We start from the raw sequence: 57671 nt of genomic DNA, 5'->3' as shown, positions 1-57671 counted from the left end.
ACCCGCCCCTCCCGTTGGGATCGGCTTTGCCAACAAGCAGGTCTGAAATTTCAAACCCAGCAGACAGTTTGTGTAAGGATTAGATGCATAATCCCAGAGCGTAAGGTCGAGTTAGACTGATACGCTCTTCATAATTTCTTTCAATTGATTATTTAGCCGAACAGCTATTCTTTTTTTGTAATTTCCATGTCAACTCTCGTCATCGTCGAATCTCCGACCAAAGCTCGTACCATTCGCAACTACCTTCCAGCCGATTACCGGGTGGAAGCGTCGATGGGACACGTGCGTGACTTACCCCAATCAGCTAGTGATATTCCTGCTAACGTCAAGGGAGAAGCATGGGCGCAACTTGGGGTAAATGTAGACGCCGACTTTGAGCCGCTCTATATTATCCCTAAAGATAAGAAAAAAGTTGTTACTCAACTTAAAGACGCTCTCAAAGAAGTCGATGAACTGATTCTGGCTACAGACGAAGATCGGGAAGGTGAAAGCATTAGTTGGCACTTATACCAGTTGCTCAAGCCAAAGGTTCCCACAAAGCGGATGGTGTTTCACGAGATTACTCAAGACGCCATTAAAAAAGCTTTAAAAAACTGCCGTAATATTGATGAACAGCTAGTTCGCGCCCAAGAAACGCGGCGGATTTTGGACAGGCTAGTGGGTTATACCCTATCTCCTTTGCTGTGGAAAAAAATTGCTTGGGGACTCTCAGCAGGACGCGTACAATCTGTAGCCGTGCGGCTTTTGGTGAAAAAAGAACGTCAGCGCCGAGCTTTCCGTCAAGGTTCGTACTGGGATTTGAAAGCAACGCTGACCCCCCCCTCTTCAACCAAAGGAGCGGCATTTGCCTCTCAACTGATTACATTACAAGGGGTGAGGGTAGCTAATGGCAGCGACTTTGATGCGGCGACAGGAACGATCGGTCGCGATCGCAATGTCGTTTTGCTCAATCAAGAACAAGCCGAAGCCCTTAGAGAACAACTTTTAGGCAAAACCTGGAAAGTCACAGAGGTTGAAGAACGCCCCGTAACGCGCAAACCTTCACCACCATTTACCACTTCTACCCTCCAGCAAGAAGCCAACCGCAAATACCGTATTTCAGCACGGGACACCATGCGGACTGCTCAAAGTTTGTACGAGCAAGGTTACATCACCTATATGCGTACAGACTCAGTTCATTTGTCAGATCAAGCCATTGCTGCTGCTCGTCAGTGTGTAGAAAACCGTTACGGTTCGGAATACCTCAGCCCCCAACCCCGACAGTACACGACCAAATCCAAAGGAGCGCAAGAAGCACACGAAGCCATTCGTCCTGCGGGTAGCAACTTCCGCACACCCCAAGAAACCGGTTTGAGCGGTCGGGAACTGCAGTTGTATGATTTGATTTGGAAGCGGACTGTTGCTTCTCAAATGGCAGATTCCCGTCAAACCCAAATCGTCGTGCAGTTACAAGTTGAAGATGCGGGTTTCCGTTCTTCTGGCAAACGCATTGATTTTCCCGGTTACCTCCGTGCTTACGTTGAAGGTTCTGACGATCCAGAAGCAGCTCTTGAAGACCAGGAAGTTATTCTACCTAATTTGAAAGTAGGATATAGCCCCAACTGCCAAGAATTAGAAGCTGTAGGTCACGAAACTCAACCACCAGCTAGATATACTGAAGCAACCTTGGTAAAAACTTTAGAAAGCGAAGGGATCGGGCGTCCGAGTACTTATGCCAGCATCATTGGCACAATTATTGATAAAGGATACGCTCAGTTGGTGAGTAATGCGCTTGTCCCAACTTTCACCGCTTTTGCTGTCACAGAGTTGTTAGAAAAGTACTTCCCCGATGTCGTCGATCCAAGCTTTACTTCCAAGATGGAGCAAACATTGGATGACATCGCTACTGGTGAAGCACAATGGCTACCTTACTTGAGATCGTTCTATTCTGGAGACAAAGGTCTAGAAACCCAAGTTAAGGAAAAAGAAAACCAAATTGATGCCAATTCAGCCCGGACAGTAGAACTGGAAAATTTAGATGTCAAAGTTCGGATTGGAAAGTACGGTGCTTATATAGAAAAAGAAAATGGAGATGAGGTTGTTACCGCCTCAATTCCTAAAGATCTGACACCAGCCGACCTCGATCCGCAAAAAGTAGAAACAATCCTGCGACAAAAAATCGTCGGTCCCGACGAAATTGGAACTCATCCAGAAACAGGCGAACCGATTTACCTGAAAATTGGACCTTACGGACCTTACGTTCAGTTGGGTGACAAATCGGAAGAAAACCCCAAACCAAAACAAGCATCCCTACCCAAAGGAGTTACATCCGAAAATATTACCCTTGAAGTCGCAATTGGTTTATTGGCTCTACCTCGGAAATTAGGACTTCATCCAGCCACGGGTGCTGAAATCCAAGCGAACCTGGGACGCTTCGGTCCTTACGTTGTTCACAACCAAAGTGGCGAAAAAGAATATCGCTCCCTAAAAGCTGGCGATAATGTGTTGACAATAACGCTAGAACGTGCTTTGGAATTGTTGTCGGAACCAAAAAAGGGGCGTAGTTCTTCCAGTAGCAAATCTAAAGCAGCTGAAAAGGAATTAGGTCCTCACCCAGAAGATGGTGAACCAGTTAACATCTACAAAGGTCCCTATGGACCATATATTAAGCATGGTAAAACCAATGTGCGAATTCCAGAAGGTCAAACGGTAGAGGATATGTCCCTAACCTCTGCCTTAGAGCTATTGGCATCTAAAGCCTCAACTGGAAAAGCTGGAAAATCTACTCGCAAAACAACGAGTAAATCAACAACCTCCAGTTCTAAATCTTCTACCAAGTCCTCAACCACCACTGGCAAAAAAACGAAGAAGGCGAGTTAGTTAGTGGTTGGTTGTTGGTTGTTAGTTGTTAGTCGTTAGTTGTTAGTTGGGGCGCTTGACCTTGTGCCCTTGCTATTTATTATAAGGGCCAACCAACAACCACTAACCACTAACCACTAACCACTAACCACCAACCAATTTTTCTGATAAAATAGCAACACAGCCAAAAATCGGGGCGTCGAGTACATAAAATACAGGTTACATCCTAAGATGGCGCATACCCAATTAGAAGGGTATGGGAGAAACATATCTATCAGCCAAAAGTGCAAAGATACTCCAGTTTCTCCGTGTAATAATAAACATATTGAATGAGTAGCTTAGGAGCGTTCAGTTCAATGGACTATATAGAAAACCTGCTAGAAAAACTTAGGGAACTGGCACAAAAGTTGATAGAAGCTCTTCTGGGACCAGCCGCAGAGCCAGAACCGGAATTGATTCCAATTCCGGTAGAGGACCGTTCGCGCCGTAGATAACAACAACACAAGGTGCAAGGCTTGTCATCAACCTACCTGAGTATTCTAGTATTGCACGGACCTAACCTTAATCTTCTCGGACAGCGAGAGCCAGGAATTTATGGTGCGCTGACACTAGCCGAAATCAATCAGATTTTGGAAGATGAAGGTGAAAAAGTGCAAGCAAAAATTTATCCAATACAATCAAACCATGAAGGTGCTTTAGTAGACGCTATTCATGAAGCACTGGGGCAACATCATGGGATTTTGATTAATGCTGGCGCGTACACCCATACAAGTGTGGCGTTACGAGATGCGCTCGCTGCTGTTAATTTACCGACAGTAGAAGTGCATTTGAGTAACATCTACCGCAGGGAAGAGTTTCGCCATCACTCGTACATAGCTCCAGTAGTTATTGGGCAAATTAGCGGATTTGGTGTGAGAAGCTATACGTTGGGCTTACAAGCGTTAGTGTACCACATAAGAAAATTATGAATGATAAATGATGAATGATGAATGCTAAATGATTCATAATTCATCATTCATAATTCATAATTCATCATTTTTTATGCGTTATTCACTTTTAAATCGCTGCTATGGGGTTTTACTAGGGGCAATTATTGGGGAAAACATAGCTTTCAGGAATAAAGATTTTTCTGAAAATGTACAAGTGTGCTCGAAAGAGGTTTCACATTGGAGTGAAGTAGCAACTTCTTACACCGAAACTTTGATTGCGTTTTCGCGTCTTGAAACTAGCGATCGCTTGTGCAAGCAAGAGCAAGGAATACAGTTAGAAGATAGTTTGTCAGTTATTCCCGCCGTTCTACCAGTGGTGCTGTTTTTTCATGAAAATTCAATAAAGTTACGCCAAAATTTGATAGCACTTGCAGAATTTTGGCAGACAGAGCCAATTATCAGAGATGGCATGCTAGCGGTGGGTTACGCGATCGCTCAATCTCTGACGGAAAAACAGACTCGGGCTACCCTTATCCCCCAAACCATTTCCTTTCTGGGAGAAACACCAACAAGGTTGCCACAACAATTATTAAAAGTTAAGAATTTATTAGAGAGTGGAGCGGGGTTAGACAGCGCCCAAGCTGAGTTAACCAGAGAAGAAAAGCCAGGAAACGTCATAGCCATGGCATTTTACTGTTTTCTCAGTACTTTAGAAGACTTTCGTCTCTCAGTTTTACGAGCAGATAGGTTGAGTCGTTACTCAAAAACCATTGGTACAGTAACGGGTGCTTTATCAGGAGCGTATAACAGCAATTCAGGTATTCCCGTGACTTGGCAAATCTCTCTTGAGCGTTCAAATTTAGCTCAAAAGTGGCAAATGGCTAACTCTGATAATATGTTAAGATTAACAAACACACTAATGGCAGTGTGGTCAGGAGTGTATGATATTGGTCGTGATTCAAATGAGTTTGGGGAAGAAAAGAGTTTAGTGGGGCCGAGCTTCAAGTCGTCCTTACAAGCAATAGCAGCCCCTCGCGTCATTCGGCTGCGCTAGTTCTATTCCCATACTTTTATACTGTGACGTATATTCCAACACAAGCAAACAAATTTTACCAAAATACAGTATATTTGAATACTAGTACAAGAGTGCTTTTACTTATATAAAAAAAGAACGCAATACATAGTGAGGTGTAAGTAACCCTAAACAAGGCTTTACTCAAGTCTCAATCCAAAAACCAAAATCGTAATTCTCTTGGAGCCATTGTGACAAATCTGCTTGAAGTGTGTTTCCGATCCGGATGGTGTTGTTTTAATTTGATAACGTAAGGAACTGCGGTCATAGGAAATGAAAACGCAGCAATTTTTTTTGTCCGTGACCCAGAAATTGATTGAATGGCGGCAACATTACAAAGAGTTACGCCATCAGTTCTATGTGTTCGACAAAAATGAGACAGACAAACATCAAACATTAAGCTTGGCAAGATCAACTAAAAAGACGGTTAAAAGGGAACATAGGGTTTATACAGTTGTTCTGAGTTGTCTGAACGGAAAACGTTCCCCTGTTATTTTTGCGATCGCAGTCCTATCACTGACAGGAGTTTTAGGACAAAAATTATATAATCAACCGCAGTTGCAAATTGGGGCTATTGCGCCACAAACCATTAGAGCACCCGAAGAAGCCAGAATTGAGGACAAGAAAAAAACAGAAGAACAGCGAAAAGCAGCCAGCACAAGCTCCGCACCCGTCTTAATGGTAAATCCACAAATTAATGAAGAAATTTATCAAAATTTACAACAAATTTTGAGTGAAGGCAACAGCATTCGCTCATCTCTGGGAGCTTTTCCGTTTTTTGATACTTTTATTTTATCTGTATCAACCCAGCGTTACCTGCGCTCGTGTTCTCATTGGGAATGGCAAGCGCTGTTAATTGCTGTCAACAACAATAAAAAACACAAGCAAGGGCTATCACATAAAGAACATCGTAACCTGGGAACAGAGGATTTAAAAGCCAACAATTTGTTCCAAAACCCTGACTTTGCCCAAGCCGTGCAGGAATTAGAAACATATCATTTATCAACATCAGATCAAAACTTATCTTCTCTCATCGCTCAAATTATTAAAGTCCGTCAAGGCTATGCCCAAGCAAATACGAAACTTTCTGACTTGATAGGGGCTAAACCCGAAACAGTTTATGAAGCAGTTTCCCTTCTTGACATCTCAGATGATGATTGGGCAAAGACACAAGCGGGAATCCAACAAACTGCACGCAAAATTCTCACCCAAGGTATACCCTCAGGGCTTCCTCCTTACATTATTAAAGATGCAGTTACTTTACACGTACAGACTATAGTACCCAAGGAAACCGAACCTTTGGCGATCGGACTTTTGTTAGCGGTACTGAAACCCAATCTTCAAACTGATAAATTACGAACGCAACTGATAGCAGCAAGAGCGGCGGCGGGTGTCAAACCCGTGATGGTGACTGTGCGAAAAGGTGAGTTGATTGTTCGCAGGGGAGAAAAAATTACGGCATTTGATTTTGAAGTTTTGGAGCATTACCACCTTATACGTCGGGAGATTAACTGGCAAAGATTGATACAAGTGGGAATAGCGGTGACTGCGGCAGTTAGCTTTTTTGCTCTTTTGGAACGGCGAAGTCGGTGTAAATTACGACAAAGCGATCGCCTGCTTATATTATTGCTAACTCTTAGTACACCATTAGCGATCGTTCTGGGTACGCCACACACAACTTGGAGTGCAGTGGGTTTATTATTGGGTAGTTTTTACGGGCCCCGTTTGGGAATCGCAGTCATAGGGCTACTGTCGATATTGCTACCAATAAGTTTAGATATTAGCAAAGCAAGTCTTTTAGCAGGGACAGCAGCAGGAATTTTAGGCAGTTGCATGGCGCAAAAACTCCATTCCCGTGAGGAACTAGCGCTTTTAAGTGTTGCGATCGCATTAACTCAGGGAGGTGTTTATCTAGTTCTCAGACTGCTACTGAGCGCAGCTTTAGGTGTTTTTCCGTACTATACAGTTATTCAAAATGCTGTGTTGTTTGCATTGTCCAGTTTAGCTTGGAGTATTGTGGCATTGGGGTTAAGCCCGTATTTAGAAAAACTCTTCGATTTGGTGACTTCAATCCGTTTATCAGAATTAGCAAACCCCAACCGTCCTTTGTTAAAAAAACTTGCGACTGAAACTCCAGGGACTTTTCAACACACGCTACTTGTTGCTACCCTTGCCGAGGCCGCTGCCAAGTCTTTGAAATGTAATGTTGAACTTGTACGAGCGGGGGCATTATATCACGATATTGGTAAAATGCACGACCCTATGGCATTTATTGAAAATCAAATGGGGGAACCCAACAAACACGATACAGAAATTAAAGACCCTTGGAAAAGTGCAGAAGTTATTAAAAAGCACGTGAGTGAAGGGCTGGTGATGGCAAGAAAACACAGTTTACCTTCCCTAATTCAAGCATTTATTCCAGAACATCAAGGAACAACGCAAATTGCTTACTTCTATCACCAAGCGCAACAAATGGTGCAAGCAGATCCCAGTTTAACAGTCGATGAAGCTGATTTTCGTTACGAAGGTCCCATTCCTCAATCGAGAGAAACAGGTATCGTTATGTTAGCAGATTCCTGCGAAGCCGCTTTGCGATCGCTCAAAGAAGTTTCCCCAGAACAAGCTTTAGTCATGCTCAATAATATACTCCGAGCTAAGTGGCAAGACAAACAATTAGAAGCATCGGGATTAACACGAGAAGAAATGTCTCAAATTGCAGAAATTTTTGTACAAGTTTGGCAACAATTTCACCACAAGCGCATTGCTTATCCTAAGTCGAAATAAGCCAATTTTGGATTTTGGATTTTGGATTTTGGATTGAAATAACGTTGCCCACCAAATATGCTATAGCAATCCTATTTGAGATGCAAACAAGGAAGACAAGGAGGACAAGGAAGACAAGGAAGACAAGGAAGAAGTGTTTGTAAATCATTTAGGACTGCTATATCACTTTTTTATAAAACTTCACCTAACAGATGCATTGAATTTTGACAAAATATAGCGTTTACCACCTGAAAGGAGAATAAATTTATAGATTTATCAGCGTTCGTCTGCTACAGGCTGCGGTTTTATAAAAATTTTTCATTTAAAAGAGGGAAATCTAAAAATGAAATACATCTGTGTATTTTGTGCTTCTAGAAGAGGAGCACAACCAGCTTACAAGGAGTTTTCCGTATAATAAACAGATAAGAAAAAAATAACTCTTTCCTAGTCTCCAATCCCCAATCCCCAATCGCGTTCATTGACTAAATAATAAAAGTGCTGTTTGAAATAACCCCACAACAAAACCTAAAATCCCACCTAAATTAACAATTGCTTGCAATTCGTTTTTGACAATTCCTTCAATTGCTGCTTCTAAATCAGCAGGTGACGTAGATTTTACTCGGTCAACAATCACTTGGTCAATTGACAAAATAGGAATTACCTGAGCCACTATAGCTTCTAAATCTCGTTCCAAATACCTCTCTAAAATCAGAGCGAGTTCTTTACTGACAACTTCTAAGGAAGCATTCACAACAGGTGAAGTGCTCAGGCGGTTAACTAATAACATAGCTATATGCTCCCAGTCTACAGAGCCACTTAATCCTTGGAGTAAATCGCTACCTCTCGTTTGTAAGTACTGGCGCACACTATCGCGTGTCGTTTTTCGCAATTGTCGCACCGTACCTACTGGTAGATTTTGTAATGATAAGTTTTGTAAAAATTTCTTCAGGCGATCGCGCACCTGTAGTTCTCGCATCAATTCCTGCAAACGAGCATTGGTAGCATCTTTTTCATCCAAGCAGTAAGTCCGCAAACGGCTGAGAGTATTCCGCAAACCAAATAGATTTGCTACCACCCAATAGGTACCGCTAGTTTTTTCCCGAAAGCTTTCATCAATAGCTTGGATGGTGCGATCTGTCAAAAAGTCAATGACCGCCTGTCGCATTATATCTGGAGGAATAACGACTTGTAGCAGCCAATCTGCGAGACGAGTTGCTTGTTCATCAGTTAATTGAAATTCCAGTAATATCTGGTCAAAAATTTGATTAACCTGCGTTTCCAAAAAGTCTTCTCGCCGTGCGAGTACCCTAAGTAGGCGTGGTAAAGACTCTCCTAACAAATCCCGCAATATTCCTGACAAAATCTTAGCGGTTTTCTGCTCGCGATCCGATTTGATTTGGTCAATTCCTAAGCGCAGTATCCAAAGAATTGCTCCTTGTACGCGTTCGGTTTGCAACAATCGTCGCGCCAGATTTTGCAACTCTTCTGGAGTCAGCAGTGACCCCATGATTGTGTTGGAGATATTTTTAGCAAGCCTTTCTTGATTGCGAGGAATTAATCCAGGGGTAAATGGAAGTCTTCGCCCACCGATATAAATTGCTCGGTAGGGACGAAACAACATTTTGATGGCTATGTCGTTAGTAAAATAGCCAATAATTCCACCCGCTACAGGGGGAGAAACATAAAGCCAAAGATGAGACCAATCCATTGAGTTATTAGTTCTTAGTTAGTGGTTAGTAGTTAGTAGTTAGTTGTTGGTAGCTACTAACTACTAACCACTAACCACTAACCACTAACCACTAACCTTTCATAAGCACTAGCACTCCCATCATACCGTTCGCAAGAGGGTAGTGTGTGACAGTCGTAAAACCAACTTGACGACCAATCTCCATTTGTTCCGCTCCTGTGGGAAATCGGTCTAGACTGGGACTAATATAAGCGTATTCGTCCTTTACTCCCATGTAGTTTGCTATGGGAACTACGAGATTGTCCAAATACCATTGTTGAAAAGCACGCATTTGAGGATCGCTGGGACGGTGAAAGTCTAAAATCGCCGCTTTAGCACCTTTTTTCAAAACACGATGTATTTCTTTTAAGCTTTGAGGAATGTTTGTTACATTTCTTAATCCATAACCCATTGTTACGGCATCAAAGCAGTCGTCGTCAAAAGGTAAATTTAACACATCAGCTTCTATCCAAGTTATGGGAGATCGGGGATACTGACTTTGAGCGCGAGATCTTGCCACCTCCAGCAACTCATAAGAAAAGTCTACTCCAAATACCTGCCCTGTGCTTCTCACTCGCCTTGCTAGCATAAAAGATAAATCTCCACTTCCACAGCACAAATCAAGACTTGTATCACCGGGTTTAACTCCGCTCCATTTCACCGTCATGTCTTTCCAAATGTGATGCTGTCCCAAACTCAACCAGTCATTGAAGCGATCGTAAACAGGAGCAATACGGTCAAAAATGGTACGAATTTCATTATGAGTCATTTGTCGGCACTCAAAAGTCCAAGCTAAGAAATTTTCATAAATATATAGGTTTTGGATATAGGTTTTCGCACGATTGATGGTTTATAGTACCGAGTGAGTGGCAAAAAAGTCAGTCACGTTTCAATGCGGGAGGAACTGCTCGATAGTTATGAGGCAACTGACTTTCTAGTACTATCATAATGCTTTCAGTCAAGCCCTCTTCCATGATGGAAAGGCTGCCCTCTGCCTCCTGTGTTTGTTACAGCAATCGTTTCTGCAAAAGTACTAGCATTTCAGTTTAAACTGAAAGTCCGTCTTTAAGGAATACCCACAGCTTTACAATAAGCAATCATGTCTAAGGTTCTTGTCTCCGATCCAATCGATCAAGTTGGGGTTGATATCTTATCCCAAGTTGCTACAGTAGATGTTAAAACAGGGTTAAAACCTGAGGAACTCATAGAAATCATTGGTGAGTACGATGCACTCATGATTCGCTCTGGAACCCGTGTCACCCAAGAAATTATTGAAGCTGGCACCCAGTTAAAAATTATTGGTCGCGCTGGCGTTGGTGTTGACAATGTTGATGTTCCTGCAGCTACACGCAAAGGAATTGTGGTTGTCAATTCTCCTGAGGGCAATACGATCGCTGCTGCAGAACACGCACTGGCGATGATGTTGTCCTTGTCCCGCCACATTCCTGATGCCAATGTATCCGTGAAACGCGGGGAGTGGGATCGCAAAACTTTTGTTGGTGCTGAAGTTTACAAGAAAACTTTAGGTATTGTAGGCTTAGGCAAAATTGGCTCCCATGTTGCGGCTGTTGCCAGAGCAATGGGAATGAAACTGCTAGCTTATGACCCCTTCATCTCTACAGAAAGGGCAGAACAAATCGGCTGTCAATTGGTGGAGCTAGATTTGTTATTGCAGCAAGCAGATTACATCACCTTGCACATACCTAAAACACCGGAAACCACGCATTTAATCAACACTGAAAGATTGTCAAAGATGAAACCCAGCGCCCGGATTATTAACTGCGCTCGTGGCGGGATCATTGATGAAGAGGCTTTAGCTGTTGCCATTAAAGAGGGTAAAATCTCCGGTGCCGCATTGGATGTATTTGAGAAGGAACCCTTGGGTGAATCATCTTTAAAAGCGTTGGGGAAAGAAGTTGTTCTCACCCCCCATTTGGGCGCTTCCACGACAGAAGCACAAGTGAATGTAGCGATAGACGTTGCGGAACAAATTCGGGATGTGTTGTTAGGGCTACCTGCACGTTCAGCAGTGAATATCCCCGGACTCAGTCCTGATGTGATAGAAGAACTCAAACCCTATATGCAGCTAGCAGAAACCTTGGGCAACTTGGTGGGACAGTTAGCTGGTGGACGGGTGGAATTGCTCAATATCCGACTCCAAGGAGAACTGGCAACAAACAGGAGTCAGCCTTTGGTTGTGGCATCCTTAAAAGGATTGCTTTACAAAGCACTGCGGGAACGGGTAAATTACGTAAATGCCAGTATTGAGGCAAAAGAGCGGGGAATCCGCGTGATTGAAACGCGAGATGCGGCAATTCAAGACTACGCTGGCTCTTTGCATTTAGAAGCGACTGGTTCTCTGGGTACTCATGCTGTAACTGGTGCTTTGTTGGGTGATGGAGAAATCAGACTCACTAACTTGGATGGTTTTCCAATTAACGTCCCCCCCAGTCAGCACATGTTATTCACCCTGCACCGAGATATGCCAGGGATTATTGGCAAATTGGGTTCTCTATTGGGCAGTTTTAATGTCAATATTGCCAGTATGCAGGTAGGTCGCAAAATCGTTCGCGGTGATGCCGTTATGGTTCTCAGCCTTGACGATCCCCTACCCGATGGGATTTTGTCTGAAATTACCAAAGTCCCTGGAATTCGCGATGCGTATACGGTAACACTGTAATTAATTTTGGATTTTGGATTTTGGATTTTAGATTTTGGATTGTGGATTGTGGATTGTGGATTCTAGATTGAATCAAGAGTCAACAGTTTACAGTTATATAGTCAATAGCACAAACTTAATCCTCCCAATCTAAAATCCAAAATCTAAAATCTAAAATTGTATGGCAAACACGTGGTGGGAAGTACAAATTCAATGTGAACCTGCGCTGGAAGAGTCTATCTTTTGGCGTCTGGAAAATTTTGGCTGTCGCGGAACCGCTAGCGAACAGAAAGGGAGCAATTTTTTAGTACGCAGTTATTTGCCCCAGTTTCAAGCACATCTTTTGGATTTGGCAGCGCTGTCACTGTGGTTGCGGCAAGATGCTCTGTGTATGGAACTTCCCATACCTGTGGTGCGGTGGGAGTTGATTGATGAGCAGGATTGGGCAAGTAGCTGGAAGCAATATTGGCAACCACAGGAAATTGGCGATCGCATTTTGATTAATCCTGCATGGTTACCAGTACCGGAAAATACCGAGCGTCTGATGATTCTTTTAGATCCTGGTGTAGCATTTGGTACGGGAACTCATGCGACAACTCAGTTGTGTTTGGAATCTTTAGAAATGCGGTTGAGCAATCTACCAGAGTCTTTTACAAGTCAAGAGCGGGTAAACGAAGATGTGGTAATTGCGGATATTGGTTGTGGTTCTGGTATCCTTTCTATAGGAGCACTGTTACTGGGAGCAAAGAAAGCCTACGCAGTGGATAACGATCCCCTAGCAGTGAGATCGACTATAGAAAATCGTGCTATGAATGGTGTTAGCCCAGAAAGGTTAATCGTAGCAGAAGGGAGTGTAGACGTTTTAACAAAACTAGTTCCGCAACCAGTAGATGGTATTGTTTGCAATATTTTGGCAGACGTAATTATTAGTTTGGCACCAGAGTTTAATGCGATCGTCAAACCGAGTACTTGGGGTGTTTTCAGTGGAATTTTACTCGAGCAATCTAAAGCTGTTGCTGATGCTTTAGAGAAACAGGGTTGGGTTGTGGCTACTCTTTGGAAGCGCAAAGAATGGTGTTGCTTAAACGTGCGGCGATCTTAACTCACCAATTTATTTTAATGACTATATTAATTCTTGTGGACGTACAGTGGTAATGCTCGATGTAATTGCAAAATCCTTGGGATTAAAAGTCAAAAGATGTGTAATTTCACATACGAGCATAACTGCTACGATACGAGCATCATGAGTCTGCTTACCCATGACTAAGCTAGTTGTAACTAAATCCAACCAGTGAGAGAAAATCTGTGAGGATTCTTCTAGCATGGGGAAGCGAGCACACAATCTGTCTACTGTGTTTCGCGTTTGTTCTACAGTCCACCCTAAACCATTGACTTCAGTAGGACGAGTAGCAACAACCCAGAATTCAACAATAACTTGGGCTGTTAGGAAACATTCATCTCCTCGTTCTAGTAAAAAAGACACTGCGTCTCTTGTAAGGCGATGCTGTACATCCGAAGGATTGCAAAAGCGCAAAACAACATTAGTATCAAGTAAATATTTTGTCATTCTTCGTAAATACTGTCGCGGCTAAAGGCTTCATCAGGTAAGCTTACACCGCTTTTGGGTAGTTGCGAAACCCATTCTCGGAAATCCTTAGCCCGTTCTGCTGGTGTTAACTTTTGCCACAATGGAACAGAGGATTCAACTTGTTTAGATTGAAATTCAAGAAAGGCGATAAAATCAAAAATCTTCTGGAGTTGCTCCTCGTTGAGCTTATCTATTTCTTCCTTAATTTTTTCTCTCAGCATATTTAAGTTTTCCTGTAAAATGTAAGTGCAAAATTGATTTAAGGCGTTCCTAAGTAGGTAGACTCAAATTTTTATAACTGGACAAAGGCAGGAGGCAAAGGGGAGAAGGGAAGAGTAGTTGAATTGGGTTGACATTTCTCTATAGAAGAATTTAACTATGTTCACTGACTTATTATGACTAATTCTAACTTAAATCATCAACCAGATAATACTTGGAGAGATTTAATCCCAAAGCATCCGGGTAGCTAATCGTTGAGCAATCGCAAGAAAAGGTTGTGAGCTTCCTTGCAAAATATAAGTTGGCAAGAAAAAACATGGCTCTGTAACAATCGGGTAAAATATTTTTATTCCGTTTGTAGTAGCGCTTTAGCGAATGCATCGCAACTACAAACTAGCAATGGTTATTTTTGCCGACTGACTTACCACGAAAACTTACAAGACAAGAGTTGAAAATTATAAATTTTCTATAAATATTCTTTAATCAAACTATTTTTAGCAGCAGTACTAATAGAAGGATTATTATCATTGGCTAAGTTCTTAAGAGTAGCGATGGGAGTACAGGAATTATTTGCTACAGCAACACGCACTTTTTCATTTCTATCTTTCGCTAATGTCTCTAAAGCATCAGTGGGAGTATTTTTGTTTTGAGCGGTTATCAATCGAACGTTATCCATCATATCTCGTGCTAACTTCCGTAAAGTGCTTTCAGAAGTTTGAGTATTAGCTGCAACAAAAAACGGACTTTTTCGCACTTATCTTCAGCTAAATAATCCAAAGCCTGATTTGGAGTGTTCCTATTTTCAGCAACTTTCAAACGAACAATATGCGCTTTATCTTTAGCTAAATTTTCCAATATGGTTGCTGTAGTTCTGAAATTAACAGCAACTGTGGAGCGAATTTCTTTATACAGTTCCCAGAGAATATTAGAGTTGCATTAAAACCAGATATGCGTTTATTTGCTTATGGAAACACAGGAGCAGAAAAACCTGAGGACTTGTATTTTGAAAAATTTGAATTAGCACCTGAACCAGATGAAGATGATGGACTCGCTTGAACTGATTATTTTAGATGTGCCGAGCGGGAATTAATAATATTGTCACTCGGACAAATTCTCGTCCAGGTGACAACTAAGATTAAAACTCGATTTCAAAAGTTTTAGCTACTCATTTCGTCTGAGTTATTCAATAACTCAAGTTCTTTCTATATCAACGGAGGGATTTCTTTGCTAATAATTTGATTACATACATCCACACACTCATTGCAAATATAGATCGGGACATTGAGCAGTAGTGGACCTGCAATCAGAACATTAACCTGTTCCCTGCTTTTGTTACAAAATGAACAGCAAAGTTCTGGCTTGATTTGGATATTGGTATTAGTGGTCATTGTCTTAGACTCCTTAAATGAAATAGATTGAATTTGAGTTTGAAGAGGTAGCAATTGTTCTCTGAGTTGATGGCGAGCTTTGTGCAAACGTCCCTTAACTGCACTAACTGAAATATTTAGGCGAACTGCTACTTCTTGTAAACTAAGTTGTTCGTGATAGAACAGCAAAGTCGCTTGACGATTACTTTGAGACAGAGTATCGATCGCTTCTAGTAACGCAGTGCGGAGTTCTTTATGTTCCGCTACTTGTTCGGGAGCAGGTGAATTCTCATCAATCAAGAATGGCGCATCAGCTAAATCTCCCACCATTGCTTCTAGGGAAAACACGAGCACCTTTCGACGGCGCAATTCGCTGCGGCAAATATTAAGCATAATGCCATACAGCCAACTTTTAAAGCGCTTTGGCTGATGAAGTTTCTCCAATGAAAGATAAGCTTGCAGCATGGCATCTTGCACAAGATCGCCAGCCAAATCCTCATCGCCGAGCATTCGCTCCGCAATGCGTTGAAGCATCGGCTGATAACGCAACACCAGCCGACCAAATGCAGCTTTATCTCCCTGTCGTGCTAAAAAAATTAATTCTGGATCGCTTTGCTCTAACACACCTGACTTGCTCAACGACTCTACTTAATAGTGGCAAAGTCAACAGCAAAGGTTACTGATTACGACAGGTTGGGGTTAAATGCTGAAAAGTCACCCGAACTGATTTGATATCGTTTCTGTATGAAGATGTATCTCATTAGCCCTTGCCTTGCGGGCTTTGTTTGTGTAGCCCCATATTTCCTATGTGAAGGCATTTTAAGCCAACCTCATATAGAAAGCTTTATTTAGTGGGCTTTAGCCCTACCTACAAGGAATTTTGTAATAAATACGGAAAAATGGGAGGCGGTTAAATACAATTTGTGACAACTTTTTTACCTCCCATTCTATTTGTACTTAGTTAAGTAGTACGACGTCACCCAAGTGGGTGCAATACTGCAAGAGATCTCGGAAATTGTAGGTTGGGTTAAACGATAGTGAAACCCAACAAATGTCTGTAAATGTTGGGTTTCGTTCCTCAACCCAACAAACGTGTTTTCGCCTTTTTAGGCTTAACCGACAAGTATTGCAAGTGGGGTGAAGTCTTTAAATCAACGTATTCAAATGTTGTAGCAACTGTGGTGCTTGTAGGACACCTTCAATCCGATCTACAGGCTGACCTTGTTTAAACAGCATAAGCGTTGGTAAAGCTTCAATCCGATACATTGTTGCCAACTGAGGATACTTTTCAGTATCAATTTTAACTACCCTGATACGTCCCTGGAGTTGGGCGTTGACTTGCTCTAGAATGGGACTCATCATGTGACAAGGTCCGCACCAATCAGCGTAAAAATCCACTAAGACAGGAACATCAGAACCAGATAGCATTTCTTCAAAGCTGTTGAATTGCTTTTTGGTAGTCATGTAATACCCACCAATTTTTTATAGTTTGATTTTTCAATGGTAATCTCTGCTAGCAGCTATCCGCCCAGTTTCAACGATTGTTTTTATTGTTGCACTCAGATAGTCCTATCATGTATAGCGCGACAACAATGAAAGGGAACGCTCAATGGACTTATTGCCAGAAAATTTGCAAAATTTACGCGGAAAAGTTGCTGTGGTGACTGGTGCTTCACGAGGAATTGGACGTGCGATCGCACTCGAATTGGCAAAACTAGGCGCAAATGTAGTGGTCAACTATGCCAGTTCCAGCAGTGCGGCTGACGAAGTTGTCAAGACAATTACCGATGCTGGAGGAAATGCCATCGCATTACAAGCAGACGTGAGCAAAGCTGACCAAGTGGAAGCCTTAGTCAACACGGTTATGGAAAAGCTCAGCCGAGTTGATATTTTCGTCAACAATGCAGGTATAACTCGCGACAATTTACTTTTACGAATGAAGCCAGAAGATTGGCAAACCGTCATCGATCTCAACCTTACGGGAGTCTTTCTCTGTACTCGTGCCGTGAGTAAAATTATGCTCAAGCAACGTTCTGGGCGAATCATCAACATTACCTCCGTTGCAGGGCAAATGGGCAATGCCGGACAAGCCAATTACAGTGCAGCAAAAGCAGGAGTTATTGGCTTTACCAAAACAGTCGCTAAAGAATTTGCCTCTCGCGGTATTACCGTCAACGCAGTTGCTCCGGGCTTTATTTCCACGGATATGACAAGCGACCTAAAATCTGAAGAAATTCTTAAATTTATCCCCCTAAGCCGATACGGTCAACCAGAAGAAGTGGCTGGGATGGTGCGCTTCTTAGCTGCCGATCCAGCAGCAGCATATATTACCGGACAAGTCTTTAACGTCGATGGCGGAATGGTAATGTAGCAAAAATTATGAATTATGAATGCTGAATGATGAATAAATTATGAATTATGAATGCTGAATGATGAATATACAATTCATAATTCATAATTCATAATTCATAATTCATAATTCATAATTCAAGCCGTTCGTATTTTTTGCAAAACCACGAAGCCTAAGAGAGAGATGATGCCAACGGTAGTGGCAAACATCTGTAGTAAGCTCATATTTTGCAATCTCATAGCCAACAAATTGCAAATCAAAGCAATTGACCAAAGAGTCAGCGCCGCATGACGTTGAGATAAACCCCATGCAAGCAAGCGGTGATGTAGGTGGTCTTTCCCAGGAGTACTCAGAGGATTTTTCCCTGCCATCAAGCGTCGGATAAACACTTGAGTAGTGTCTAGCACTGGTAGGAGTAGAAATAAAACTGGAGCTACTAAAGAGACAGCTGTGGGGGCTTGTAAGTTTCCTAAAATACCCGTAGCTGCTAAGACGTAACCAAAAAAGTATGCTCCAGCATCACCCATAATAATGCGTGAGGGGTGGAAATTATGACGTAGGAAGCCTAGCGCTGCTCCTCCCAATGCTGCCAAAACTAATGTTGCTGCAGCACGGTTGGGAACTTGGGCTGAAACAGCTAGTAGACTCATGGCAGAAATAAAACTGACTCCTCCAGCCAAACCATCCATACCATCCATCAAGTTAATAGCATTGGTGATTCCTACCACCCACAGTACTGTTAGTAATATCGATAATATATAGTCGAACGGAGTGCCAAAGGAAACATTCATAGTGATCCGATTGGCAACCAATAACAGAGCTGTCAGTATTTGAATTAATAAACGAAAAAGAGGAGGCAAACCGAACTGATCGTCAATAAAACCGACAAGTACTAAGATCGAACCACCTAGTAAGATAGTGAGTACCTGAGCCAGTACTCTTTCGAGTTCAATAGGTCGTAAGAGACTGGCAAGTACCACGGCGGCAATTACACCTGCATAAATAGCCAAACCTCCTGCATTAGGCAAAGGCTCGCGATTAATCCGCCGTGCATTTGGTTGGTCAGCCCATCCAACTTTCAAGGCAAACTTACGGACTGACGGAATCATCCGCCAAGTAACTGCATAAGCTAAGAGAAATGTAAAAACTACTGCCAACCAGCCGGAACCACTGGGTTCAGCAATACCTAGGTAACGAAGGGCGTTGTGTATATTCATCTAAACTCCGTAGGATACCCTACCCGATAACGTTGTAGGGTAGGGAGGAATGCGGCTCAACCTTAATGGCTCAATGCCATTAAGGTTGACAATTTCTGAGTTGACAACACGAGAAGACCCGTGTTTCGCCTTATCAATCGGACTTTACTAGCAGCAAATTGTTAAACTAAGCCGCTCCGTCACCAGAGCGACTCGTCTTCAAAACCGGACGTGAAAGTTTCCCCTCATCCGGCTCCTCAGTAATTTGGTGCTTGTCCAAGTGCATACCTCCAACCAAATCATCATCGGCTGTTTTTGTATCGTGGCAGTGTCTGTGTAATAACTGGAGATTTTTATATTCGTCTTTACCACCTTTGCTTAGGGGTATTTTGTGGTCAATTTCCAGTACATCTTCCTCGCGGAAGTACAGTCCGCAATGAGCGCATTTTCCTTTTTGTTGCTTTAAAAGTGTTGTCACTCTTTTTGGCACTTCGGGGTGTGTGCCCATTCTTGAACTCCAATAAATTAGGTTGCCATCGTATGGACTGGCTTCGCCTTTAACTTTTATATGGCGAACTATGGGTGTATCCCTATGATTAATTAACCGCAAGAGATTGTTACCTTTGTTCGGCGTGGCGAATACCCAATTATTACCGCCAATGGTTTGCCAGTATTTCTTAGCTACCCATTTTCCTGATTTATTTGGATGACGGCGTTGCGCCCAAGCTTTAAGTTTTGGATACATGAGATTATCGAGACTGGAGTAAGCTTCTTTGCTGACTACCGTCGAATAATAGTTTGACCATCCTCTAATTACCGGGTTGAGTCGGCTGATTAGCGCCTCTTGTGGCGCTTGCTTATGGTCATCGATGATACTAGTTATTCGTTCGTAATGTATCCTCTGCTTTTCTTTGCTTGGGGTGATGATTGTTTTGAAGCCTTGTTTTGAGTGGTATTTACCCACTGGGAACTGCCTAACATTAAAACCAAGAAAGTTAAATCCTGGTTCTTCATTTTCATACTTATTTAAAGTGTGAGTTAGGCGTGTTTTTGATGGCTTCAATTCCAAACCCATGCCTTTTAACCACTCAGATATAATTATCTGGCATCTTTGGACAACGGTTAAATCTTCGTGGATAATCACGAAATCATCGGCGTACCGAATAACGGATGGTGGTGTTTGCACCTTCTTCAACTTTCCTTCAAACCTTAGCGTTTTTTGGAGTTTGCGAACTGCTTTGACATCACCACGCGCTGAGGCTCTGTAGATTCTTTTTTGCAACTTGTAAACTCGTTTTTCTAGCTGATGCCAGTTAACGTGCCTCCATTCCACCATCGATTTGTCATTCACAGTTTCATGATTTTGCAACTCCTTCAAGGGTTGGGTTGCTTCCTCAATTGATTCTGTTATGACTTTTCGTGTTTTAGACATATCTATTGCTACTGTGACTCTACATTCCAAATTGCCGTGAGTCTGTCAGCATATCCTTGCCATTACAGCAGGGCATTCGCTTATGACTCAATCCTACCTATCTATTGCTTGCGGTTAGCACCTGCTTGAGTATCGACCCCTCAAGAGCAAACAGTAGGTAACTCGTTCCAGATGACCGTAGGTTGAACCTTTAGAGTTGACGCTATCCACCGGGTTTGTTAGGGGTGCTTGCTGGTCAATAGGACACTTGCCAGCCCATTATCCTTTGCCTTTTGGCTCCAGTGCGATAAGCCTTATTTCACTGGTTAAGCGTGTCGATGGTTCAGGCGCGTCTTCGCTTGCGCTACTCATGGGTTCATGCTCGAAGGGAACCAGTTTTAGGCTGCCAGTTTTACCTCCTTTTTCACCCCGCTTTAGGGATTGATGGCTAGTCGCTACCCTAGGGGTGATGCTGTCACCGCTGCACCTGCGGGGAGGGATTTCTTCTTAGTACTAAGATTTACTTAGAGTCACCCTCACGGTCATCTAGTTGTCAAGGTTCTGTCCCGGTTTTCCGGTTCTTTTTTCCCTTGCCGCTCATCCTTAAGCATTTATGCTCATTTCGAGCGAACGATTCGCACGTCCCAGTCGCTTCCAGTCAAAATCGCTAACTGAGACTTGTTTTTCGGTATCACCACTCACCCAACCACGATATGTCTTGCCAGCTTTTAGGGCAACAACATAATCACCTAGTTGAAGTTTTGCCATTAAGTTTGCCTGCTTGTCTTTAAGCTTCAGTTTTACCTTGTACTCGTTGTCTATTGCTACTGTCTTATATGATTGGGCATTGGGCATTGGTTGTTGATACTTCTTCCTTGTCTCCCTTGTCCTCCTTGTCTCCCTTGTCCCCAGTGCCCAGTCCCCATTCCAAGCACCTACATATTAATCAATTTTTTCCAAACAATCCGCAGTCTTTGCCGGAAAAATTAGCACTCTTGCCTTCTGAGTGCTAAATTGTAAAACAGGACGTGCTAGAGAACTAAAACATGGCGAAAATTGTTTCATTCAATGAGGACTCTCGACGGGCGTTAGAACGAGGTATCAACGCTCTAGCTGATGCCGTGAAAATTACTTTGGGGCCTAAGGGTCGTAACGTTCTGTTGGAGAAGAAATTCGGTGCGCCTCAAATTGTTAATGATGGTATCACCGTTGCTAAAGAAATTGAACTAGAAGATCCCCTAGAAAACACTGGTGCAAGACTCGTCCAGGAAGTAGCATCGAAAACTAAAGATGTTGCCGGGGATGGGACTACCACTGCAACCGTATTGGCGCAGGCGATGGTCAGGGAAGGTTTGAGGAACGTTGCTGCGGGTACTAATCCTATTGCGTTAAAGCGGGGAATCGACAAAACTGTTGAGATTTTGGTACAAGAAATTGCCGCAGTGGCAAAACCAGTGGAAGGGTCTGCGATCGCACAAGTGGCTACAGTTTCGGCTGGTAACGACGATGAAGTCGGGAATATGCTAGCTGAGGCGATGGACAAAGTCACCAAAGATGGTGTAATTACCGTAGAAGAATCTAAGTCTCTGACAACCGAACTGGAAGTTGTTGAAGGGATGCAGATAGACAGGGGTTACATCTCTCCCTACTTCATTACCAACAACGAGCGGATGACGGTAGAATTTGAAAATGCCCGCATCCTAATTACTGATAAAAAAATCAGTACAATTCAGGATTTGATTCCTGTTTTGGAAAAAGTCGCTCGTTTGGGTCAACCTTTGTTGGTAATTGCTGAAGATGTCGAAGGGGAAGCTTTGGCAACTCTGGTAGTCAACAAAGCAAGGGGAGTACTGACTGTTTGTGCTATTAAAGCACCTGGGTTTGGCGATCGCCGCAAAGCCATGTTACAGGATATTGCCATTCTCACCAACGGACAGTTGATTTCCGAAGAAATAGGTTTAAGCCTAGATGTTGCTTCTTTGGAAATGCTGGGAACTGCTCGTAAAATCACGATTGATAAAGAAAACACAACCATTGTTGCTGCAGGTGACAGCACTAAAGCAGACGTGCAAAAGAGAATTGGTCAAATTCGCAAACAACTCGAAGAAACCGATTCAGAATACGATAAAGAAAAATTGCAAGAGCGCATCGCCAAACTAGCTGGTGGTGTTGCGGTGATTAAAGTTGGTGCAGCAACAGAAACCGAACTGAAAGACCGCAAACTCAGAATTGAAGATGCTCTTAACGCTACCAAAGCGGCTGTGGAAGAAGGTATAGTTCCTGGTGGTGGAACAACCCTCATTCACTTATCCCAGAAAGTAGCAGAATTTAAAGAAAGCCTCAGGGGCGAAGAAAAGATTGCGGCTGATATTGTAGCGCGATCGCTCGAAGCGCCCCTGCGCCAAATAGCAGACAATGCAGGCGTTGAGGGTTCCGTCGTTGTTGAAAGAGTACGAGAAACCGATTTCAACATTGGCTACAACGCGGCTAATGGGCAATTTGAAGACTTAATTGCTGCGGGAATTATCGACCCTGCAAAAGTAGTACGTTCAGCGTTGCAAAATGCTGCTTCTATTGCAGGAATGGTCTTAACCACCGAAGCACTCGTCGTTGAAAAACCAGAGAAGAAACCACCAGCCGGTGCGCCTGACATGGGCGGTATGGGCGGTATGGGTGGCATGGGCGGTATGGGTGGCATGGGAATGATGTAACCCTTTTTATACCATACCGTAGGGTGGGCATTGCCCACCTTTTTTATTGCTTTAAATGAAAGAAAGCTCTGGCATTTTTGACATTTAACGGAGAATTACCTCAAAATCTCTACGAATTTCTCCAAGTTAATTTACGAAATTATTTGCTAAAATGGAGCACACCCATGTAGCAGAGCGATGCCCGAACCCTAAAAAATTTAGAATCATCAAAAACTATTATGACCCAGCAACCAACAAAACACCCGATACGCAGAGGTAGGATATTCCCTGAACATACGATACCACCTGAAGAACTAGCAAGACGAGAAACTGAACGAAAAGAGCGCTATCAACATTGTCGCCCAGTCTTTGAAAGAGTCCGTGATGAATTAATAGCGAACCATTACAACTGGTTTATGATTATTGAGCCAGATAGCAGTGAGTATTTTATCGATCTAAATGAAGATGTTGCCATACACAAAGCTCGTCAAAAATACTCAAGAGGTACTCTTGTGATCTTCCGCATTAATGAGACCGGAGCCTGCGGAATGATATGATTGTAGGTAAATTTGGTGACATAGGAGAGTTATTGTTTGAAATAGATTTGATTGCAGCTAATAGGGAAGTATTTCCAGTTGATGCGCTTCTAGATACCGGATTCACAACAGGTTGGTTGGCGATTAACGAGCAAAATGTTGATGCCTTAGGATGGGTTTCTATTGAACTCAATCGCACTATGCGAACAGCACAAGGTGAAAGCACGTTTGCTCTCTATGAGGGCAAAGTCATACTAGATGGAGTTGAGTATGTTATTCCAGTTCACGTTGGACGAGAAGTTTCAGAAACTCTGATGGGTCTGCAGTGGCTGAGAACAAAACGGTTAGTAGTGGATGAAATTTTGGAAGTACTAACGTTGGGAGCAAGTGAATAGCGAAATATTTGTTGATTTGTAAGGTTCTGTTCAAGACATTTTGGCATCGTGGCAGTTGAGAATTTTTATAAATCGGCTGGATACTTTATATCTTTTAAGATTTAAATATTTCCTACTAAAGATAGATTTTTACAATTGGATGCGATCGCACATCCTGCAATAGTTTAATTTTTTCTTTATAGATAATTTTTCATGACTAATATAGTTTACAAACAGATCGTTGTTTGGAAAAACTCTAAAATTTTCCTTGTACGTCGCGCTTTTTTACGGCTTACCCATAGCCCTCTTTTTCAGAGCATTTACCCATAGCCCCCTTATTAAGAGGGTTGGGGGGATCTACAACTTGTAGAACCTTAGAAAATAAGTTGAGCTTGCGTAAGCCCTGTTTTTGCTGAAATTGGGTTTACCATAAAAGATATTTCCTGCAATTTTCCATATATACAAGTGCATAAGTTGGTTGTGTTGACACTTATTAATAAATGTGTCAGCCAAAAAATCCAAAGATGTAAAGAAATGTCAAATTAAGTGATTGAGTTTGTAGTTGCGATGCATGCGCTAAAGTGCTACTACGAACCAGTAATTCTTAGTTATGTGCCGAGTTAATTTATTTTTTTTACAAGGTTAGCCCTGTATTCAGATTGCAAAATTAGTTCCAAGGACTCAATTTTATGGTTTCCACTACACAACCAACTTCAAATGTCACAGAAACTCCTGTAAGCAGCAAACAACCAGGAATGGGTAGTATTGTTTACGATCGCGGTACGGCTTTTAGAGTGTGGGCACCATTTGCCAAAACAGTCCATGTTGCCTTATATGAACAGGAAAATCAGGATAAGGATAAACCACAAAAACTTATAGAACTAGCTTCTGAAAACAATGGTTACTGGTCAGGTGATGTGGAAGATATTAAACCGGGACAACTTTATAGATATCGCATCGTTAATCGAGATTCAGGACAAGTTCTGTGGAAAATAGATCCTTATGCCAAAAATCTAACGAATTCAGTTGGTAAAGCAATTGTCAGCCGATCTGATTTTGAATGGACTGATGATAATTTTCAGATGCCCGATTTCAACTCCCTAATTATCTATGAGTTGCACTTGGGTACATTTAACGATACGCCTCATGGAGAACCAGGAAATCTAAATAAGGCGATTGAGAGATTGCCTTATTTGCGAGATCTTGGAATTAATTGCATTAACATTATGCCCACAGGTGAATTTGCAGCCAATTTTTCCTGGGGATATAATACTGCTTTTCCATTTGCTCTAGAGTCTACCTACGGTCAATTAGATGACTTTAAAAATTTTGTGAATGCGGCTCACAATTATGGTATTGGTATCATCCTTGACTGTGTATACAATCATTTTGGACCGAGCGATTTACAAGATGGATTGTGGCGCTTTGATGGATGGAGTTTAGATGACTGGGGTGGAGTTTATTTTTACAACGATGGACGTGCCATAACGCCTTGGGGAAATACTAAACCCGATTATGGCAGACCGGAGGTGCGTCAGTTCCTTAGAGATAATGCCATGTTCTGGCTGGGGGAGTGCCACTGTGATGGGTTGAGGATAGATAGCACCAGTAACATTTGGGGATTTGATAATGGGAAAGGGTGGAACAATGATGGTTTTAATCTGCTGCGTTGGATTAGCGATGAGATCAACTACTTTTTCAAGTACCCCAGACACAAAATTTTGGTTGCTGAAGACTGGCATAACGATGGGTGGTTAACTAAACCGACCCCTGAAGGGGGTGCAGGAATGAGTGCTGAATGGCACTGGTTTATTCACAATGTCCGACACGAATTGGAAAATCCTTTGGATGAGTATCGGAACATGAATGAGGTTGCCAATGCGCTTTACGGTCGTTTCAATGGCGATGCTTTTAAGCGAGTGGTTTATACAGAATCCCATGATGAAACTGCTAATGGAAAAACTCGAGTCAACAGACAGATAGACCCCAATAACCCCGAATCATGGGTTGCTAAAAAGCGGTCAACTTTGGGGGCTGCAATTGTTCTCACTGCACCAGGAATTCCTATGATTTGGCAAGGTCAAGAGTTTCTAGAAGTGGATCATTTTCGTGATGACGATCCTTTGGACTGGGATAGATTGCAGCGCTTTGCTGGTATTCACGACCTTTACCAACGCCTTTGTCAATTGCGCCGCAACTGGGATAATAATACTCGCGGTTTGAGAGGACAGCATATCAACTGCCATGTGGTCGATAACTTGAATAAAGTAATAGCTTACCATCGTTGGGATCGAGGTGGTGCTGGTGATGACATTATTGTCATTTTGAATTTCTCCAACCGCTATTGGGATTCTTACCGAGTGGGGTTACCTCGTTTGGGTACTTGGTGGTGTCGCTTCTCAAGCGATTGGAATGGGTACAGCAACGATTTCAGTAATTTTGGCGGACACGCTGTTAGTGGCGAATTTTCTCCTAAAGATGGAATGGCATACAGTGCGGGTTTTGCTCTTGCTCCTTACAGTGCTCTCATTTATTCTCAATGACAGAAAATTAAATTGTTAAATTTTCCTTTGCCCATCACAAATGATAGAAATTGCAAATTCTACAGTCAATGAAACGCCAATTATAAATATTCGTTAATTTATATAAATATTCCTAAAGCAGGTTGTCCGATCGCAGCAACCTGTTTTTTCATACTAGTGACGAGTCAAAAATATTCATGCCGAAGAAAGTGCGTCGATCTTCTAAAATGGCAAAAAAAGTTCGTCAATCTCCTAAAATGGCAGGAAAAGTTCGCCAACGGCGTACAACGGCAAAAAAGAACCGTGCCTCTTTTCAAGAGGTTAGTCAATCTCCTATAGAGAGATATTATCACCAACCGGGCACTATACCTGGATTTCTTTATATTCCTCCAGGTTCTCCACCGCCAAAGATATCGTTAATTGACTATAACGCTGTCAATATTATTCGTAAGGAAATAGCAACTCCAGAAGAGTGCGCTGTCTACTTAGATACACGATCTATTTCCTGGGTGGAGGTACAAGGTCTTGGAGATGAAGACGTTTTGCGACGCTTGGGTAAGGTGTTTGGTTTGCATCCTCTGGTGTTAGAAGATATAGTCAATGTGGCAGAACGCCCAAAAATAGAGGAATATGAAGCTCAATTGGTTATTATTTGCCGAATGGTCGTACCAAAAGGCACAGACCAAGGCTTTCACAGCGAGCAAGTGAGTCTGGTATTGGGGGAAAATTACTTGCTTTCGGTACAAGAAGAACCAGAATATGATTGTTTGGAGGGTGTGAGAGCAAGAATTTGCAATAATAAAGGTATTATTCGGAAGCGTAGGGCTGATTATCTGGCTTATACTCTGTTAGATGCAATTGTAGACGGTTTTTTTCCAGTTTTAGAACGGTTTGGCGATCGCATTGAAGAGTTAGAAAACGAAGTCATTGAGAACCCCACCCAACAAACACTACAAAAAATTTATGAAGTCAGAAGAGAATTATTGCAATTACGCCGTTATATATGGCCTCAACGGGATGCCATCAATTCACTGATTCGGGATGGCAATGAATTAATTCGGGATGAGGTGCGAATCTACCTGCGAGACTGTTATGACCACACAATACAAGTCATCGATACGATCGAGACTTATCGGGAACTGACATCTGGGTTAATGGATGTTTATCTTTCGGCGGTGAGTAACAGGATGAATGAGGTGATGAAGTTTTTGACCGTTATGTCATCAATTTTTATTCCACTCACCTTTATTGTCGGAATTTATGGTATGAACTTTAATACAGAAAAATCCCCGTACAATATGCCCGAACTCAATTGGTACTGGGGCTACTTTCTTTGTTTGGGTGTTATGGGAGCGATCGCAATTACTATGGTTGTCATTTTTTGGCGGAAAGGCTGGTTCCAAAACTTCTCAAAAGTTAATAGTGATTCCAACAAGTGAGTTTAATATTCTTTCAGTAGTACAGGAGGCTATATAGAAAATATGAGAGATGGTGATTCAAATTTACTGGTTTTAACACTTTATGTCATTGGCATCACTTACACTTTCAACCAAATGGTTGACTCTATTGATGACCAAATAAAGCTGGAATTCAACAAAGCAAAGGTAGATGAACAACTGAAAGAACAAGAACTTCAAGGCACAATTGGAGTATCTTTCTCGCTGAAACCAATGTACTCAATAAAAGATCCAAAAGACTTATCTATTAATATTGAAAACAAATCTGAGGATATCATAATATACGTAGACTGGGACAATTGTACATTTATGGAATTTGATGGAGTTTCACGGCGCGTAATGCGGGAAACTCCAGTGGACAAACCAGCTATAATCCGTGACTTAGCCGTACCCCAAGTGCCGAGTGCAATTGTTCCGAAAACAACTTTAAAGGAGAAAATTTCATCCGAAAGTGTCTTCGAACTCGATATGGAAAAGAGAATCTATAAAGCACGAGACGAAGCATCAATAGCCAATGTCCTGAAATGGAAATCAAGCCCTGTTAGGGCGCAAAAAAAAGAATTCAGCAAGTTCATGGACAGAAAACGCAACTTTGACTTTTCGCTGAATTTGGTGCTAAGACTGGCAAGTAAATATGTCGGTCTTGCCCCAGGTAGGGATTTTCCTCCCGTGTGTATTGTCAACTGTCCCTTTACAGTCAGAAAGCTTCCTTGGACTTATGCTCTCCCTTGGAATAAAAAAAGGTAAAAAATGCAACAACCTGGAAAAAACTTCTAGCAAAGCAAAAAAATTAAGAATTTCATCCTTAATGTTGTCGAACATTCATACTTTCTCAGTCATCCAAGATTACACTGGTTATAAGGAGAGAGTAGGCGCAGGCGGTTGCAGGTCAGCTTGAAGAAGCTAGCTTGAGGAAAGTCCGGGCTCCCGAAAGACCAGACTTGCTGGGTAACGCCCAGTGCGAGCGATCGTGAGGATAGTGCCACAGAAAGATACCGCCTTCTGAATGATGAATGATGAATGATGAATGATGAAAAAGCTTCAGAATTCATAATTCAAAATTCATAATTCAGTTGGTAAGGGTGCAAAGGTGCGGTAAGAGCGCACCAGCACGACTGAGAGGTCGTGGCTCGGTAAACCCCGGTTGGGGGCAAGGTAAAGGAACTACGGTTGGTCTTTTACCAGTTCCGCAAACAAGAGCCGCTAGAGGCGTCTGGTAACAGGCGTCCCAGATAGATAACTGCCCTTAAAATGTAAGAATGTTTTACAAAATATTTTTACATGAGAGAACAGAACCCGGCTTATGTCCGACTCTCTCCTTATTTTTGTCATTTGTTATTTGTGAGCTTGTCATTTGTACATGACCAATGACCAATGACCAATGACCAATGACCAATGACCAATGACCAATGACCAATGAGTCTTGCTTATCCACGCCGTCAAAGGCAGCTAGAAAGTTTAGTAAAAAAATTAGGTCTGCCAATAGCAGCTCCTATAAAGTGGCAATTGCTGGATTTAGCATTGACTCATCCTACAGTCTCTGAGTCAGCTAACTACGAACAGCTTGAGTTTGTAGGCGATGCTGTCGTCCGTTTGGTGGCAGCAGTTGTCTTGTGGGAAAGTTACCCAGATTGTTCGGTTGGGGATTTTGCAGCAATCCGTTCGGTATTGGTGAGCGATCGCATTCTTGCCCAACTAGCAAGAGAGTATGGTTTGGAGTTATACTTACTAGTCGCTGGAAGTGCTACAGCTGACAAAATTGGTCAAGAATCTCGACTGGCAGATGCTTTTGAAGCAGTTTTGGGAGCATTGTATTTAAGTACTCAAAGTCTTGAATTGATCCGTCCCTGGCTAGACCCTCATTTTAAACAACTCACTACAGAAATTCGTCTCGACCCCGCCAGACTAAATTATAAAGCGGCTCTACAAGAATGGACGCAAGCCCAGCATAAAGTACTACCAGAATATCGAGTTGTAGAGAAAACTCAACCACAACACATTCAAGAACGTTTTCTTGCAGAAGTATGGCTGCACGGACAAAAGCTTGGAGAAGGGAAAGGGCGTTCAATCAAAGCAGCAGAACAAGCAGCCGCAAAAGTTGCTTTTCTCGCACTTAACAATCAAGAACAATCTTGATTGGTTAGTGGTTAGTAGTTAGTGGTTAGTGGTTGGTGGTTAGTGGTTAGTGGTTGGTGGTGAAGACGAGATTGAGTATTGTAAAACATTGACAGTTGACTCTTAAGAGCTGAGCATTGATTAAATAACTCATAATGACTAACCATTGTACGGGTGCAATGCCTTGCTCCCCTACTAACCATTAACCACTAACTACTATCTATTAACAAATGATTAAAATTGCTGTAATCGGTGTTGGACGTTGGGGAGTACATTTGTTGCGGAATTTTCTCGAACATCCGCAAGCTAAAGTCACAGCAGTCGTAGATCCAAGCCCTGAAAGGTTGACAGAGGTAAAACAGCAATATCATTTAGATGACACAGTACTACTTACTACTGAGTGGCAAGCAATACAACAAGTTGACGGTTTAGAAGCAGTTGCGATCGCTACACCTGCAAGTACTCATTACTCCCTAATTTCTGATGCTTTGTGTTGGGGTTACCACGTTTTGGCAGAAAAACCTCTGACTCTTAACCCTAGTGAATGTCGAGAACTTTGCCAACTTGCAGAGCAACAGAAACGACAGTTGATGGTTGACCACACCTACTTATTCCATCCAGCCGTTAAAAGAGGAAAAGCAGTAGTTCAAGCAGGACAATTGGGTGATTTACGTTACGGATATGCTGCTCGCACCCATTTAGGACCAGTCCGTCAAGATGTTGATGCATTGTGGGACTTAGCCATTCACGATATTGCGATATTTAATACATGGCTGAATCAAATACCCATAAAAGTTGAGGCTAGGGGTAAAGTTTGGTTACAACCAGGGCTATCAGATTTAGTGTGGGTGACGCTGACATACCCAAACAACTTTCAAGTTTATATTCATTTATGCTGGCTAAACCCTGACAAACAAAGACGGCTGGGTATTGTGGGCAGTCGTGGTAGTCTCATTTTTGATGAAATGTCACCTGCATCACCGTTAACCTTGCTATACGGAGAATTTGAACAACGAGAAAACAAATTTATTCCTACAAATCAAAGACAAGAAGTCTTGGAAATCGAAAAAGCAGAACCTTTAAAGGACGTATGCAATAGCTTTATTAATTGTATTCTTAATAATCTTCCCTCAGAAACTTCATCGGGTTGGGTTGGTACAGAATTAGTACAGATTCTTTCTGCTTTGACAGAATCTCTCAACCAAGATGGCAAATCTGTATTGGTGGTTAGTAGTTAGTGGATAGTGGATAGTGGTTAGTGGTTAGTAGTTAGTTAGTAGGGTTGGGTAAGCTTTAGCCCTACCTACTGTACGGGCGCAAAGCCTTGCGCCCCTACCAACCACTATCCACTATCCACTAACCAATTACAATTTCATATCTTGCATTTTAAATTTAGAAATTTTAATTTCTTTATTTAAATTAGAGGGTAAGAAGTTGCCTTTATGGTTTGTATCTCCTACTTGTGTCGTTGCAGTTACTTGTCTACTTGGAGAGGAAATAGTCATATTTTTTGAGCCTGCTCGATCTTCAGATTCACTTAACAAAGAAATATCAATTAAAGGCAAAGTGATTGTAACTGTTGTCCCCAAATTACTACCCTGACTTTCGAGGGTAATAGTACCGCCCATAAGTTCCATTAAGTTTCGTGATATTGCCAAACCCAATCCCGTACCGCCAAATTTACGAGCATTGGCATCATCAACCATGACAAAGGGACGAAAGAGTTTTGATTGTTGTGTTGGATCGATCCCTATACCTGTGTCTTTAACTTTTATAATGACCTCAGCTTTATCATCACGATGCTGAATATCTGTAGAAATTGTAATGCTTCCTTCCTCAGTAAACTTGGTAGCATTGCCAAGAACATTAATAAGCACTTGTTTTAGCTTTGGTGAATCAGCATTGACTGGTATGACTTCTTCTAGCTGCGGGATATTTAATTGCAAACCTTTTTTTTGCACGTTGACAGATTGTATGTTGATAACGTCCTTTAAAATCTGTGTTAAATCCACAGGTTTTAGAACGACTGATAGCTTGCCAGCCTCTATTTTGGAAATATCCAGAATATCGTTAATAATTCCTAACAAGTGAATTGCTGTATCATCAGCACGCTTGAGAAATTCTAGTTCTTCTTCTCTGTCATCACACATCCCTTCTCTTACTATGCGAACACAATTAATAATGATGTTAAGCGGATTTCTTAATTCATGAGATGTTGCTGCTAAGAATTGAGTTTTCACTTGATTGGCATCTTTCGCTTCTTTCCATGCTAATTCCAACTCTTCTGCCCAAACTTTAAGGCGGTTCAACATTTGATGCAGCGCTTGAGCTAGTTGGTTAAATTCACGTATTTGGAAATTGTGAGGAACTGGTTGTGTAGATTCGTTGAGGTGGAGATTTAAAGCATAGTCTCTTAATTTTTCTACAGGACGGGCTAAATAACGAGCTACATACAGTGAAGCTAATACACTTGCTCCAATCAAACCAAATGTTAAAACGGCAAGAATAATTTTTATTTCTTGAAGCCCGTAAAGAGCATCATCTAAACTAGTGACTGATATTATGACCCATTTTCTGTTTTGTCCTTCTGTAAGAGGGCTTGGAATAGCTGTATATCCTGCCAGTAATTCTTCACCTTCATGTTCAAAAAATAAATGTAGAAAATCTTGCCTTCCTGCCAAAGCGTTTTTAACAATGCTTTGTAATCTTGAAGCGTCAGCGTGTTGTTTTATATTTGTTCCTACTCGCGATGCTATTGGATGTGCCAGAATTGTTCCATCATCAGAAATAATAACTGTAGACCCGGTTAATAAGCCCAACTTATTGCTTATTCTTTGCTGCATTAGGACTGATTTAAATCTCAATACATAACGCATATTGTCTTCACTATCGTACACGGGCGCTGATAGCATAAGTTGCAGGTTATTTCGTATATCTTTTTGACCGGTTGTTCCGACTTGTGCTGGTAATACTGTCTCCACATTAAAGCCTTCACTGGAAAAAGGAAATTTTACCTCTCCAAATGATTTGATGCCACAAGTACTAGCTAAGATGTCATTACTTTGGGGATCGATTAGTTGAATGCAATCAATTTGTTTTGGTAGTTGTTTCGCAATCTTGGTTAGAAATCGCTGCACTTCTATAGGTAAACCCGATCGCACAGTCGTTGTTTGACTTGCATTGATTAAATTGATTTTTAAAGCAGCACTCGCTTCTACAAGCTTCTCGCCCTTAATAATGGCACTTTCCGTTAAATTTTGCCGTGCTGTTTCCAGCAGACTAGAGCGTGCCTTTTTATAAGCTACAATCTCCCCTATCAATAAAACTGGAACTGACAGTAGCAAAATTTTTGACACTAAAATTCTCCGAAAGGATGATTGACGGGGTTTAGCCATCGGCAGTCTCTCTTAATTATGTGCCAATCACAGCAGCAACTCAAAGAAGTTGCTATTGTTCTTGAGTTACAAAATTCCCTATTCTACAATCCTATTTAAAATATAAAAGAGTTCAATAGGAAAAAGAAGTCAAGTATACAAACCCTCATAAAAACGCTTGCCCATGCAACTGTCATTTACGTGCAAATCATCATGATGAAATTTCATTCGGGAAAGTTTCCAGCATTGTATTGTTAAAGGTAACAGGTTTCTTTGAAAACATACAAACTATCAATCTAATTGAACTGTGCAAGACCGTCCACATACCATAGTAATCTTAGCAATGAGTGCTGATGGCAAGATATCAGATGTCACGCGATCGCCTGCTCGCTTTGGTTCAAAAACTGATAAAGCCCATCTCGAAGAACAAATTGCTTTGGCTGATGCTGTCATATTCGGTGCTGGTACTCTCCGCGCCTACGGTACAACACTCACCGTATCACACCCACAACTGCTGCAACAACGAGCTCGTGCGGGAAAGCCTCCTCAGCCGATACAAATAGTAATTACACGTTCTGCTCACCTAAATCCGGAAATGCGCTTTTTTCAGCAAAAAATTAGCCGTTGGTTACTAACTGCATCGCCAGGAGCGCTTTTTTGGAAAGAACGTTTAGATTTTGAGCAAATACTAGTTTTTGAAAAACCAACAGGAGAAATTGACATAGAGGCTGGTTTAAAACATCTGAAAAATTTAGGCATAAAACGTTTGGCTGTTTTGGGTGGTGGTGAGTTAGTCTCCTCAATGCTGGCAATAAATTTAATTGATGAATTTTGGCTCACTATTTGTCCGTTGATTATAGGTGGTGCAGCCGCACCTACACCAGTAGAAGGAAATGGATTTTTATCCGATTTAGCGCCGAGCTTGCAATTGTTAGAAGTTCGCACCATCGAACAAGAAGTCTTTCTGCACTATTTTCTTAAGAGGTCAAAAGAATAGTGTTAAAATTTAATACAATTCTCAATTTAGGTATTTTGACCTTTAGCAAAATTTCAGCGTCGTTTTTCCTCTATAGAAAGACAGCGTTAGAACTTTCAAACCTCACAAGTTTTTTTATGAACTGGCTAGCCCACTTGTTTTTGTCGGAAAAGAACGTTGAAAGTCGCTTGGGAAACCTCCTTGCCGATTTAGTCAAAGGTTCAGCTCGCCAGAATTTGAATTTTGGTATCCAACGAGGTATAGAATGCCACAAATTTATTGATAGTTTTACAGACTGCCACTTCATTGTTCGATGCAGCAAAGGCAGAATTAGTCAAGAATACAAACGATTTGCTGGAATACTTGTAGATGTCTTTTACGATTACTTTCTAGCAAAAAATTGGTCTGTGTACTCAAATATACCGCTTGATGAGTTTACAACCCAGATATATGAGTCATTTCAAGCTTACCCAGGGCAATTACCCCCATCGGTAAGAGCGATTTTAAACCGGATGGCTGCTGAGGACTGGTTGGGATCTTATCGCAACTTGGCTGGTGTGGAGAACACCATTAGGAGGATATCTCACAGACTGTCAATGCGGCTATCTAAACCCTTCACTTTAAACCTAGCTGTCAGCGAATTAATCACACACGAGCGCGATCTGGAAAAGGATTTTCGGGAATTTTTCCCAGAATTACTAGCTCACACCCAAAATTGGCATCTTGCTTAGTATTTACTGTAAAAATGTTGGAACAACTAAAGCCGCGTTATTCAGTTGCTTGGAACAACAAAATTTCTGAAGTACCCAAAGAAGCATGGGATGCTTTGGCTTTACCACTCAAAACCCCGTTTTTAGAGTGGGAGTGGTTGAATAATCTTGAAACTTCCCAAAGTGCCACTGCTAATACTGGCTGGTTGCCAAATCACTTAACTGTGTGGCGGGACAGAACACTCATAGCTGCTGCGCCTTTATATATTAAAGGACATAGTTATGGCGAATTTGTTTTCGATCACCAATGGGCTGACTTAGCACAACGTATTGGTGTAGAATATTATCCAAAAATGTTGGGAATGTCGCCCTTTACACCTGCCGAAGGTTATCGATTTTTGATTGCACCAGGAGAGGATGAGTACGAGCTTGTAGGAATGATGGTGCGTGAAATCGACGGTTTCTGTACCAAACACCGTATTTCAGGCTGTCATTTTCTCTACGTAGATCCACAATGGCATCCCATTCTCGAAAGTCAAGGTTTTACCCCCTGGCTTCACCACAGCTACATTTGGCAAAATTCTGGGTTTAATACTTTTGATGAGTACTTGTCAGTTTTCAATGCCAATCAACGTCGCAATATTAAGCGGGAACGTAAAGCAGTGGAAAAAGCAGGTTTGAGATTACAGCCGTTGTTTGGTGATGAAATTCCTAAATCCTTATTTCCCCTCATGTACCAGTTCTATGCGGACACTTGTGATAAATTTGGCTGGTGGGGTAGTAAGTACTTAACAAAGCGGTTTTTTGAACAACTACATACCCATTACCGCCATCGGGTTGTGTTTTTTGCCGCTTACAACGAACAGGATAACCGTCAGCCCGTGGGGATGTCTTTTTGCTTGGTTAAAGATGAGCGGATGTATGGGCGCTATTGGGGTTCTTTTCAAGAAATCGACTGTTTGCATTTTGATGCTTGCTATTATTCACCAATAGAATGGGCGATCGCAAACGGGGTTCAATTATTTGACCCTGGTGCGGGTGGACGGCATAAAAAACGTCGGGGTTTTCCAGCTACTGCCAATTACAGCCTGCATCGCTTTTACAACAATCGTTTGTCACAGATTCTGCGTCCCCACATTCATCAAGTGAATGAACTCGAACAGCAGGAGATTGAGGGAATTAATGCGGAGTTACCATTTAGTCAAAAGGATGGGTAATTTGTCATTGGTCATTGGTCAAAAGTCATTTGTCATTGGTCAAAAGTCATTGGTCAAAAGTCATTGGTCATTTATAAAGGTTTTTACATTTCTTTATATAACTGCTTCGGCTTTCCGCTTATCCACTGAGTTAAGGTAAAGAACTAAACTTAAGAAGGGGTTATGTAAAGGTAAAAGCTCCAGTGTTTGAATGTTAGTTTTAAGGTGAATATGGATTTGACTGTTTCAGATTTAGCGGTAATTGATGAAAAGCTTTCTCAGCGTCATATCGATCTCGATCCCGGAGGGTATTTCATTATTTACCTGAATCGGGAAGAAGGTTTAATTTGTGCTAAGCATTATACAAATGTTATTGACGATCGCGGTTTAGCGGTGGATCCTGAAACAGGGCAAGTGATTCCCGCACGAGGCAAAGTAGAACGAACTCACACTACAGTATTCAGTGGCAGAACAGCAAAAGAACTCTGCATTAGAATCTTTGAGGAAACTCAACCCTGTCCGGTCACTCAGCTAGACCACGCTGCTTACTTAGGTCGGGAATTCATCCGCGCCGAGATTGCTTTGGTAACAGGGCAAGAGTATGTTCAGGATTAAAAAGTTAGTGGTTAGTGGTTAGTGGTTAGTGGTTAGTGGTTAGTAATTAACAACTAACAACCAACAACTAACAACTAACAACTAACAACTAACCATTCGACGATGGCTGATTAATCTGATAAATGTAATATGTTGCCATTGGGATAATGGTTGCAGCAATGAGAAGCCCTATCACCCAAGCAGTTGCATTCCCTTGGTTGGTATCTTCTGCTTTTGTGAAGGTGCCTTCTACCTGTACTTTCTCAGCTATTTGGGGTGGTCCTGGATCGGGTTCCCCAGAGAGGACAGTGACAATGCGATCGCTCGCGTCTAAAAACGCCTGGTTGTACTTGTTGCCGTCCCGCAATGGTGCTGTCAGGGTTTCAGTAGCTACACTGTTAGCAATGTCATCTGACATCACAGATTTTACTTTGTCACCGGTAACGATTGAGATACCGTTAGTTAAGGTATCAATCATCAGTAGTGTTTGATTTGCTTGCGCTTCTTTTGTGGGAAACCATCTTTCAAAAAGTTGTTTTGTGAAAGTTTCAGGGGTTTCACCATAATCAAGACGGCGAACTGTAACAAATCTAACTTCATTACCCGTTTTGTTTGCCAGGTTTTCAAAAGCGCTGCTAATTTTGCCTTCGTTAGAACGGCTAATAACTTCACCTTGATCGATAACCCAAGTGCTACCTGGTGTGATATCTGGTATTTGATACACGCCTGTAGCCAGAGCAGGCATAACAAACACAGAAGAAGCAAGAACTACCATCACAAGTGGCAGAAACAGTAATTTGATATTTTTTGTCAAATTACCGACTTGGTTGAGGAGCTGTTTCATGAGATTTGCCAAAAAATGGAATAATTGCACCAAGATTAATATATACCTACGCTACAATCTATGGTTCAATTAGAAACTTGAAATCTCAGAGACTCAGAAATCCTTGAGGACAAGGATGGTAAAGTACGAAGCTCTTCACGCACGCTCATAAGGATTTTGCCAAGATAATTTTGACCGGTGTTCTTGGCTCCGCATCCCCAAAAATAATCGGTAGGAGAATTTTCTACAATAAGTTGGTCGCCTGTGGTCAAAAGAATTTCTCTAATATCGGCATGAGTTAAAAACTTTGTGAGGACAGCTTCTCTCATAACTTGAGTTTTGACGACCTCCCAGTTAGGACGAACCTGGCGAGTGCAATCGCGACCTAATGCCGCCGCTTGTTCTGGTGTTTCAGCAACATAGATAAGAGGTATAACTACCGCATCTGGTGTGCCGACAAATTTTTGAGCTTGATAATAATGCTCAACTGTAGACCAGCAAACGCCATCAATTCGGATGGAGTGAAACGAAAAATTAGAAAAACAGCCGTAAGGCTGCCAAACCTTATAAAAATAAATAGTCATATGAAAATTGGTTTTTTATGCCTCTATTTTCTTCCCTAACTGTAGATACTAGCAAGATCTGGGTAAATTTCAATTCTTCCGCAGTAAGTGTCTTTGGGTAGAGGATTGAAGTTGGAAGGCAGATTTATGCTGAGGAGCAGACAGTAGACGATGTGAGGTGGAGGATGGAGGGAAAAAGCGAAAAAAGCGATCGTCGCACACCATTGATTCTGGCTGGAATTTTTCTAGGTTTGGGTCTAAGTGGGTTCTTTGATGGCATAGTCCTGCATCAAATTCTCCAATGGCATCATATGTTAAGCAGTGTTAGACCGCCAACCACAATCTCTAATATAGATATAAACACGGTTTGGGATGGTTTGTTCCATGCTTTTGACTGGATAATGACCGTCATAGGAGTGATTTTGCTGTGGAGGGCTGGACAACGCGATGATGTTCCTTGGTCATTCAACCTTTACTTCGGCTCTATCTTCATTGGCGCTGGATTGTTCAACTTCGTTGAAGGTGTCATTGACCATCACATTCTTGGCATTCACCACGTGAAACCCGGACCACACCAACTAGCTTGGGATTTAGGATTTTTGGCATCCGGCGTACTGCTTGTCGTTCTTGGGTTAGTCATAATAAAAAGGACGGAAAGTTAGTAGCTCAGAACGAACTGTATATACCAGGACGTCTAAAAATGGGCAAGGGGAAATGGGCATTGAGCAATAAATTATTTCTTACTATGCTCAATGCTTTATCTTCAAGACAGACACCCACGATGAAAATAATTCTTTTCCTGGCGTTGCTGAATTTGGTAATGAATTATCGTTGTAGCAGGTTTTTCAATTTTCTACAAATCCTTGTAGAGACGCGATTAATCGCGTCTCTACATCAACGGGGATTTTGAAATTCATATCTTGATTCAGCAATGCCTTTTCCCATGCCCTATGCTTTATGCCCTATTTTTTATGACCTTAGATTCTTTTGAAAAAACAAGTTGGAATTGGCAGTTATCCCAATTGCAACAACAAGTTGGAGAATGGATAGAGTATCAGTTTTCTGGTTTCCAATTTAAACCGGAATTACCTAATGGATGGCAAATCAGCCCTTGGTTGTTTAACGTACTAAACTTCATATTTTGGCTGTTACTCAGCTTATTCTTACTATGGGTTGGTTGGCGGTTATGGCGATCGCTCAATCCGTATATTTATGCTTGGTTAGCTCATATCGGTCATTCAAATCATTCTAGTAGTAAAGGCAAAGAAAGCGAAGAGTCAGTGGCGAAATGGTTAGCGCGATCGCAAGATTTTTATCATCTGGGAGATTACAGAGAAGCTTGTCGCTGTTTATACTTTGCAATGTTACAGCATTTACACGAGCGCGGAGTTCTTCCCCACAAGCTCAGTCGTACAGACGGCGAGTATTTACAATTGCTACAAATGTCTGTAACTCCCGTACAACCATATGAAACTCTAATTACTACCCACGAGCAATTGTGTTTTAGCAATACCGATGTTAACTCTGAGAATTACGAACATTGTCAGCAAGCTTGTGAGGAGCTAATGGCTAATTGCTAACGGATAATGGCTAATAGCTAATGGCTAATTGCTAATTGCTAATTGCCCTCCAACAACTAACCGCTAACAACTAACCACTAACCACTAACCACTAACCACTAACCATTTATTATGAAACGCTCAAACCGTCTTGTTGTGATTGGAGCATTGGTATTAGGTGTACTTATATTACTAACTTTTATATCAGCTCCAACAACCAGTAAAAATCATAGTGGTTCTACTTACAGCCGTAATCCCGAAGGATATGGGGCTTGGTATGCTTACATGGAAAGTCGGGGAACTAGCATCCAACGCTGGCAAAAACCTTTTAACGATCTCAATGTAGAGAAACGTCGAGTCACTTTTGTACAAATAACAGGTTACCAAAGACAGCCTTTTTTATATGATGACGAGAAAGAATGGGTAGAAAAAGGGAATCGCTTAGTCGTTGTTGGAGTGCGCGAACCCGTAACAGCCGCAAAGTTTACCACAATGCAAGAATCCTCCGCAGGTGAAGTCAAGATTGATACACGACGACGACACCCATTTAAGACAGGAGAAAAAGTGAGTTTAGGCGATCGCTTTGGTGCAATTGTGTGGGAAGAAAACTACGGTAAAGGAACAGCAGTTTTTGTGATTCCTTCCTACTTAGGTGCTAATGCTTACCAAGACACTCCAGCAAATTTCCAATATTTGGCAGATTTAGTCAGTCAGAAAGGTAACTCATTATTAGTAGACGAGTACATTCACGGTTATAAAGAACCCAGCGTTAGGAAACAAGAAGGCAAAGGGGACATATGGAGTTACTTAGCGCAAACACCCTTAATGCCAGCGTTCCTCCAAGGAGGTGTACTGCTACTAGTACTGATTTGGGGACAAAACCGACGCTTTGGTAAACCCATCCCTCTAGAGACACCCGTTGTTGATAACAGTGAAGCGTATATTCAAGCGTTAGCAGGAGTTTTACAAAAAGCCGAATCTAGGGATTTTGTAGTAGAGATGGTTGGCAAAGAAGAACAACTGCAACTCCAAAAAGCTTTAGGCTTGGGACAGCAGTTACTCGATCGTCCAAATTTAGTTAATGCTTGGGTACAACAGACAGGTTTTGGAGCTACAGAATTAAATGAAGTGTTAAACTTACAATTACAAAAACGCCAATTGAGTGAAAAGGAACTAGTCAGTTGGCTGGAAAAATGGAGAATCATAAGGCAGAAGATACAACAATTCTAAATCATTTGTAAAAAAATTTGATTTCTGTGCGATCGCTCCTTATGAGATTTTATAAGAGGTTGTTTGAAAAGTGGTTATTTGTGATTTTAATCACATTATTACCCCCCTTAGTCCCCCCTTGGAAAGGGGGGAAACAAGGAAAATCTGGTTCCCGGACCAATCCATCGGTCTGAGTTAGGGAGGGGTAAAAAATATTTGATACATTGATCGTGACTTTTCAAACATCCTCTAAGAAAAACTGATAGAGAAATTCTATTTGATTTGTGACAATTGACTGTAGCCAGATCCCCGACTTCTTCAAGAAGTCGGGGATCTGACTTTTCACAAATAATTTAAGACTGCTATATAACTATACAGTAGGCAATTAACTCACTCCTAACGTATAACAAAAATCGGTATGCTTGTGTGAGATAAGCATTGTATCCGTTCTTCTCGAACAGATAATTATTCTATTTTGTTTAATTTTGTATCAATAAATGAATTCAACCAATCCTGTATTAAATCGCCTTAATCACGAACTGAATCAAGTTGTCGTCGGTCAATCTACTCTGATACAGCAGCTATTAGTAGCACTGCTAGCAGGTGGACACGTTATTTTGGAAGGAGTACCGGGAACTGGTAAAACTCTTTTGGTCAAAGTATTGGCACAGTTGATTCAAGCTGATTTTCGCCGCGTTCAACTTACGCCAGATGTCTTACCTTCAGATATCACTGGTACAAATATTTTTGATTTAACCACCCGCAACTTCAGTTTAAAAAAGGGACCAGTGTTTACAGAAGTATTGCTTGCAGACGAAATCAACCGTACTCCCCCAAAAACGCAAGCAGCGCTGTTGGAAGCAATGGAAGAGATGCAAGTCACGCTAGATGGTGAAAGTTTGCCTTTGCCAGATTTATTTTGGACGATCGCAACGCAAAATCCTCTAGAATTTGAAGGGACATATCCATTGCCAGAAGCCCAGTTAGATAGGTTTTTATTTAAATTGGTAGTCGATTACCCAGATCAAGCTGCAGAAAAGCAAATGTTACTCAATCGTCAAGCAGGATTTGCAGCGCGGCGATCTGATATTTCTCGTTTGCAACCAGTTGCAACCGTAGAGCAAATTTTGGAAGCACGACAAGCTGTTAGAGAAGTGAAAGTTTCTGAGGCGACTATCGATTATCTTTTGGCATTAGTGCGCTCATCGCGACAATATCCCGATTTAACATTAGGTGCATCACCTCGTGCTGCTGGTTCTTGGTTGCAAACATCCCAAGCAGCTGCCTATCTAGCAGGAAGAGATTTTGTCACTCCTGATGATGTAAAATCTGTTGCACCTCCTTTGCTGCGCCATCGTTTTATTCTTAAACCAGAAGCAATGTTAGATGGGGTACAAATTGATGCGGTTATTTCTTCAATTTTGAATAAGGTTCCAGTTCCAAGGTAAACAGTACTATCTAAGTTTTGCCATTAATTCTAACCGACAGATTGGCAAAACTAAATTGACCAATTTTGAATTATTAGTTCCAGAAATTTCTGAAAATCTTGCAGATTTCTTGTGAAAAGAATCCCGTTGAATTAGACTGTTTGCGGATAACGGCTAGTTTCTCCATAAAATCATCAAACGTTAGATCGTTAGCAAATATTCCAGCGTACTTCATTTGGAGTTTAGCTTCATGCGATCGCTCTTGGTAAATCTTGATATGATGACGAACAGACATTTTTCTCTCGTTATTTGACAAGAAAAATTATCTAAATAAACATTTATGGTACCCTCTAAACGAGTTTATTTCTTATTAATATTAGGAAGTTTTCTGGCACCAGCGATCGCCATCTTTCTTGGCATTTCAAACAGCATCTTGTTGACTTTGCTGTTTGATGTGGCGGTGCTGGCGTTGATGCTTGTCGATGGTTTGCTAGTACGACGCCATCGAGTGCAGGTAACGCGGGAGTTACCATCAAGATTGTCTATTGGGCGGGATAACCTAGTTTTACTCAAAGTCAGATCGGGAAAAGCCACAGCAATTCTTCAAATCCGCGACTTCTACCCAACTGAATTTGGGGTGTCTGTACCGCTCCTAAATGCTACCGTCCCCGGTAACAGCACTGAAGAACTCACTTACACGGTTCACCCAAGCCAACGTGGAGAGTTTCCTTGGGGGGATATCCAAGTTAGACAACTCGGTGCTTGGGGGTTAGCTTGGGATAATAGAAAGATTCTTCACAGTTTGAAAGTTAAAGTTTATCCCGATCTGGTGGGATTGCGATCGCTTTCCATTCGACTGACACTACAATCTTCTGGAGTCAACCGTCAATCCCGACAACTAGGTATTGGTACTGAGTTTGCCGAACTGCGTAACTACCGCATGGGGGATGATTTACGGTTTATTGATTGGAAAGCTACAGCCCGTCGCGTGGGTACTCATGGTAATACACCCCCTTTAGTTAGAGTTTTGGAACCAGAACAAGAACAAACTTTGCTCATTCTGCTTGACAGAGGACGGTTAATGACTGCACGAGTGCAAGGTTTACAAAGATTTGATTGGGGTTTAAATGCGACATTATCCCTAGCTTTGGCTGGATTGCAGCGAGGCGATCGTGTAGGCGTAGGGGTATTCGACCGTCAAATGCATTTGTGGATTCCCTCAGAAAGGGGTCAACATCACTTGAGCCATCTTATAGATCGCCTCACTCCCATTCAACCGGTATTACTAGAATCTGATTACGTAGGCGCAGTTACGAGTGTTGTGCAGCAGCAATCCCGGCGTTGTCTTGTGGTTGTTATTACCGATTTAGTGGATGTGACTGCTTCTGTCGAACTCCTTGCAGCACTTACCAGACTAGCACCTCGCTACCTACCCTTCTGTGTCACCCTACGCGATCCTCTTGTTGACCGTATAGCACATACACCAGAAAGTGAAGTCACGGCTGCTTATACCCGTGCTGTTGCCCTAGATTTATTGGCACAACGGCAAGTCGCATTTGCCCAACTCAAACAAAAAGGGGTCTTGGTACTGGATGCGCCTGCAAGTCAAATAAGTAACCAGTTAGTGGATAGATACTTGGGACTTAAAGCACGCAATTTACTGTGATTTTACATTCATAAAGTTTACGTGTGCTCTCGGTATTCTTTCCGAAACGGCGGAAAGTCCCAGTGTAGATACGGATAGATTGAATTTAATAAAACGTACTGAACTATCTACACTGGAGTCCTATGAAAAACCTTCTAGCACAACAAACCAAATTCAACACCCGCAACATTGTAAAGTTAGGCTTGATTTCGTTGGCGCTATCCCTTTCACTAGGAACAAATACTCAAGCACGCGCTGGAGAAGTTGAAGTTCTGTCAATTCCACCCCAAGAAGCGTTCTTTATTGAAGAAAAGACAGCAACAACTTCCGGTAACGATAATACGGCTTCACAAGGTGTCACCAAGTCCACCGATGAAACAACATTGCCCGGTAAGCCTTACGATGAGGAAAACTTGCAGAGTTTTGGAAATACAGCTAATTCCTCACCTGTAGTTCCTCAAGCTTCCAGTCAAGTCCAAATGTAGAATTTACATCTAGTAAAGAATGACTTGGCGATACTAGTCGCGAAGTTTGCTGCAACGGTTATGATGAATTATTGGTTATTTGAATTTTAATTGAATGCAGCAGCTTAGTATCGGCAATGTTGTCAATATTGGTTTTTATTTATACCGTTCTCACTTAAAACTGTATTTTAAATTAGCACTTACTGCACATTTATGGTTGTTAGTTCCCATTTATGGTTGGGCTAAATTTTATGCAATCGCTGGTTTAATATCTCGTTTAGCTTTTCAAGATTTAATCGGTCATCCAGAAACCATTCAAGCTGCCAAAAATCAAGTAAATCGCAATTTTTGGAAATTTTTATTAACAGTTATACTCGTTACTTTGACAGTTTTTTTACTGTTTTTCATATTTTACATATTATTTTCTCTAATTGGTGGAATCCTCTTTTTAATTATTTCTTTTATCATAGGCTCTTCGTTAACATTAATTTCCAATAATCCATATAGTAGTTTTTTATTTCTCATAATTCTAGTACCAATAGGTACGGTTATATACATTAGCCCTTTTTGGTTTTATACTTACTTTTTTGTAACTGAGCTACCTTTGGTTTTAGACAAGATAAACCCCTTTCAAACCATTAATAAAAGCTGGAATCTTACTAGAGGTCACATTAGACGCATTTTAGGAATTATTTTTATTTCTGTACTGATAACATTCCCTATACTTACGTTATCTTGGTTTGTTTGCAGTTTTTTGATAGCAGGAGTTTTAGGAATATTCTTTCAGTCTTTCTTAAGTAACCCTGATAATGATTCGCTTTTAGGCGTATTAGTTTTTTTTGTATTAAATACAGTGACAGGAATCTTGACGATGCCTTTTTGGCAGTCAGTCAAAGCCGTTGTTTACTACGATATTCGTTGTCGTAAAGAAGGTTTGGATTTGAAGATACTGAGCGATCGTAAATGATAGGTTAGATCCCAATACTGCTCAGTTAGGAATATTCGTAGGTTGGGTTGAGGCTTTGCGAAACCCAACATTCACAAGCATTTGTTAGGTTTGCCCAACCTACTGCTCAGTTAGGAATATTCGTAGGTTGGGTTGAGGCTTTGCGAAACCCAACATTTACAAGCATTTGTTAGGTTTGCCCAACCTACAAAAATTCTCAGCCCTTGCAGTATTGCCATGGTATTGCAGTTTCCAATTATAAGGAAATGAAGAACGTTTCCAATTATTCCGAATTATGTTACTTGAACCATAAATTGGCAAAATTGTAATTTAATGCTTCCACTTTGACTGTGCCAATTTATGCTTTCACTTAGGTGCTAAAATCTAGTAGCACCAAAACCTTGATTTTAGACTGTTTTCATTTTACAACTTCAGGCGCTGGTGAGATTGATTGACATAATTTTTGTTTATTTTGTGCCAAGATTTGTCGGCGTTTTTATACTTTGTGCAAATTTATAGTTCCACTCCTCATTAAAAAGTAGCGATCGCATAACCAAAAAATAGAGCTTTCAGACGTAGTTGTGCAAATTTATCCTTCCACCTTGTGCAAATTTATAGGTAAAGTAACAAATTAACCCAATCGGTGGGGTCAATGAAAAAACAGATGTTCGTGCCCCACTTCCAGCGTTTCCAATTATTCCGAATTAACCCAATCGGTGGGGGCGTTAAAGGCATGGGCAGGCGAGTACTATTACCGTATTGTTTCCAATTATTCCGAATTAACCCAATCGGTGGGGTTCGTCATCTGGGGTTAGGAGTTGGAAATATAAAACGTTTCCAATTATTCCGAATTAACCCAATCGGTGGGGAGCTCAAGGTGCTGATATGGGAGGTATTGTTCAAGTGTTTCCAATTATTCCGAATTAACCCAATCGGTGGGGGTGATAACTGTTAATTCTGCCAACATAATTTATCGTTTCCAATTATTCCGAATTAACCCAATCGGTGGGGAGTTCGTCTAGCAGCCCTTATCCAGTAAGGGTTCCAGGCTGCAAATCGACACACCTCTAAAAAACATTGTAAAACAATAGCGAAAATTTAGGAAAACACATACTTCAAATCCTTACACAGCAAGCAATCGACACACCTCAACGAAAAATATAGGGTTTCAGCGATTTGCCGGGGTGTGTAGATGAACTGGTAAAAGCTCCCTTTTAATTATAGGTAACTTGAGATTGTAAATCTGGGTAGGATGTTTTTTCATTCATACGGGTTTCAATATGTTTCAGGAAAACGCGCCTAGAAGATTGATTCAAATATATCCCTCCTGCAATACTGGTCGAATAAGAATTTTTTTAGGTTGGGTAAACCTGTGGGGAAACCCAACAAATGTCTGCAAATGTTGGGTTTCGTTCCTCAACCCAACCTCCGTTGAATTTGAGTTTTTAGCAAAACCTACGTAGTATTGATTGTTATTGTTTCCGCAAAATCTATGCATTATTGGGTTGAGGTTACGTCAATAAAATCAACGTGAAAGCAATTCTTCTCATTATAAACCCTTTTGCTGACGGCTGAAATAGACTACTAAACTCACAAATAATCCCATACCTACAATATACTTAAACGGATCTGTAACAGAAGGATTGGGAGAGAAAAATCCTTCAATGATACCAGCAATAACTAACATTGGTACAATACCAAAAACTAGCTGTACTGCCTTAGAACCATAAAACTTGAGTGCATCTATGCGGCGATATTTACCAGGAAATAAAATAGCTCTTCCTATTAAAAAACCTGCCCCACCTGCTAAAAAGATTGCAGGTAACTCTAAAGAGCCATGTGGCAAAACAAAAGCCCAAAATGGATATGCAAGATTATTTTGTCCCACAAGCGTAGCAATAGCACCGATTAACAAGCCATTAAACACCATCAAGTAAGCTGTATACAATCCAGCTGTCATCCCACCTGCAACAGCACCAAAAGATACCGATAGGTTATTGATTGTAATACCGCTTGAAGCCAAGGGTTCAATGCCAACTATCGATCCCATCCACAGTTTATGCTCGTCTCGCACCATTTTAATTAATCTCTCTGGCACTACACCAGACATAAAAGTTGGGTCTTGCCATGCATACCACCAAGCCACTAATGCTCCTAACATAAACATAGCAAAGGCTGCAGCAATGTAGGGAAATGTTTGCTGCACTACCGATGGTAGTCCCCAACGGTAAAATTGCACCACTGCTTGCCATTCCTGACGGCGCGAACCTTGATAAATTTGCGCGTAGCCTCTATTTGTTAATAGATGTAAATTTTGTAGTAGTGTGTTACCTAGCTGCTGGGTGCGAGCGCGTGCCAAATCTGCGGCAACCGAACGGTACAAACTTGCTAATTCTCTAATTTCACTAGATTTCAGCGATTTTAATCCCTTTTTCTCTACCTGCCTTAACAATACGTCCAAACGCTGCCAATTTGGTTCTCGTCGAGCAATCCAACGTTGAATATTCATAAAGTTTGGGAATACTAACAATTAATTAACTTAAGATAGCCAAGTTACTGCTCTACCTGATAAGAATCTTTGAAATCATGTCCCATAATCCCGGTTCTCCCAGCCCCATACAGCCTCTCAGCCTTGGTAATGTTGTCAGTGCAGGGCTGAAATTATATAGTTCTCATCTTAAGTCTTATCTTAAGCTTGCATCTGTTGCTTATTTATGGATATTTGTACCTGTCTACGGTTGGGCTAAGTGTTCGGCAACTTTGGCTTTAATATCTCGTTTGGCATTTGGTGAATTAGTCAGTCAACCAGAAAGCGTTGAAAGTGGTCGTCGTTTTGTCAATACCAGGCTGTGGCAATTTTTAGTTATGGGCTTATTAATGTTAGCAATTAGTATGGGGTTTACTATAGTTATAATGATACCTTTTGGTATTTTGGCTGTAATTTTAGCTGGGATCTTTGTTGCAAGTCAGACAAGTGGTGCAACTGTTAATCCTATAATTGTCTTGACACTTGTGTTATTAATACTTCTTTTGATACCAATTTTTATAGTAGCTCTATTATGGGTACAAGCGCGGTTTTGCCTTGTCGAAATTCCACTTGCTGTTGAAGATAATGTTGATGGAACTTCAACTATTGGTCGGAGTTGGGAATTAACAAAAGGACACGTGTGGCGAATTGCGGCAATTTTATTTGTCGCCTATTTGATTACCTTTCCCATACAACTTCCATTTACGTTTGTCAGTACTATTCTTCAGGGAATAGTAGAAACTGTAGCTCAAGATCGACCGGGCTACGCCATACTCTTATCTCTAGCACGTTTAGTTATTATTTTGATAGGTGGTGCATTGGTAGTCCCATTTTGGCAGTCAATTAAAGCAGTTATTTACTACGACTTGCGAAGCCGACGCGAGGGCTTAGGCTTACGAATACGGGACAACAGTGACAAATGACAAATGACAAATGACCAATAACTTATGCATATATTTAATCGTGTAAAATTTCGGACACCAGAAAGTGTAGAACTAGAATTTACTCTGGCTGGGATCGGCAATCGTGCTTGGGCGTTACTAATTGACTATCACGTTTTAGCTGCAATTATGGTGGCGTTGCTGATTGCATGGACAACAGTTGCTGTCCAATTGAATGAGCTATGGACATCTATTTTTGGTAGCAAAGCCGCTCTCTGGTTGATTGCGATCGCATCCTTTGTTGGCTTTACGATTTATGAGGGATACTTTGTTATTTTTGAAACGCTTTGGCAAGGTCAAACTCCTGGTAAACGAGTTGCTAAGATTCGCGTTGTTCGAGATGATGGTAGACCTGTAGGGTTGCCACAAACAACATTACGCGCTTTGCTAAGACCATTTGACGAGTTTTTATTTATTGGTGCTTTTCTGATTATGTTTGCTCGACGTGAAAAGCGTTTGGGCGATCTAGTAGCTGGCACAATTGTGATTCAAAATCAAATTGTAAATACATCGAGAACTTTTACCATATCAGAACAGGCGAAGCAAGAGGCAGATAAATTGCTACAAATTGCCGATTTATCTGTCATGTTACCAGATGATTTTGCTGTGATTAAAGAATATTTACACAGACGAGGTGGTATGACTGCAAAAGCAAGAGCTTCAGTAGCTTTGCGACTGGCTAAAGATGTTCAAGAGATTCTTCATTTGGAAATTCTACCAGAAAGCACTACCCCTGATGTTTTTTTGGAAGCAATTTACGTTGCTTATCAAGATATGGTTAGTGGTTAGTTGTTAGTTGTTAGTTGTTAGTTGTTAGTTGTTTAGTTGTTAGTTGTTAGTTGTTAGTTGTTAGTGGTTAGTTGTTAGTTGTTAGTGTGTTAGTTGTTAGTTGTTAGTGGTTAGTTGTTAGTTGTTAGTGGTTAGTTGTTAGTTGTTAGTTGTTAGTGGTTAGTGGTTAGTTGTTAGTTGTTAGTTGTTAGTTGTTAATGCAAATGACAATGACAAATGACCAATGACAAATGACCAATGACAAATGACCAATGACAAATGACAAATGACCAATGACCAATGACAAATGACAAATGACAAATGACAAATGACAAATGACAAATGACAAATGACAAATGACAATGACAAATGACAACTAACATTCCCAAGCAAGTGTAATTAAAGCATTGACAATCGCAGCAGCAACAGGAGAACCACCTTTACGCCCTTCAACTCGAATTTGATGCACGAGAGTGTTTGCTAGTGCTGCTTTTGACTCTATAACCGAAATAAAACCTACAGGAGCACCAATAACTAAAGCAGGAAGTCGCGCTGAAGGTATTGTCAATTGTTGACAAAGGGCAAGTAAAGCTGTAGGAGCATTGCCAATGGCAAAAATTGCTTCTGGGAATTCCTCATAGCATTGCAATAAACCAGTTTCGGTGCGTGTTTTTCCTGGAAGTGGAGTTTGGGCAATTTCCACAGCACTAATTAAAGGATTTCCAAAGGTTTGGGCTACTAACCCTGCAACTCCTTGCTTGACCATACTTACATCAGTAACGATTGGGACACCGCGATGTAGAGCTTCAATTCCTGCTTCGATCGCTTGTTCGGAAAAATGTATGAGGTGCTTGAACTCAAAATCAGCGGTGCTGTGAATAACCCGACGAACGATCGCGTACTCAGCACTGCTGAAATTATGGTCGCCGATTTCGCTGTCAATGACTGCGAAACTCTGTTCCATAATCGGATGAACGGGCAAATTCATTTTAGAACTGGGTTAGTGGTTGGTGGTTAGTGGTTAGTGGTTAGTGGTTAGTGGTTAGTGGTTAGTGGTTAGTAGTTAGTAGCTACCAACAACTATCAACTAACCACTATCTACTAACCACTATCAACTATCAACTAACTCACCCAAAATTAAATATTGGCCAATCTGCTTCCCGATAGTAGCGGGTCATATCGTCAAATTTCCGTAACTCAGCGCGGTGTATGAGAAATGCAGGTGCATTTTCTATCCACTGCTGATTGAGGTTATCAAACAGCTCAGCTAAGTTATCGCGGTCTATATTGGGGGCAATTTCCCCGAAGTATCCTAGGGTAACGTGTGCTGTTAAGTGATAATGTTGTTCAATCCCTAATGGTAAAAGATTGGAGTTTTGATAAATTGTGCGACGAAAGTTAATAATTTGTTCGTAGGAATACTTATCCTGAGGTACTAAACATACACCTATGGCTCTTGGCATAACTGTTAGCCCTTGCATTTGCCAGCGTATCGGTTGAGTAGGGGGTGCTATTGATTGCTGGTACTGCTGGAAAATTTCCGCAAAGAGCGATCGCAACTGCTCGTCGAACTTTGGATTCTTTTCACAGGCGTCTCGGTAAGCACTATCCCAAATCAAATCTGCCAATGTCAAATGAAAGCTAGCAGGAGGGACTGGTACAATGACTTCCAAGTTGTTCACAGGTAACTTTAAAAGTTCCTCTTGGTAGTTTTGTAAATATTTGTAGAAATTTGTGTTTTCTGAGTCCTCTTCGTGGGGAGGGGTAATAACTGTATAACCGGGAAAAGGAACTGCTTGTCTTCCTCCAGTCGCCAGCGGCTGAAATTTGGAAGATTCCTGAATATGCTGGATTTGTGTTCTGTAGGCTTCTAACAGCGTCATCCGCGCTACTCTATTTAGGTAAGTTTGATAGTTGTCGTCCAACCTATATATCCTCGCTCTCTCACGCTTATTGATTGTAGGCAACACCAGTCAACTTCACTACTTGATTTAAGAAGTATTTAGTTTTTGATATGCCAATCCATGTTTTTTGGGGAGAGGATGATTTTGCCATCGAAAAGGAAGTTTCTCTCCTGCGCGATCGCTGTCTCGATCCATTATGGGCTAGTTTTAACTACACTGTAGTGTCACCTGATGACACAGATGCTCCAATCCAAGCGTTAAACCTGGTCATGACACCTCCGTTTGGTGCAGGTGGACGTTTGGTGTGGCTTCCAAATAGTACCATTTGCCAGCAATGCCCGGAAAGTTTGCTCTCTGAATTGGAAAGAACTTTGCCTGTCATTGCGCCTAACTCCTACTTATTGCTAACAAGCAGCAACAAGCCTGATGAACGTCTCAAGTCAACCAAACTCCTGAAAAAGTTTGCTGAGTTTCGAGAATTTTCTCTGACGCCACCTTGGAAAACGGAAGTCCTCATAAAGTCTGCCAAGCAAGCCGCCCAAACTGTAGGTGTCAAATTGACTATTGAGGGTGTGGAGATGTTAGTGGAAGCTGTGGGAAATGATACACGCTTACTATATAACGAACTCGAAAAGCTACGGCTTTACGCTGAAGGTAGCACTCAGCCTTTAGATACAGACGTTGTAGCTCAGTTAGTTAGAAATACGACTCAAAGTAGCATAAAATTAGCAGAGGCAATAAGAACAGGAGATACAGTTCGAGCTTTGATAATGTTGACAGACTTAATCAATGCTTGTGAGCCTCCGTTGCGGATAGTGGCTACCCTAGTCGGTCAGTTTCGCACGTGGTTGTGGGTTAAACTGATGATGGAAAGTGGAGAACGCAACATACAAGCGATCGCAAAGGCTGCAGAAATCGCTAATTTTAATCGGGTTTATATTTTGCAGAAAGACGTTAAGTTTATTTCTGTGAAGCAACTCGTCGCCTGTTTACCTTTACTACTGGATTTAGAAGTCAGCCTCAAACAGGGAAACTCAGAAACATCAGTACTGCAAACTAAAGTCATAGAACTTTGTCAAGTCTGTCGGGGAAAATAACATTAGAAATAAGAGTTAGCACAGAAGAGTATACCGTTTGTGGAACTTCTGCCTCACAAAATAATTCAGAGTAAATTAAGATATCCCTGCTGTAGTTGTTTTGTATAAAGCTGATGAAGAAAATTTCCCATCGATTCCTCCGACTGAATCTCATTCGGATACTCTCCCAGTCTGTGTTTGTGGGCGTTATTGCCACTACCAGTTTAGTTTCTAGTGTTTGGCTCATAAACTCAAACGCTTATGCTCAAAATCCACCAACAGTCAGTTCCAATGAAATCATCAGTTATGCTAAAACAATGTTAACGATGGAACCATTGCGCCAACAGGCTTTTGATGAAATCAAAAAGATGATTGGTAGCAAAGAAGTTCCGCAAATAGTTTGCAACGATAAAAACAGTTTTAATAGTTTGCCAAACAAAGCTAAAGATATTGCAGTTAATTATTGCCAGCGTTATCAAAAAGTTGTTGAAGATAATGGAATGACCATTGAGAGATTCAATAGAATTACTTTAGAAGTTCAAAATAGTGAGGACTTAAAACGGCAAATATATAATACATTACTCCGCTTACAAAAGAATCCAGAATCATAAAAAATTGAGTTTTTAATAGTTGACCCAACAAATTATTAGACTCGACTTGACAAGCTACAATCGTACTTTATCGAGAGAGTCACTTGCAGACAACTCCCTATTTGAACATAGAGGTAAAAAGTCAAAAGTCGTTTCAGGTTTGACTTTTGACTGAGTATGAAAGATATCCCGTTTCTGTAGTAGACCCTTGTAAAATAACCCAATGACTAAAATCGTAAAACTACAAAGACACCATTCACCTAAATTGTTCGTAAATAAGAACTACAAACAAGAAAGCAACAGACGTGTAAATCTAGACTTTAGCCTCAAAGGGTAAGATGATTTTTACAAGTATCTAAGTTTACAGGATAAAGGATGACAGTGTGTGAGGGTAGTACCCTTACGGGTACTGTTTGATTTGAACTTTTGCTACAAATATTATCCTCTCAACTAAATGAACTGGTCATTGGTCACTAGTCATTGGTCACTGTTCACTGTTATGTCGTTTAGCATGAATATTTTTCATATGTTTTTTAACAGTATTAACAGTGATGTAAAGCTGATTAGCAATCTCTTTGTAGCTAAATTTAGCACGATAAAGACACCAAATTTCAGCTTCTCGTGGTGTTAAGTCATATTTTTGAATCTCCGTGAGAGCAATATTCTTTAGAGATTCGTATCTATTTTCAAGAGTGACTAAAAAACAAGAATGATGTAATTTGTCTACATTTAACCATCTGACCCGTACTCTAAAAACAGTAGCTTTATCTAAAGCTATTTCATTAGATAAAACGATAGATTCTTCTGGAAAGAAATTTTTATTTTCTAGTAGCGAGCGGCAAAGATTCCAGATAGCATTTGGTACAACACCAGAGCGCTCTCTGTCTTGATTTAACTGAGCCAGGATATGATGAGCAGATGTATTAGCGTGAACCAGTTCGCCTGTTTTTGTTAAAATCAAAATACCATCCTGTAAACTTTCAATCACTTCTTGCAGAAAAGAAGCTGCTTGTACGTCATAATATGGAGTCTCTTGTGGTTGTTGAGTTTGAACTGCTGTTGTTGTAAATGTCTTTGTTATAGTTATCATATGAGGTGGCTCTGCTTGCTCAACACTATTGATTTAGTAGTTTCATTTAAATTAAGATATGCACCCTGACCTGTACTTACTTACCTCTGAGTCATCACAATAGAACGTAAAATAAGTGTATTAGCTCTTACACAGTATTTTGCGCTCCCAAGTTTTCAAAGATTTATGAAGTTTCTAATTAAGACTAATTTAAATACAACTTTAAGATCGCCTATTTCGGATGTACGTAAGTAGTTGTTATGAACTGCGTATATCAGCAGCGAAAAAAAGCATTGGGCATTGAGTACAAACAATGCCCAACGCCGCAATGACAATAACAAGCTGCCTAAAACTTCAAACTCCAAGCAGCAAAAGCCAAAGCACCCCAACCGGCAATTAAAGCAGCCCCTCCCAGAGGTGTAATTGCTCCTAAAGACTTCACTCCACTTAAACTCAGGGCATACAAGCTACCTGAGAAAATGGCAATACCAATAATAAACAACCATCCACTCGCTAAAAGAGTAGGTGATGGGGAGTCAGTGCGAGTCAGTAACAGCGCCACTACCAATAGTGCAAAAGCATGGTACATTTGGTAGCGAGCACCAATTTCAAAGATTTCTAGCGATCGCTCGCTAATTTTCTCCCGCAGTGCATGAGAGGCAAAAGCACCTGAAGCTACTGACAAACCTCCCAATACAGCTGCCAAGCTCAAAAAAAGTCGTGTCATACCAAAGATAAAGTGTAAACTATAGGGGTGAGGTCAAGAGCCGACGCATAACAATTTCATCTTCGATCCTTTACCCTTCACACTTTCTAAAGGTCAAAGTGGTACGAAATTCCTCCATCTTCACTCACCTTAAAACTAGCATTAAATATTTTTGCTTGCTCGTCTAAATATTTTCTAGCAGTCGCTGGAGTAAGTTGTGATTGCATGGCAAAGCTTAGAAGTGTAATGCGTCCGCCATTGTCTTGGAGCATCCGGTAAAAAGTAGATTGCATTTCCTCACTAGCCTGCTGCTTGAGGGCTTTTTTATCCTGCTGACTTTGACGGAACAATCCCATTGCCAACCATACTCCCAGTACTGAGGTAGGAACACCAAAAACTAGTCCGTGCAAGACAGTATTATCCAGTACATATATAGCTTCTTTGTTGAGAAATTCTTCTGGCTCCCCATACAAACTTGGCGGAAATTGCTTGTACATGGTACTCTTCTGCATAGCTGCAGATGCTGAGAGCGTTAAAAACATAAAGCCCAGTGAGAGTAGCCAACCCGCCGCCAATTTTTCAGCAGTCTTCATAAGATCGTTGTATCTCTAAATTTAAACCTTGCTTGTGATTTTAACCTCACTTTTGGTTAGTGGTTAGTGGTTGGTGGTGAATAGAACAACTAACAACCAACAACTAACAACCAACCACCAACCACTAACTCTGACGATATGCTTCTAGCAAGCGGGAGAAGTAAAAGCTAGTTTTGGTCATGGATTGACGTTGCACTGAAAATCCGTTACTTTCCAAAATCTTTACTACGTCTGCCTCTCGGTGTAAATACGCACGAGTTGCTTTACTAGGACCGGGAAAGAAACTGCCGATTTTCTTCAAGATACTGAGGGCAAAAGTTTTTGGTGCAAAACTGAGAATGACTCGCGACTGCGATAGAGAGCAAAGGTGAGAAATCATCTCTGCTGCTTTATCTTGGGGATAGTGGATGAGAACATCCAGGCAGATAACAGTATGGTAGCTACCGCTTAAGGTTTCTAAATCCTGCACGGTAAATGTGGGGTTTCCACTCTGTCCCAAGGTATTTAAAGCCCGTTCCTTGGCTTCTTCTACCATTTTGTCAGAAATATCACTGGCGTAGACCTTTGCTCCTGCTTGTGCTAGAGGAATGCTAAGACTACCTACACCACATCCAGCATCGCAGATGGACATTCCTGCTAAGTTATTATCTGCTGTCAACCAGGATATAACTGTATCAACAGTTTGTTGATGACCGTTACGGATATCTAGCTGAACTTTGTTGACTTCGCCATCACCGTAAATACGTCTCCAACGGTCAAAGCCTGTGGAGTTGAAATAGTCTTTAACAATGGTTTTATCGTCAGTTACGTTCATGAAATTTGATTTTCAAGGTTTCCCAATGGATAATGATCTCATGCCTTGGTTGGCAGCGGCTATGGCAACATTCTTTGCCAGAATAGTTCTTTTGTGGATTCTTTTAAGTGCCAGCGCAACAGTTGAGCCGCAGGAACGTTAGAGATTATGGCAGATAAGCCAAGCGCACTTCTTGGTGCAACAGTCGCCAGTGCGATCGCTTTATCCACATCACATATTTCCCACTTCACTAAGTTTTGCACACCTGCAAGCAGAGGAAGAGTTGTTCCTGATAAAGTTCCATCAAAAAGACGTGCTGTTCCCTGTTTCACTTCTATTTGGCGATTATCCCAAGGATATACCCCTTCTGCTAGTCCCAAAGGAGCAAGAGCATCGCTGACAAGGAAAAGCCCATCCCACAAGTTTTCGTGCATCTTCTGACTGGTACGGGCAATGCTAGCACGAAGTAAAATTTGTAACATAATTGGGGAAACGTGCTGACCATCAGCAATAAAACCACACGCAACATTGGGGTTTACAATTGCTGCACCTAATAATCCAGGTTCGCGATGGTGTAATGGAGGCATGACATTAAAAGCATGAGTCACCATTGTTGCGCCTAACTCAAAAGCATTTTGTGCTTGGGCTGCTGTAGCTTGAGAATGCCCGAGGCTAACGGTAATACCCAAAGAACGTAAAAATGGAATGACTTCACCTTTAGGATCTAACTCTGGTGCTAGGGTGATGACTTTCACAAGGTGAGCGCGATCGCCCAAAACCCGTTTGACTTCTTCTAGAGTTAGTGGTAAAAGATACTCGGCTGGGTGTGCGCCACGCTTGCCATAGTTCAAAAATGGTCCTTCTAAATGCACGCCAAGAATTTTTGCACCCACTTCTTGGTTCGCCATATACTTAGCAAAGACGGCAAGCGATCGCTGAACGTTTTCTACTGAAGTTGTCACAAGAGTCGGTAGAAAAGCATCTATTCCCAAACTCCACAAAAATTTACAAATATCTGTCAGTCGGGGAGCATTTTCTATTGAGAGGTCATTAAAAGCCAATCCCAAAGCGCCGTTAATTTGTAAATCAACACCTCCTAAGGAAATCCAGTCGCCAGCAACATCCAAAACTTGCAAATTTTCTGGCGGAACTCGTTCAAGAACTTGAGACATTGGTAAAATCTGCTCAACCATACCTTGATGATTCACCAAGAGCATTTGTAACTCTTCGTATCCAGCTACCCTAGCGTTAATAATGTCTATCGGAGTAGCAAGAGGGCGATGCTTTGCTTCAGTCATAAGATTTTGGATTTGGGATTTGGGATTTGGGATTTTGGATTTAGGATTTTGGATTTTGGATTTTGGATTTTGTATTTTGGATTTAGTATTGAGTTATAAGTATATATT

At 41.4% G+C, this 57671-nt stretch carries 52 protein-coding genes, 1 other RNA gene, 2 pseudogenes and 1 CRISPR repeat array; of the genes and pseudogenes, 32 read left to right on the top strand and 23 right to left on the bottom strand.

What is annotated here, in order from left to right:
- Positions 1 to 186: 186 nt before the first annotated feature.
- From topA to F7734_RS24070, 5 genes are all read left to right on the top strand, one after another.
- A complete protein-coding gene (gene topA, locus F7734_RS24085) occupies positions 187 to 2859 on the top strand; it encodes a type I DNA topoisomerase (protein ID WP_155747017.1) in 2673 nt (890 codons plus the stop codon).
- Positions 2860 to 3167: 308 nt separating this feature from the next.
- Positions 3168 to 3332: a hypothetical protein gene (locus F7734_RS60840; protein WP_153021477.1), complete on the top strand. Its 165-nt coding sequence runs from the start codon at positions 3168 to 3170 to the stop codon at positions 3330 to 3332.
- A 12-nt stretch (positions 3333 to 3344) separates the two neighbouring features.
- On the top strand, positions 3345 to 3806 hold the full coding sequence (aroQ, locus tag F7734_RS24080; protein ID WP_166482112.1) for a type II 3-dehydroquinate dehydratase: 462 nt from the start codon (positions 3345 to 3347) through the stop codon (positions 3804 to 3806).
- A 73-nt stretch (positions 3807 to 3879) separates the two neighbouring features.
- Positions 3880 to 4821, top strand: coding sequence for an ADP-ribosylglycohydrolase family protein (locus F7734_RS24075; RefSeq protein ID WP_155747015.1), 942 nt, complete (start codon positions 3880 to 3882; stop codon positions 4819 to 4821).
- A 291-nt stretch (positions 4822 to 5112) separates the two neighbouring features.
- Positions 5113 to 7623, top strand: a complete 2511-nt coding sequence (locus tag F7734_RS24070) for an HD family phosphohydrolase (protein WP_155747014.1) — start codon at positions 5113 to 5115, stop codon at positions 7621 to 7623.
- Between the two features lie 454 nt (positions 7624 to 8077).
- Here F7734_RS24070 and F7734_RS24065 read toward each other — a convergent pair whose 3' ends face one another.
- Both F7734_RS24065 and ubiE read right to left on the bottom strand, forming a co-directional pair.
- Positions 8078 to 9310, bottom strand: a complete 1233-nt coding sequence (locus F7734_RS24065) for a DUF445 domain-containing protein (protein ID WP_155747013.1) — start codon at positions 9308 to 9310, stop codon at positions 8078 to 8080.
- Positions 9311 to 9401: 91 nt separating this feature from the next.
- A complete protein-coding gene (gene ubiE, locus F7734_RS24060; protein WP_155747012.1) occupies positions 9402 to 10097 on the bottom strand; it encodes a bifunctional demethylmenaquinone methyltransferase/2-methoxy-6-polyprenyl-1,4-benzoquinol methylase UbiE in 696 nt (231 codons plus the stop codon).
- Between the two features lie 330 nt (positions 10098 to 10427).
- On the opposite strand from ubiE, the gene serA reads away from it, so the two are divergent.
- Together serA and prmA are read left to right on the top strand one after the other, a co-directional pair.
- Positions 10428 to 12008: a phosphoglycerate dehydrogenase gene (gene serA, locus F7734_RS24055; RefSeq protein WP_155747011.1), complete on the top strand. Its 1581-nt coding sequence runs from the start codon at positions 10428 to 10430 to the stop codon at positions 12006 to 12008.
- 160 nt (positions 12009 to 12168) lie between these two features.
- Positions 12169 to 13089 (top strand): 50S ribosomal protein L11 methyltransferase, encoded by a 921-nt coding sequence (gene prmA / locus F7734_RS24050; protein ID WP_155747010.1) that lies wholly within the window; start codon positions 12169 to 12171, stop codon positions 13087 to 13089.
- Positions 13090 to 13110: 21 nt separating this feature from the next.
- On the opposite strand, the gene F7734_RS24045 is transcribed toward prmA, so the two are convergent.
- From F7734_RS24045 to trxA, 6 genes and pseudogenes are all read right to left on the bottom strand, one after another.
- Positions 13111 to 13554, bottom strand: a complete 444-nt coding sequence (locus tag F7734_RS24045; RefSeq protein WP_155747009.1) for a type II toxin-antitoxin system VapC family toxin — start codon at positions 13552 to 13554, stop codon at positions 13111 to 13113.
- On the bottom strand, positions 13551 to 13796 hold the full coding sequence (locus F7734_RS24040; protein ID WP_155747008.1) for a hypothetical protein: 246 nt from the start codon (positions 13794 to 13796) through the stop codon (positions 13551 to 13553). The genes F7734_RS24045 and F7734_RS24040 overlap by 4 nt, the downstream gene beginning before the upstream one ends.
- 464 nt (positions 13797 to 14260) lie before the next feature.
- Positions 14261 to 14548: a hypothetical protein gene (locus tag F7734_RS24035; protein ID WP_155747007.1), complete on the bottom strand. Its 288-nt coding sequence runs from the start codon at positions 14546 to 14548 to the stop codon at positions 14261 to 14263.
- A 463-nt stretch (positions 14549 to 15011) separates the two neighbouring features.
- Positions 15012 to 15182: pseudogene (locus F7734_RS63790) on the bottom strand (ClpX C4-type zinc finger protein); the annotation flags it as partial.
- A 63-nt stretch (positions 15183 to 15245) separates the two neighbouring features.
- Positions 15246 to 15785 (bottom strand): annotated as a pseudogene (locus tag F7734_RS63785) (sigma-70 family RNA polymerase sigma factor); the annotation flags it as partial.
- Between the two features lie 522 nt (positions 15786 to 16307).
- Positions 16308 to 16625, bottom strand: a complete 318-nt coding sequence (trxA, locus tag F7734_RS24025; protein WP_155747005.1) for a thioredoxin — start codon at positions 16623 to 16625, stop codon at positions 16308 to 16310.
- Between the two features lie 145 nt (positions 16626 to 16770).
- Here trxA and fabG point away from each other — a divergent pair, with 145 nt between their 5' ends.
- Positions 16771 to 17532, top strand: coding sequence for a 3-oxoacyl-[acyl-carrier-protein] reductase (fabG, locus tag F7734_RS24020; protein ID WP_155747004.1), 762 nt, complete (start codon positions 16771 to 16773; stop codon positions 17530 to 17532).
- 116 nt (positions 17533 to 17648) lie between these two features.
- Here the strand turns inward: fabG and F7734_RS24015 are convergent, their stop codons facing one another.
- The 3 genes from F7734_RS24015 to F7734_RS24005 all read right to left on the bottom strand — a co-directional run bounded on the left by F7734_RS24015 (position 17649) and on the right by F7734_RS24005 (position 20973).
- Positions 17649 to 18728, bottom strand: a complete 1080-nt coding sequence (locus tag F7734_RS24015; RefSeq protein WP_155747003.1) for an MraY family glycosyltransferase — start codon at positions 18726 to 18728, stop codon at positions 17649 to 17651.
- Between the two features lie 166 nt (positions 18729 to 18894).
- Complete coding sequence (locus F7734_RS24010) at positions 18895 to 20139, bottom strand: group II intron maturase-specific domain-containing protein (RefSeq protein ID WP_243147045.1); 1245 nt, start codon at positions 20137 to 20139, stop codon at positions 18895 to 18897.
- 582 nt (positions 20140 to 20721) lie between these two features.
- A complete protein-coding gene (locus F7734_RS24005) occupies positions 20722 to 20973 on the bottom strand; it encodes a hypothetical protein (RefSeq protein ID WP_155747002.1) in 252 nt (83 codons plus the stop codon).
- 191 nt (positions 20974 to 21164) lie between these two features.
- Between F7734_RS24005 and groL the strand changes: the two genes are divergently transcribed.
- From groL to F7734_RS23960, 9 genes are all read left to right on the top strand, one after another.
- Positions 21165 to 22829: a chaperonin GroEL gene (gene groL, locus F7734_RS24000; RefSeq protein WP_155747001.1), complete on the top strand. Its 1665-nt coding sequence runs from the start codon at positions 21165 to 21167 to the stop codon at positions 22827 to 22829.
- A 218-nt stretch (positions 22830 to 23047) separates the two neighbouring features.
- On the top strand, positions 23048 to 23365 hold the full coding sequence (locus F7734_RS23995) for a hypothetical protein (RefSeq protein ID WP_155747000.1): 318 nt from the start codon (positions 23048 to 23050) through the stop codon (positions 23363 to 23365).
- Positions 23362 to 23739 carry an aspartyl protease gene (locus tag F7734_RS23990; protein ID WP_155746999.1) on the top strand — a complete coding sequence of 126 codons (378 nt, stop codon included), beginning with the start codon at positions 23362 to 23364 and terminating at the stop codon, positions 23737 to 23739. The genes F7734_RS23995 and F7734_RS23990 overlap by 4 nt, the downstream gene beginning before the upstream one ends.
- A 668-nt stretch (positions 23740 to 24407) precedes the next feature.
- Complete coding sequence (locus F7734_RS23985; RefSeq protein WP_155746998.1) at positions 24408 to 26261, top strand: alpha-amylase family glycosyl hydrolase; 1854 nt, start codon at positions 24408 to 24410, stop codon at positions 26259 to 26261.
- A 206-nt stretch (positions 26262 to 26467) separates the two neighbouring features.
- The gene (gene corA, locus F7734_RS23980) at positions 26468 to 27679 is read left to right on the top strand and encodes a magnesium/cobalt transporter CorA (RefSeq protein ID WP_155746997.1); all 1212 of its coding nucleotides are present in this window, start codon (positions 26468 to 26470) and stop codon (positions 27677 to 27679) included.
- A gap of 42 nt (positions 27680 to 27721) precedes the next feature.
- A complete protein-coding gene (locus tag F7734_RS23975; RefSeq protein WP_155746996.1) occupies positions 27722 to 28444 on the top strand; it encodes a hypothetical protein in 723 nt (240 codons plus the stop codon).
- 117 nt (positions 28445 to 28561) lie between these two features.
- Positions 28562 to 29017, top strand: an RNA gene (rnpB, locus tag F7734_RS23970) — RNase P RNA component class A.
- Between the two features lie 96 nt (positions 29018 to 29113).
- Positions 29114 to 29833 (top strand): ribonuclease III, encoded by a 720-nt coding sequence (gene rnc, locus F7734_RS23965; protein ID WP_155746995.1) that lies wholly within the window; start codon positions 29114 to 29116, stop codon positions 29831 to 29833.
- A 209-nt stretch (positions 29834 to 30042) separates the two neighbouring features.
- Positions 30043 to 31050: a Gfo/Idh/MocA family oxidoreductase gene (locus F7734_RS23960; protein ID WP_155746994.1), complete on the top strand. Its 1008-nt coding sequence runs from the start codon at positions 30043 to 30045 to the stop codon at positions 31048 to 31050.
- A gap of 126 nt (positions 31051 to 31176) precedes the next feature.
- Here the strand turns inward: F7734_RS23960 and F7734_RS23955 are convergent, their stop codons facing one another.
- On the bottom strand, positions 31177 to 33207 hold the full coding sequence (locus F7734_RS23955) for a sensor histidine kinase (protein WP_155746993.1): 2031 nt from the start codon (positions 33205 to 33207) through the stop codon (positions 31177 to 31179).
- Positions 33208 to 33493: 286 nt separating this feature from the next.
- On the opposite strand from F7734_RS23955, the gene F7734_RS23950 reads away from it, so the two are divergent.
- From F7734_RS23950 to F7734_RS23935, 4 genes are all read left to right on the top strand, one after another.
- Complete coding sequence (locus F7734_RS23950; RefSeq protein WP_347566271.1) at positions 33494 to 34183, top strand: RibD family protein; 690 nt, start codon at positions 33494 to 33496, stop codon at positions 34181 to 34183.
- A gap of 116 nt (positions 34184 to 34299) precedes the next feature.
- Positions 34300 to 34893, top strand: a complete 594-nt coding sequence (locus tag F7734_RS23945; protein WP_155746992.1) for an ACP phosphodiesterase — start codon at positions 34300 to 34302, stop codon at positions 34891 to 34893.
- A 14-nt stretch (positions 34894 to 34907) separates the two neighbouring features.
- A complete protein-coding gene (locus F7734_RS23940) occupies positions 34908 to 36089 on the top strand; it encodes a GNAT family N-acetyltransferase (protein ID WP_155746991.1) in 1182 nt (393 codons plus the stop codon).
- A 210-nt stretch (positions 36090 to 36299) separates the two neighbouring features.
- Positions 36300 to 36683, top strand: a complete 384-nt coding sequence (locus F7734_RS23935; protein ID WP_155746990.1) for a DUF4346 domain-containing protein — start codon at positions 36300 to 36302, stop codon at positions 36681 to 36683.
- An 88-nt stretch (positions 36684 to 36771) separates the two neighbouring features.
- Here F7734_RS23935 and F7734_RS23930 read toward each other — a convergent pair whose 3' ends face one another.
- Both F7734_RS23930 and F7734_RS23925 read right to left on the bottom strand, forming a co-directional pair.
- Positions 36772 to 37506 carry a TPM domain-containing protein gene (locus F7734_RS23930; RefSeq protein ID WP_155746989.1) on the bottom strand — a complete coding sequence of 245 codons (735 nt, stop codon included), beginning with the start codon at positions 37504 to 37506 and terminating at the stop codon, positions 36772 to 36774.
- 65 nt (positions 37507 to 37571) lie between these two features.
- Positions 37572 to 38069: an NADAR domain-containing protein gene (locus tag F7734_RS23925; protein ID WP_155746988.1), complete on the bottom strand. Its 498-nt coding sequence runs from the start codon at positions 38067 to 38069 to the stop codon at positions 37572 to 37574.
- Positions 38070 to 38233: 164 nt separating this feature from the next.
- Between F7734_RS23925 and F7734_RS23920 the strand changes: the two genes are divergently transcribed.
- The 4 genes from F7734_RS23920 to F7734_RS23905 all read left to right on the top strand — a co-directional run bounded on the left by F7734_RS23920 (position 38234) and on the right by F7734_RS23905 (position 42264).
- Positions 38234 to 38710 carry a DUF2243 domain-containing protein gene (locus F7734_RS23920; RefSeq protein WP_155746987.1) on the top strand — a complete coding sequence of 159 codons (477 nt, stop codon included), beginning with the start codon at positions 38234 to 38236 and terminating at the stop codon, positions 38708 to 38710.
- Positions 38711 to 39019: 309 nt separating this feature from the next.
- On the top strand, positions 39020 to 39628 hold the full coding sequence (locus F7734_RS23915) for a DUF4129 domain-containing protein (protein WP_155746986.1): 609 nt from the start codon (positions 39020 to 39022) through the stop codon (positions 39626 to 39628).
- A 111-nt stretch (positions 39629 to 39739) separates the two neighbouring features.
- Positions 39740 to 40837 carry a DUF4350 domain-containing protein gene (locus F7734_RS23910; protein WP_155746985.1) on the top strand — a complete coding sequence of 366 codons (1098 nt, stop codon included), beginning with the start codon at positions 39740 to 39742 and terminating at the stop codon, positions 40835 to 40837.
- A gap of 476 nt (positions 40838 to 41313) precedes the next feature.
- Entirely contained in the window at positions 41314 to 42264 is a 951-nt protein-coding gene (locus tag F7734_RS23905; protein WP_155746984.1) for a MoxR family ATPase, read from the top strand.
- Between the two features lie 73 nt (positions 42265 to 42337).
- Here the strand turns inward: F7734_RS23905 and F7734_RS23900 are convergent, their stop codons facing one another.
- On the bottom strand, positions 42338 to 42538 hold the full coding sequence (locus F7734_RS23900) for a hypothetical protein (RefSeq protein ID WP_155746983.1): 201 nt from the start codon (positions 42536 to 42538) through the stop codon (positions 42338 to 42340).
- Between the two features lie 45 nt (positions 42539 to 42583).
- Between F7734_RS23900 and F7734_RS23895 the strand changes: the two genes are divergently transcribed.
- The 3 genes from F7734_RS23895 (at position 42584) to F7734_RS23885 (ending at position 45319) form a co-directional block, all read left to right on the top strand.
- Positions 42584 to 43909 (top strand): DUF58 domain-containing protein, encoded by a 1326-nt coding sequence (locus tag F7734_RS23895; protein WP_155746982.1) that lies wholly within the window; start codon positions 42584 to 42586, stop codon positions 43907 to 43909.
- A gap of 122 nt (positions 43910 to 44031) precedes the next feature.
- Complete coding sequence (locus tag F7734_RS23890) at positions 44032 to 44373, top strand: hypothetical protein (protein ID WP_155746981.1); 342 nt, start codon at positions 44032 to 44034, stop codon at positions 44371 to 44373.
- Between the two features lie 94 nt (positions 44374 to 44467).
- Complete coding sequence (locus F7734_RS23885) at positions 44468 to 45319, top strand: hypothetical protein (protein ID WP_155746980.1); 852 nt, start codon at positions 44468 to 44470, stop codon at positions 45317 to 45319.
- 592 nt (positions 45320 to 45911) lie between these two features.
- Positions 45912 to 46309: a CRISPR direct-repeat array (repeat unit 36 nt; unit sequence GTTTCCAATTATTCCGAATTAACCCAATCGGTGGGG).
- 538 nt (positions 46310 to 46847) lie between these two features.
- On the opposite strand, the gene F7734_RS23880 is transcribed toward F7734_RS23885, so the two are convergent.
- Entirely contained in the window at positions 46848 to 47807 is a 960-nt protein-coding gene (locus F7734_RS23880; protein WP_155746979.1) for a stage II sporulation protein M, read from the bottom strand.
- Positions 47808 to 47884: 77 nt separating this feature from the next.
- Between F7734_RS23880 and F7734_RS23875 the strand changes: the two genes are divergently transcribed.
- Together F7734_RS23875 and F7734_RS23870 are read left to right on the top strand one after the other, a co-directional pair.
- Complete coding sequence (locus F7734_RS23875; protein WP_155746978.1) at positions 47885 to 48748, top strand: glycerophosphoryl diester phosphodiesterase membrane domain-containing protein; 864 nt, start codon at positions 47885 to 47887, stop codon at positions 48746 to 48748.
- Positions 48749 to 48772: 24 nt separating this feature from the next.
- The gene (locus tag F7734_RS23870; protein ID WP_155746977.1) at positions 48773 to 49555 is read left to right on the top strand and encodes an RDD family protein; all 783 of its coding nucleotides are present in this window, start codon (positions 48773 to 48775) and stop codon (positions 49553 to 49555) included.
- A 355-nt stretch (positions 49556 to 49910) separates the two neighbouring features.
- Here F7734_RS23870 and F7734_RS23865 read toward each other — a convergent pair whose 3' ends face one another.
- Positions 49911 to 50522 (bottom strand): cobalt-precorrin-8X methylmutase, encoded by a 612-nt coding sequence (locus F7734_RS23865; RefSeq protein ID WP_155746976.1) that lies wholly within the window; start codon positions 50520 to 50522, stop codon positions 49911 to 49913.
- A 139-nt stretch (positions 50523 to 50661) separates the two neighbouring features.
- A complete protein-coding gene (locus F7734_RS23860; protein WP_155746975.1) occupies positions 50662 to 51459 on the bottom strand; it encodes a DUF1868 domain-containing protein in 798 nt (265 codons plus the stop codon).
- 89 nt (positions 51460 to 51548) lie between these two features.
- On the opposite strand from F7734_RS23860, the gene holA reads away from it, so the two are divergent.
- Entirely contained in the window at positions 51549 to 52535 is a 987-nt protein-coding gene (gene holA, locus F7734_RS23855; RefSeq protein ID WP_155746974.1) for a DNA polymerase III subunit delta, read from the top strand.
- 113 nt (positions 52536 to 52648) lie between these two features.
- Complete coding sequence (locus tag F7734_RS23850) at positions 52649 to 53125, top strand: DUF4168 domain-containing protein (protein ID WP_155746973.1); 477 nt, start codon at positions 52649 to 52651, stop codon at positions 53123 to 53125.
- A gap of 463 nt (positions 53126 to 53588) precedes the next feature.
- Here the strand turns inward: F7734_RS23850 and F7734_RS23845 are convergent, their stop codons facing one another.
- From F7734_RS23845 to nagA, 5 genes are all read right to left on the bottom strand, one after another.
- A complete protein-coding gene (locus tag F7734_RS23845) occupies positions 53589 to 54194 on the bottom strand; it encodes a helix-turn-helix transcriptional regulator (protein WP_155746972.1) in 606 nt (201 codons plus the stop codon).
- Positions 54195 to 54519: 325 nt separating this feature from the next.
- Positions 54520 to 54900 carry a DUF423 domain-containing protein gene (locus F7734_RS23840; protein WP_155746971.1) on the bottom strand — a complete coding sequence of 127 codons (381 nt, stop codon included), beginning with the start codon at positions 54898 to 54900 and terminating at the stop codon, positions 54520 to 54522.
- An 86-nt stretch (positions 54901 to 54986) separates the two neighbouring features.
- Positions 54987 to 55472, bottom strand: a complete 486-nt coding sequence (locus F7734_RS23835; RefSeq protein WP_155746970.1) for a hypothetical protein — start codon at positions 55470 to 55472, stop codon at positions 54987 to 54989.
- A gap of 124 nt (positions 55473 to 55596) precedes the next feature.
- Positions 55597 to 56286 carry a magnesium protoporphyrin IX methyltransferase gene (gene bchM, locus F7734_RS23830; protein ID WP_155746969.1) on the bottom strand — a complete coding sequence of 230 codons (690 nt, stop codon included), beginning with the start codon at positions 56284 to 56286 and terminating at the stop codon, positions 55597 to 55599.
- Positions 56287 to 56345: 59 nt separating this feature from the next.
- Positions 56346 to 57563: an N-acetylglucosamine-6-phosphate deacetylase gene (gene nagA, locus F7734_RS23825; protein ID WP_155746968.1), complete on the bottom strand. Its 1218-nt coding sequence runs from the start codon at positions 57561 to 57563 to the stop codon at positions 56346 to 56348.
- Positions 57564 to 57671 lie beyond the last annotated feature (108 nt).

The organism is Scytonema sp. UIC 10036 (assembly GCF_009725235.1).
Note: the sequence above shows the minus strand (reverse complement) of the source record. Positions and strands in the feature narration are given on the sequence as shown.

Bases quoted from the DNA above. Each gene is read 5' to 3' on its own strand.
- topA (WP_155747017.1), top strand. From the start codon at position 187: ATGTCAACTCTCGTCATCGTCGAATCTCCGACCAAAGCTCGTACCATT.
- F7734_RS60840 (WP_153021477.1), top strand. From the start codon at position 3,168: ATGAGTAGCTTAGGAGCGTTCAGTTCAATGGACTATATAGAAAACCTG.
- F7734_RS24075 (WP_155747015.1), top strand. From the start codon at position 3,880: ATGCGTTATTCACTTTTAAATCGCTGCTATGGGGTTTTACTAGGGGCA.
- F7734_RS24070 (WP_155747014.1), top strand. From the start codon at position 5,113: ATGAAAACGCAGCAATTTTTTTTGTCCGTGACCCAGAAATTGATTGAA.
- F7734_RS24065 (WP_155747013.1), bottom strand. From the start codon at position 9,310: ATGGATTGGTCTCATCTTTGGCTTTATGTTTCTCCCCCTGTAGCGGGT.
- ubiE (WP_155747012.1), bottom strand. From the start codon at position 10,097: ATGACTCATAATGAAATTCGTACCATTTTTGACCGTATTGCTCCTGTT.
- serA (WP_155747011.1), top strand. From the start codon at position 10,428: ATGTCTAAGGTTCTTGTCTCCGATCCAATCGATCAAGTTGGGGTTGAT.
- prmA (WP_155747010.1), top strand. From the start codon at position 12,169: ATGGCAAACACGTGGTGGGAAGTACAAATTCAATGTGAACCTGCGCTG.
- F7734_RS24045 (WP_155747009.1), bottom strand. From the start codon at position 13,554: ATGACAAAATATTTACTTGATACTAATGTTGTTTTGCGCTTTTGCAAT.
- F7734_RS24040 (WP_155747008.1), bottom strand. From the start codon at position 13,796: ATGCTGAGAGAAAAAATTAAGGAAGAAATAGATAAGCTCAACGAGGAG.
- trxA (WP_155747005.1), bottom strand. From the start codon at position 16,625: ATGACTACCAAAAAGCAATTCAACAGCTTTGAAGAAATGCTATCTGGT.
- fabG (WP_155747004.1), top strand. From the start codon at position 16,771: ATGGACTTATTGCCAGAAAATTTGCAAAATTTACGCGGAAAAGTTGCT.
- F7734_RS24015 (WP_155747003.1), bottom strand. From the start codon at position 18,728: ATGAATATACACAACGCCCTTCGTTACCTAGGTATTGCTGAACCCAGT.
- F7734_RS24010 (WP_243147045.1), bottom strand. From the start codon at position 20,139: ATGTCTAAAACACGAAAAGTCATAACAGAATCAATTGAGGAAGCAACC.
- F7734_RS24005 (WP_155747002.1), bottom strand. From the start codon at position 20,973: ATGCCCAATGCCCAATCATATAAGACAGTAGCAATAGACAACGAGTAC.
- groL (WP_155747001.1), top strand. From the start codon at position 21,165: ATGGCGAAAATTGTTTCATTCAATGAGGACTCTCGACGGGCGTTAGAA.
- F7734_RS23995 (WP_155747000.1), top strand. From the start codon at position 23,048: ATGACCCAGCAACCAACAAAACACCCGATACGCAGAGGTAGGATATTC.
- F7734_RS23990 (WP_155746999.1), top strand. From the start codon at position 23,362: ATGATTGTAGGTAAATTTGGTGACATAGGAGAGTTATTGTTTGAAATA.
- F7734_RS23985 (WP_155746998.1), top strand. From the start codon at position 24,408: ATGGTTTCCACTACACAACCAACTTCAAATGTCACAGAAACTCCTGTA.
- corA (WP_155746997.1), top strand. From the start codon at position 26,468: ATGGCAAAAAAAGTTCGTCAATCTCCTAAAATGGCAGGAAAAGTTCGC.
- F7734_RS23975 (WP_155746996.1), top strand. From the start codon at position 27,722: ATGAGAGATGGTGATTCAAATTTACTGGTTTTAACACTTTATGTCATT.
- rnc (WP_155746995.1), top strand. From the start codon at position 29,114: ATGAGTCTTGCTTATCCACGCCGTCAAAGGCAGCTAGAAAGTTTAGTA.
- F7734_RS23960 (WP_155746994.1), top strand. From the start codon at position 30,043: ATGATTAAAATTGCTGTAATCGGTGTTGGACGTTGGGGAGTACATTTG.
- F7734_RS23955 (WP_155746993.1), bottom strand. From the start codon at position 33,207: ATGGCTAAACCCCGTCAATCATCCTTTCGGAGAATTTTAGTGTCAAAA.
- F7734_RS23945 (WP_155746992.1), top strand. From the start codon at position 34,300: ATGAACTGGCTAGCCCACTTGTTTTTGTCGGAAAAGAACGTTGAAAGT.
- F7734_RS23940 (WP_155746991.1), top strand. From the start codon at position 34,908: ATGTTGGAACAACTAAAGCCGCGTTATTCAGTTGCTTGGAACAACAAA.
- F7734_RS23935 (WP_155746990.1), top strand. From the start codon at position 36,300: ATGGATTTGACTGTTTCAGATTTAGCGGTAATTGATGAAAAGCTTTCT.
- F7734_RS23930 (WP_155746989.1), bottom strand. From the start codon at position 37,506: ATGAAACAGCTCCTCAACCAAGTCGGTAATTTGACAAAAAATATCAAA.
- F7734_RS23925 (WP_155746988.1), bottom strand. From the start codon at position 38,069: ATGACTATTTATTTTTATAAGGTTTGGCAGCCTTACGGCTGTTTTTCT.
- F7734_RS23920 (WP_155746987.1), top strand. From the start codon at position 38,234: ATGGAGGGAAAAAGCGAAAAAAGCGATCGTCGCACACCATTGATTCTG.
- F7734_RS23915 (WP_155746986.1), top strand. From the start codon at position 39,020: ATGACCTTAGATTCTTTTGAAAAAACAAGTTGGAATTGGCAGTTATCC.
- F7734_RS23910 (WP_155746985.1), top strand. From the start codon at position 39,740: ATGAAACGCTCAAACCGTCTTGTTGTGATTGGAGCATTGGTATTAGGT.
- F7734_RS23905 (WP_155746984.1), top strand. From the start codon at position 41,314: ATGAATTCAACCAATCCTGTATTAAATCGCCTTAATCACGAACTGAAT.
- F7734_RS23900 (WP_155746983.1), bottom strand. From the start codon at position 42,538: ATGTCTGTTCGTCATCATATCAAGATTTACCAAGAGCGATCGCATGAA.
- F7734_RS23895 (WP_155746982.1), top strand. From the start codon at position 42,584: ATGGTACCCTCTAAACGAGTTTATTTCTTATTAATATTAGGAAGTTTT.
- F7734_RS23890 (WP_155746981.1), top strand. From the start codon at position 44,032: ATGAAAAACCTTCTAGCACAACAAACCAAATTCAACACCCGCAACATT.
- F7734_RS23885 (WP_155746980.1), top strand. From the start codon at position 44,468: ATGCAGCAGCTTAGTATCGGCAATGTTGTCAATATTGGTTTTTATTTA.
- F7734_RS23880 (WP_155746979.1), bottom strand. From the start codon at position 47,807: ATGAATATTCAACGTTGGATTGCTCGACGAGAACCAAATTGGCAGCGT.
- F7734_RS23875 (WP_155746978.1), top strand. From the start codon at position 47,885: ATGTCCCATAATCCCGGTTCTCCCAGCCCCATACAGCCTCTCAGCCTT.
- F7734_RS23870 (WP_155746977.1), top strand. From the start codon at position 48,773: ATGCATATATTTAATCGTGTAAAATTTCGGACACCAGAAAGTGTAGAA.
- F7734_RS23865 (WP_155746976.1), bottom strand. From the start codon at position 50,522: ATGAATTTGCCCGTTCATCCGATTATGGAACAGAGTTTCGCAGTCATT.
- holA (WP_155746974.1), top strand. From the start codon at position 51,549: ATGCCAATCCATGTTTTTTGGGGAGAGGATGATTTTGCCATCGAAAAG.
- F7734_RS23850 (WP_155746973.1), top strand. From the start codon at position 52,649: ATGAAGAAAATTTCCCATCGATTCCTCCGACTGAATCTCATTCGGATA.
- F7734_RS23845 (WP_155746972.1), bottom strand. From the start codon at position 54,194: ATGATAACTATAACAAAGACATTTACAACAACAGCAGTTCAAACTCAA.
- F7734_RS23840 (WP_155746971.1), bottom strand. From the start codon at position 54,900: ATGACACGACTTTTTTTGAGCTTGGCAGCTGTATTGGGAGGTTTGTCA.
- F7734_RS23835 (WP_155746970.1), bottom strand. From the start codon at position 55,472: ATGAAGACTGCTGAAAAATTGGCGGCGGGTTGGCTACTCTCACTGGGC.
- bchM (WP_155746969.1), bottom strand. From the start codon at position 56,286: ATGAACGTAACTGACGATAAAACCATTGTTAAAGACTATTTCAACTCC.
- nagA (WP_155746968.1), bottom strand. From the start codon at position 57,563: ATGACTGAAGCAAAGCATCGCCCTCTTGCTACTCCGATAGACATTATT.